Origin of the sequence: Streptomyces sp. QH1-20 (assembly GCF_041283565.1) — a bacterium.
Lineage (GTDB): Bacteria > Actinomycetota > Actinomycetes > Streptomycetales > Streptomycetaceae > Streptomyces > Streptomyces syringius.
Genome location: NZ_CP166299.1, coordinates 1201876 through 1258328, shown reverse-complemented (window position 1 = coordinate 1258328; position 56453 = coordinate 1201876). Strand labels below are relative to the sequence as shown.

The window sequence follows — 56453 nt, the reverse complement described above, 5'->3', positions numbered from 1 at the left end:
CACGGCCCGGTGGAACGTCGGATACGCGTAGATCATGTGCCGCAGCGACGCCACCGGCACCTCGGCCCGGACCGCCACGGCCAGACCGTACAGCACCTCGCCGCCCGCCGGACCCGCCGAGGTCGCGCCGACCAGCACCCCGCGGTCCGCGTCCTCGACGAGCTTCACCAGTCCCTCGTTGCCCGCCTTGTGGATCCAGCCGCGTGCCGAGGACGGCACCCGCGAGAGGCCCGTCCGCACGCGCAGCCCCTTCTCCCGGGCCTGCTTCTCCGTCAGGCCCACCGCGCCGATCTCCGGGTCGGTGAAGGTGACGCGCGGCAGGGCGCGGTAGTCGGCGTCGGGGCCCGGCTCGCCGAGCACCGCCCGGACGGCGATGTCCGCCTCGTACATCGCGACGTGGGTGAACGCGCCGTGCCCGGTCACATCGCCCACGCCCCACAGTCCCGGTGCCGCCAGCAACTGCCCGTCGACCGCCAGTGCCCGCGCCTTCGGGTCGAGGCCCACGGTCTCCAGGCCCAGCTCGGTGAGGTCCACCCGACGGCCCGTGGCGACCAGCAGCCGCTCGGCGGTCAGCTCGTCGCCGTCCTCCAGCGTGAGGGTGAAGGTGTCACCGCTGTGCCGCACGCGGCTCGCCCGCGCCCCGGTCCGAAGGGTCAGGCCCTCCTCGCGCAGCACCCCGGCCAGCAGCTCGCCGGCCTCCGGCTCCTCGACGGGGATCAGGGCGTCGAGCGCCTCCACGACGGTGACGCGGGTGCCGAAGCGGGCGTAGACCTGTGCGATCTCCACACCGATCGCGCCTCCGCCGAGCACCAGCAGGGTGCGCGGCGGCTCCTTCGCGGCGATCGCGTCCCGGCTGGTCCAGTACGGCACGTCGGCGAGACCGGGCACCGGCGGGATCTGCGGGCGGGTGCCCGTCGCGAGCACCACACCGCGCCGGGCGTGGAAGGCCTCGGTCCCACCGTCGTCGCCCGTCACCTCCACCCGGCCGGGTCCGGTGAGCCTGCCGCGCCCGCGCGCCAGCCGGCCGCCCTTGCCGGTGAAACGGTCGGCGGCGACCCGGTCGTCCCAGTCGTCGGTCGCCTCCTCGCGGATCCGGGCGGCCACCGGCCCCCAGTCGGCCGTGACCTCTGCGGATCCCGCCATGCCGGGCACGCGCCGCGCCTCCGCCAGCAGATTCCCGGCGCGGATCATCATCTTGCTGGGCACGCAGCCCCAGTACGGGCACTCGCCGCCGACCAGCTCCGCCTCGACGCCCACCACGCTCAGCCCGGCCTCGGCCAGGCTGCCCGCCACCTGCTCACCGCCCGGTCCCATTCCGATGACGACGACATCCACCTGCTCGGCCATGGCGCAGCGCCCCTTCCGTCGGGTCCCGCTCGGTTCGCCCAGGATTTCCCACCTTCCCATCCGCCCCCGGCGGCGTCACTGTCCGACGCGCCCCGGCTGGAGCACCTTGGTGAACAGCACCGTCCCGTTCTCGGCGCGCAGCCGGACGGTCAGCTCGCCGCTGTCCGCGTCGATGGCCACCTCCCCGAAGAACTGGCTGTCCTGCCCGGGCGGCACGTTCGCCGTGGTGGGTGCCTTGACGAAGGGCTGCTCGGGTCCGAAGGTGGCGTCCAGTTCCACCGCCGGGAAGCCGCCCGCGTTCAGCGGGCCCGAGACGAACTCCCAGAACGGCGCGAAGTCCTTGAACGCCGCCCGCGTGGGGTCGTAGTGCTGCGCGGAGGTGTAGTGCACATCGGCGGTCAGCCACAGGGTGCCGGTGATCCGGCGGTGCTTGATGTGCCGCAGCAGCTCGGCGATCTGCAGTTCCCGGCCGAGCGGCGCCCCCGGGTCGCCCTGCGCGACGGCCTCGAAATTCACCGCGCCGTCCGGGACGACCAGGCCCAGGGGCATGTCGGAGGCGATCACCTTCCACACCGCGCGCGAGCGTGACAGCTCCCGCTTGAGCCACGCCAACTGCCGTGCGCCGAGGATGCCGCCGTTGTCGTCGGGCCGCCGGCCGGGGGAGTTGGCATCGCGGTAGGTGCGCATGTCGAGGACGAAGACATCGAGCAACGGACCGTGGCGCAGCACGCGGTAGACCCGGCCGTCCTCGTCGGGCCGCTTGGTGGAGAGGGGGAAGTACTCACCGAAGGCCCGTAGGGAGCGCGCGGCCAGCACGTCGACGCTCTTCTCGGTGTAGCGCGCGTCGTCGAGGATCTGGCCGGGGTACCAGTTGTTACGCACCTCGTGGTCGTCCCACTGGACGATCGAGGGCACCTGGGCGTTGAAGTCACGCAGGTGCGCGTCGAGCAGGTTGTAGCGGAAGGCGCCGCGGAACTCCGCGAGTGTCTCCGCCACCTTCGACTTCTCCGGGGTGGTGAGGTTCCGCCAGGTGCCGCCGCCGGGCAGCGCGACCCGTTCCTGGATCGGCCCGTCGGCGTAGATGGTGTCGCCGCTGCACAGGAAGAAGTCCGGGTCCAGCCGCCGCATGTGCGCGAAGATCCGGTATCCGCCGCGGTCGGGGTTGATGCCCCAGCCCTGTCCGGCGAGGTCTCCCGACCACAGGAAGCGGATGTCCCTCCGGTGCGCCGGGGCGGTGCGGAAGGTGCCGTACACCGGACGGCCGGTGCGCCGCGGGTCGTCGGGGTCGGCGAGGGTGACCCGGTAGTGGATCTGCTCACCGGGCGGCAGGCCGACGAGCGGCGTCCGGCCGGTGAAGTCCGTATCCGGGCCGACGACCGGGCCGACCCAGCGGCGTGCTCTTCGGAACGATTCGGTGGCCGACGTCTCCACGACCATCCGGGCCCTGTGGTCCGAGCGCGCCCACACCAGCCCCGAAGACGCCGTCACATCCCCGACCTGCACGCCCCAATCGGCGCTCGGCCGCCCCGACAGAGCCTGCGCGGGCGCCGCCCCGGCCAGTGCGGGCACCGTCAGCGCGGCGGCCCCGGCCAGCGAGCCCCGCAGCACCGCGCGCCGGTCGACAGCCGTTCCCGGATCCCGGGTCATGAAAACCTCCTGTGTCTCACTGGACCCTTGCTATCGGTGCCACATGCCCCGTGCCCGAACGGACGGTGAACAGATGGGACATCAGGCGACGGGGAAGCGCCGGCCGGCCGGGCGCCGGGTGGTCCTGCGCCGGAGGCCCGAGGACCAGCGACCGATCGCGCGATGATCAAGGGCCGCATAGGCTCGCGCCATGTCTGCCAACGCACGCGCGCACATACGCATCGCCCGCCCCTCCCGTGACCTCGACGCCGCCGAGCGCTTCTGGGTCCAGGGACTGGGACTGTCCGTGGTCTGGCGGCGCGACATCGCCGCCGAGGACCCGCCGGGCGAGGAGTACCGGCTGCTCATGGTGGGCTGGCCGGACGCCGGCTGGCACCTGGAACTGTCCTACGAGGCCGGCGCGCCCACCGCGCCGGTGCCCACGGACGAGGACCTGCTCGTCGTCTACCTCGACGGCCCGGTCCCGGACGAGCTGGTCGCCCGCCTGGAGGAGCACGGCGGCAAGCGCGTCCCCGCACACAACCCCTACTGGGACACATGGGGCGTCACCGTCGAGGACCCGGACGGCTACCGCCTGGTGCTCTCGACGCGTCAGTGGACCAACGTCCCCTTCCCCGGGGCCTGATCACCCGCGCCGCGGCGCGCGTCAGCGGGTGGCGTCGAGGATGACGCGGGCCACCAGCGCGGGATCGTCGTTCATGGGGACGTGCCCGCAGCCGGGCAGCCGGATGAGCCGCGCGCCGGGCATGACCTTCTTGGCGCGGATGCCCTGACGGCGCAGGAGGATCCGGTCGGCGGTGCCCCAGGCGACGGTGACCGGCACCTCGGCGAGGTCGTGGGTGAAAAGCACCGAACGCCCGGCGGCGAGGGTGGCCTCGAAAGCGGTCGCCTCGCGCAGGGCGCGGGTCTCGGCGATCACCGCCTCCGGTGAACGACGGGCGGGCCGGGCGTAGATGGTGGACGTCAGCGCCGCGCGGCCCGCCGCCGTACGGGCCAGCCGCGCCACCGTGTGGGAGGGAAGTCTCAGGGCGCCGTGCCGCATGGCGCGCAGCACCCCGAAGGCATAACGGCGCTCGCCCTCGGTCCAGAACCCGGCCGGGGAGAGGGCGGTGACGGTCCGTACGCGCTTCTCGTGCCCGAGCTGCAGGGCCAGCAGGCCGCCGAGGGAGTTGCCCACGACGTGCGGCCGGTCGAGGTCCAGTGCGTCGAAGAGCGCGCCGAGGACGGCCGTCACCTCCCGCAGACCGTGGCCGACGCCGTCGGGCAGCGCGGGGGAGACACCGAAGCCGGGCAGGTCGACGGCGATGACGTCGCGCTCGGCGGCGAGGGCGCCGACGACCGGGTCCCAGGCCTGGAGGTGATGGCCGATGCCGTGCAGCAGGACCACCGGCTCCCCGCCGCCCACCCGTTCGTAGGCGACCTCCGCGGTCCGCCGTCCGGTGGGGGTCTCTATGGGGAACGAGATCGTGTCGACCATGGGAGCAGCTCCTGTCGTCATCCGCGCTCGGCGTGTGTGAGACAGGATGTCAGCAGCGGTTACCGCTGGGTAGACCTCGGACGCGAGACGCCTCCGCCGCCCGGGGTGAGAGCGGGTTCACGTGGACAACCCGGCGCCGCGTCGGGTGGGATGGGAGGCGTGGGAGACCTGAATACGACTGACGCGGCGCTCGACGTCTTCGAGGAGCACCGGTCCACGCTGACCGGCGTGGCCTACCGCATGCTGGGCCGGGTGGCGGACGCGGAGGACGTCGTCCAGGAGGCCTGGCTGCGCTGGTCCGGCGCGGACCGGGGCGAGGTCCGCGACGCGCGCGGGTATCTGGTGCGCGTCACCACCCGGCTGGCCATCGACCGGCTGCGCCAGGCGCAGTCCCGGCGCGAGGCCTACGTCGGGTCGTGGCTCCCCGAGCCGATCGCCACCGACTTCGGCCACACCGTTCCCGACACCGCCGAGCGGGCCGTGCTCGCCGACTCCGTCTCCTTCGCCGTCCTCGTCGTCCTGGAGTCGCTCTCCCCGCTGGAGCGCGCGGTCTTCGTGCTGCGCGAGGCGTTCGGCTTTCCGTACCAGGAGATCGCCGTCACCCTCGACCGCTCGGAGGCGGCCGTGCGCCAGCTCGCCGGGCGGGCCCGGCGGCACGTCGAGGAGGGCAAGCCGCGCTTCGCCGTGGACCCCGCGAGCCAACGCGACCTCACCGAGCGGTTCCTCGCGGCCGCCACCGGCGGCAGCATCGAGAATCTGCTCGCCCTGCTCGCGCCCGACGTACGGCTCGTCAGCGACAGCGGTGGCCTGGCCAAGGCCCCGCTGCGGGTCATCGACACCGCCGACAAGGTCGGACGGTTCCTCATCGCCGTAGGCCAAGGGGGGCTGCCGGAGCCGGAGTTCCGCTTCATGGAGATCAACGGCCGCCCGGGGCTGTGCGTGCTGTCGCGAGGACGGCCGGACACTGTCTTCAGCCTCGACGTCGCGGACGGGCGCATCACCGCGATCTATCTGATGCGCAACCCCGACAAGCTCGCGGGCCTGACGTCCTAGCCGACGGGCCGCCCCGCCCGGGCGGCCCTCGCCGTCAGAGTCCGCCGGCCACGCGCAGCACGGCGCCCGTGGTGTACGACGCCTCCGGCGACATCAGCCACGCCACCGCCCCCGCGACTTCTTCCGGCTCGCCGGGGCGGCCCATGGGGACGCGGTCGGCGTTGCGCCACGGCCGCTCGGGGTCGCCCATCGAGGCGTGGATATCGGTGACGATCATGCCGGGCTGCACCGAGTTGACCCGGACGCCTTCCTGGGCGAGCTCCTTGGCCAGGCCCACGGTGAGCGCGTCCACGGCGGCCTTGCTCGCCGCGTAGTGCACGTACTCGCCGGGGCTGCCCAGAGTCGCCGCGCCCGAGGAGATGTTCACGATCGCGCCGCCCTGTCCGCCGTGCCGCGTCGACATCTCCAGGGCCGCCCGCCGGGCGCAGATCAGCGCCCCCGTCACATTGACGTCGACGACGCGGCGCATGCGCTCCACGGGCGTCTCGGTGAACCGGCCGAGCAGCCCGGTGATCCCGGCGTTGTTGACCAGACCGGTGATCGGCCCCAGCCGCTCCCGCACGGTGTCGAACAGCTCGTCGACCTGGGACTCGACGCTGGTGTCGGCCTGTACGGCCACACACTTCCCGCCCGCCGCCCGGACCGCGGCCGCGGTCTCCTCCGCGGCGTCCCTGGCCCGTTCGTAGCCGATGCCGACGTGGTGTCCGGCGCGAGCCAGCCGCACCGCGACCGCCGCCCCGATGCCCCGCCCGCCACCCGTGATCACGGTGACCTGATCCATGTTCGCCGCCCCGAGTATGAAGAGCTGATGATCATCGACCGTACCTCTGTCATTGGTCTTGACCAAGTGTGCGTACCGTCCTATGGTCGCAGGGATACTGCAACAACCTTTAATAAAGAAGCGCGCAAAAAGCCTTTGCGGAGGATCAGGGTGGGGACCACGCAGCTGGAAACGGTGCCGGAGCCGAAGTACTGGCACCTGAAGACCGTGCTCACCGACGCACTCGACTCCGAGTTCGCCGTGGGCGAGATCCTGCCCAACGAACGTGAGCTGGCGGCCCGCTTCGGCGTCGCCCGGGCCACGCTCCGACAGGCCCTCGAACAGCTCGAGCTGGAAGGCCGCCTCCAGCGCCGCCGCGGTGTCGGCACCACCGTCGCCCCGCCCCGGGTCGGCGTCGCCGTCGGCGACGCCGAGCACAGCTGGCCCGGCGCGGGCGCCGACAGCTGGCAGCCCGTCGACAGCGTCATGGCCGCCCCGCCCGCCGCCGTCGCCCGCCTCCTCGGCACCGCTGCCGACGCCGCCGTGCACACCGTCCGCCGCACCCGCGGCAACCACGGCCAGCCGGTCGCCGCCGAGCTGCTGTACGTACCGGCGGACAGCGTCCCCTCGCTCGCCGCCATCGGCACGCTCACCGGTGCGGGCCGCGCCCGGGCCGTGCTGCGCGAGCTGCAGCGGCTGGACCTGGAGGGCCAGGACCGGTCCGTCGAGCTCGGCTCGGCCCGTGCCGACGACGCCAAGCAGCTCGACCGGCTGCCCGGCTCGCCCGTCCTCCTCGTCACCACCCGCTACTACGCGAACGGCCGCACCGTCGCCGTCGCCGTGGCCACCTACCGTGCCGACACCTGCAAGCTCACCTTCGGCGACTCGGGCATGCAGCTGCTGGCCGGCTGACGCCGCTCGATCTCCGGGGCCCGGTCAGCGACGTGCCGTGACCGTGCTCTCGACCGCGAAGAGCTGTTCCTCCACGTGGTCGAGGGCCAGTCGCAGCGCGCCCGTCGCCACCGCGGCCTCGCCCAGCAGCGACTGCGCCACCCGCGGCGGCCGCAGACAATAGCGGGCCAACTCGGCCCGCAGCGGCTCCAGCACACCGTCCAGTCCGGCCGCCCAGCCGCCCACCACGACCAGCTCCGGGTCGAGCGCCAGCACCAGCGCCGCCACGTCGTGCACCAGCCGCCGCATGAACCGCTCCACCGCCGCCCGCGCCTGCGCGTCGCCCTCCCGGGCCAGCGTGAACACCCGCGCCACCTGCGCCTCGTCCAGCGGATGCAGCGGCTCCCCGGTGGTGGACAGCACCTCCTCCGGGGTGGCCTCCCGGCCCAGCAGATGCAGTGCGCCGATCTCCCCGGCCGCACCACCGAATCCCCGGTGCAGCCGCCCGCCGATCAGCGAACCGGCCCCCGGGCTCAGCCCCGCGAGCACGAAGACGACATCGTCGGAGTCGGTGGCCGCGCCCTTCCAGTGCTCGGCCACCGCGGCGGCGTTCGCGTCGTTCTCCACCAGCACCGGACAGCGGAACGAGCGGCGCAGCCGCTCCCCGAGCCGCAGCCCGGTCCACTCCGGCAGCGCCGTACCCAGCCGGACCGTCCCGTCCGCCTCCACGATGCCGGGGCTCGCCACCCCCACCGCGCGCAACGAACCGCACGCCACACCGGAGCGCCGCAGCAGATCGGCGACGGCCTCCCGCACCCGCTCCAGCCGCTCGTCGGCCGACGCGGTCTCGGACACCTCCAGGGACGCCGACCCCATGACCCGTCCGCGCAGATCCGCCAGGAGGGCGGCGACCCGGTGCGGCCCGATCTCGATGCCCAGCAGATGCCCCGCCTCGACCCGGAACCTGAAACGCCGCGCCGGGCGGCCCTGGCGGCGTGCCGCGCCCTCCTCGGCGGACGCCTCCATCACGAGGCCGGACTCCATCAGCCCCTCGATCACGCCCTCGACGGTCGGCCGGGACAGCCCGGTCAGCTTGACGAGGTCGGTGAGCGTGGGTGCCGCGGACGGGGCGGCGGTGCGCAACGCGTGCAGGACCACGGCCGAATTGATCCGCCGCAGCAGAGACGGATCCCCACCGGTGAGCCGCCCCAACGTGCCGCCTCCTCGCTTCGCGCGCCCCTTTGCCCTGACGTGCGGATCGTATCCGGTGCCGTGCGGGTCGGCGAGCGTCGGGACGCGGCCCGGACGAGGTGTCCGGGGCTCACCCCGGCGCGACGAATCCCGACTCGTACGCCGCGATCACCGCTTGGGTGCGGTCCCGCGCCCCCAGCTTCGCCAGGACCGCGCTGACGTGCGTCTTCACCGTCTCCGTGCCCAGGGTCAGGCTCGCGGCGATCTCCGGGTTGGACATGCCGCGCGCCATCAGCCGCAGCACGTCCGCCTCCCGGGCCGTCAGCGCCGCCCGCTCCATCGCCGCGCGGGCGCGCTCGTTGCCGTAGGAGGCCGCGAGCCTGCGCAGCGCGGCGGGGAACAGCAGCGAATCGCCCGCGGCCACCGTCCGTACCGCCTGCACGATCTCCGCCGGCGCGGCCCGCTTGAGGAGGAAGCCGTCGGCTCCGGCCCGCAACGCGTCGTAGACATAACTATCGTTTTCGAACGTCGTCACGACCAGGATCTTCGGGGGCGCCGCCACCGTGCGCAGCACCGCCCGGGTCGCCTCGATGCCGTCCAGCAGCGGCATCCGCACGTCCATCGCCACCACGTCCGGCCGCAGGCTCCGCACCAGCGGCAGTACGGCCGCGCCGTCCGCCGCCTCGCCCGCCACCTCGATGTCCGGCTGCGCGGAGAGGATGGCGCGCAGCCCGGCGCGCACCAGGGGTTCGTCGTCCACGAGCAGCACGGTTATCGGCACCCGGCCAGCCTAACGGGGCGTCAGGGCGGCTGCGGGCGGGCCCCGGCGGGGCTCGTGGTGATCAGGCCGCGGACATCGTCGGCATGTCGCCTTCCCGAGTGCCGAGGTCCATCACGGAGAACGGCGCGCCCTGCGGGTCGGTCAGCGCCGCGAACCGGCCGAACGGGGTCCCCATCGGTCCGAACTTCACCTCCCCGCCGCCCTTGACCGCCCTCTCCACCGCCGCTTCGCAGTCGTCCACGGCGAAGAAGACATTGATGTACGGCGGCACCTCGGGCGGAAACTCCTCCGTCATCGCCATCCGCCCCAGCACGGTGTCGTCACCGAGGTTGAACACCTTGAAATCGACCTCGTCGTCCTCCATGCGCTGCGTGCTGTAGGGGAAGACGGCGGGGAAGAAGGCGTCCGCCTTCTCCGGCTGCCGGGTGAACACCTCGGCCCAGCAGAACGCGCCCGTACCCTCGCGTTTCTCGAAGCCCTCGTGGGTCCCCGCCTGCCAGACGCCGAAGAGGACACCGCCCGGGTCCTTCGCGAGCACCATCGAGCCGAAGTCGCCCACCCGCATCGGCTCCAGCAGTATCTCGCCGCCGTTGCCGCTGATCTTCTCGGCGGTGGCGGCGACGTCCGGTGACGCGAGGTACAGACACCAGGCGGCCTCCGTGTCCTGTTCCTGCCCGGGCATCGGCGGGGCCACGGCGGCCACCGCCTTGCCGTCCGCGTACGCCTGTGCGTAATCGCCGAACTCCGCCGCGCTCTCACCGAACGTCCAGCCCAGGAGATCGCCGTAGAAGTGTTTCGCGCCCTCGACATCCGTGAACGTCGCGTCCACCCAGCACGGCATGCCTTCCGCCAGTGCGGCCATGACCTGCTCCCTTCGGCTCGGCCGACACGGTCCCTCTTTTCACGCTAGTCAGTGCCGGGCCCGGCCGCACGGCCGGTCAGCGCAGGGGCAGCACCGCCCGCACGCGCCACCCGTCCTCGTGCGCCCCCGCCTCGGCCTGCCCGCCGAGCAGGGCGGCACGCTCACGGATGCCCCGCAGCCCGCTGCCGCTGCCGGAGACCGTGCCGCCCGCCCCGGACAGCGCGTTGCGGATCTCCAGCTCCACGGTCCGGTCGCGGACGGCGATCCGTACCGACACCGGCACCGGGCCCGCGTGCCGCACCACATTGGTCAGCGCCTCCTGGACGATGCGGTACCCCTCCCGCGACACCGGCCCCGGCACGGTGTCCAGCGCACCGGTCACCTCGGAGGTGACCTGCGCCCCCGAGCCGCGCGCCGCCGTCAGCAGCCGCTCGGCGTCGGCGAGGGTGGGGCGGCCGGCCGCCGGCGGGGCGTCCTCGCGCAGAATGCCCAGCACCCGTTCCAGGTCCTCCAGGGCGTGCCGGCCCGTCTCCTCGATCGCGGCCAGCGCCTGCTCGGTGAACTCCGCGGACCCCGCGGCCCGGGCCGCGCCCGCCTGGACCACGGCCACCGTCAGGGCGTGCCCGACGGAGTCGTGCAACTCCCGTGCCAGGCGGTTGTGTTCCAGCAGCCGTTCCGTGCGCTCCTCCAACGCGGCGAGCCGCTCGGCCGCCGACGGCCCGAGCAGGGCCTTGGCCGTCGCTGCCAGCGCCGCGCCCGCCGCGACGACGAACGCCAGCAGAAAGACCGGAGGCAACGGCGCGAGCAGCGCGTACCACCGGCCCTCGCCCGCCGGCCACCACGGAGCCGGCTCGAGGACCCGTCCACGGTCGGCGGAGCGCAGCAGGGCCCACGTGAGCGGGGGGACCCACACGCTCAGGAACGCCGTCAGTACGCCCAGTTCGTAGCGCAGCACCAGCCAGAGCGCCGTCCGCCACCGGTCGCCCCACGACGCGCTGCGGGAAGCGGGCGTCCCGCCGTCGTGCGCGCCGGGGAACAGCAGCAGCCGGGCCTGCACCCCCTCCGACAGCCGGACCGCCGGGACCATCGCCAGCGCCACCAGCAGGGGCACGGGTGTGATCAGCAGCCAGGCCGCCTGCCGCGTGCCGAGGCCGGCCAGCCCCGGGTGGACGAGCGCGCAGACCGTGGCGAGCACGGTGGCCATGACCAGATGCAGCCAGCGCGTGAAGGTGACGGCCCGGAACACGAGGCGCTGCGGGGCGGGGCGCGGTGGGGCGAGCATGCCGCCATCCTCGCAGCGGCCCCGCTGCGGTCGTGTGGCGGTCTCAGTCGGCGGTGGATTCGGCGGCGGCCCGCAGCCGCTCGTACTCCTCGGTCATCCTCGGCAGCGTCCAGGAGGCGTTCAGACCGCTCGGGTTGGGGAGCACCCAGATCCGCGTCGGGCCGATCGTGCGTTCCTGGGGCCCGATCACCGCGCGCTTGTCGTCGAAGGCGATCCGGTACGCGGTGACGCCGACGACCGCCAGCCACCGGGGCCGCAACCGTGCCACCTTCTCGGTGAGCAGCAGCCCGCCCGCGCGGAACTCCTCCTTGCTCACCTCGTCGGCCCGTGCGGAGGGCCGGTCCACGACGTTGGTGATGCCCAGCCCGTACGCGAGCAGTTCCTCCTGCTCGGCCGGGGCGAGCTGCCGGGGCGTGAAGCCGGACCGGTGCAGCACGGGCCAGAAGCGATTGCCCGGCCTCGCGAAGTGATGGCCCGTGGCTGCGGACATCAGCCCGGGGTTGATGCCGCAGAACAGGACCCGCAGATCCTCCGCGACCACGTCACCTACCACTGTGCGGCCCACCTTGTTTCAACGGAGCAGAGGACATTCCGATGATAGGCGGTAGCCCGTAGCGCCCTTGGTGCTCCTGGGCAACGCGGACCGCCCGCCGCCGTGTCCGGCAAGGACGCGGGGGCGGGCGGTCCGGGAGACGCGGGGGAGCGTCAGAGGATGGCGCCGGGGGCGTACGCGGCCGCCTCCGGGTGCTGCTTGGCGATCTCCTCGATCCGGGCGACGACCGTGGCGACCTGGTCACCGGCGGCGCCGGTGAACGACAGCTTGTCGGCCATCAGGGCGTCGAGACCCGCGCGGTCCAGCGGGATGCGCTCGTCGGCGGCGAGCTTGTCGAGCAGCTCGTTGCGCTCGGCACCCTGCTCGCGCATCGCCAGCGCGGAGGCCACCGCGTGCTCCTTGATGACCTCGTGGGCGACCTCACGGCCGACCCCGGCGCGCACCGCGCCCATCAGCACCTTGGTGGTGGCGAGGAAGGGGAGGTAGCGGTCCAGCTCACGGGCGACGACGGCCGGGAACGCGCCGAACTCGTCGAGCACCGTCAGGAACGTCTCCAGCAGGCCGTCGAGCGCGAAGAACGCGTCCGGCAGCGCGACGCGGCGCACCACCGAGCAGGAGACGTCGCCCTCGTTCCACTGGTCGCCCGCCAGCTCGCCGGTCATCGAGGCGTAACCGCGCAGGATGACCATGAGGCCGTTGACGCGCTCGCAGGAGCGGGTGTTCATCTTGTGCGGCATCGCGGACGAGCCGACCTGACCCGGCTTGAAGCCCTCGGTGACCAGCTCGTGGCCGGCCATCAGCCGGACGGTCTTGGCCAGCGAGGACGGCGCGGCGGCCAGCTGCACCAGCGAGGTGACCACGTCGTAGTCCAGCGAGCGCGGGTAGACCTGGCCGACGGAGGTGAAGGCGTGCGCGAAGCCGAGGTGGCCCGCGATCCGCTGCTCCAGCTCGGCCAGCTTCGAGGCGTCGCCGCCGAGCAGGTCCAGCATGTCCTGCGCGGTGCCGACGGGGCCCTTGATGCCGCGCAGCGGGTAGCGGCCGAGCAGCTCCTCCAGCCGCCCGTAGGCGACGAGCAGCTCGTCGGCGGTGGTCGCGAAGCGCTTGCCGAGGGTGGTGGCCTGCGCGGCGACGTTGTGCGAGCGTCCCGCCATGACCAGCTCGGCGTACTCGCCGGAGAGCTTGCCGAGGCGGGCGAGGACGGCGACCGTGCGGTCGCGCATCAGCTCCAGCGAGAGCCGGATCTGGAGCTGCTCCACGTTCTCCGTGAGGTCACGGGAGGTCATGCCCTTGTGGACGTGCTCGTGGCCGGCCAGGGCGTTGAACTCCTCGATCCGGGCCTTCACGTCATGCCGGGTGACCTTCTCGCGCTCGGCGATGGAGGCCAGGTCGACCTGGTCCAGGACCCGCTCGTAATCGGCGAGGGCGGCGTCCGGCACCTCGATCCCCAGGTCCTTCTGGGCGCGGAGTACCGCGAGCCACAGCTTCCGCTCCAGCTTGACCTTGTACTCGGGGGACCACAGGACGGCCAGCTCGGTGGAGGCGTAGCGGCCGGCGAGGACGTTGGGGATGCGGGGCTTCAAAGACGCAGCAGTCACGTGACCGGATTCTACTGGCGTTTTACGCAGGCCAGCGCCCCGCCCCGGTTTGTGCGTTGCTACGAGAGCGGCTCGGCGGGCTCGGTGTGGCCCCCGTACGGCGTCAGCTCGGCCCGCTTGGGCGGGCGGCCGTCCCCGCTGGAGCGTCCGGTCAGCCGGCGGCCTATCCACGGCACCAGGTGCTCGCGGGCGAACCGGGCGTCCGAGGTCCGGCGGGCCGCCCAGCCGGGGCGGACCAGCGGGGGCAGGGGCTCCCGCCAGTCGAACGACGCCTCGTGCCCGAGCGCCTGCCACACGGCCTCGGCCACCCGCCGGTGCCCCTCGGCGTTCAGATGCAGCCGGTCCTCGGCCCACAGCCGGGAGTCGCCCAGCACCTCGGCGCCGAAGAGATCGACGACCAGCGCGCCGTGCCGGTCGGCCAGGTCGTCGATGAAGCCGAAGAGCTGCTCCATGCGCGGCCGGAACCGCTCCATCACCGGACCCTGCCGCCCCGGGCTGCGCATCAGCACCAGCCGGCGGCAGCTCGGCGCGAGCCGCGCCGCCGCTTCGTCCAGCCGCGCGCAGACCAGGTCCACATCGCACTTGGGGCGCAGGACGTCGTTGAGTCCGCCGACCAGCGTCACCAGATCGGCGCCCATCGCGGCGGCGGGCACCGACTGCTCGTCGGCGATCTGGCCGATGAGCTTGCCGCGCACGGCGAGGTTCGCGTAGCGGAAGCCGGGGGCGCGAGCCGCGAGGCGGGCCGCGAGGAGATCGGCCCAGCCGCGGTACGAGCCGTCCGGCAGCTCGTCGGACATGCCCTCGGTGAAGGAGTCACCGACGGCGACGAAGCTCGTGTATGTGTAGGTCGCATTGATCTGCATGGCGCGGGCGATCCTACTCCCCGGCGCGACGGCACCGGCACGGGGTGCCGGTGCCGCCGCGCCGGGGGCGCCTCACGGCCGCTGGCCCACCAGCTCGCGCAGGACGTCCTCCAGCGTGACCAGTCCGGCCAGCCGGTCGTCCGCGCCGATGACGGCCGCGAGGTGGGTGCCGGTGCCGCGCATCGCCGTGATCACGTCGTCCAGCGGGGTGGCCGCCCGTACCTGGGCGATCGGGCGCATCCGGCGGCGCGGGAAGGGCACATCGCGCGGCTCGGCGTCCAGCGCGTCCTTCACGTGCAGATAGCCCGTGATCCGGCCCGCGTCGTCCACCACCGGGAAGCGGGAGAACCCCGATTCCGCGGAGAGCCGCTCCAGCCCCTCGGGGGTGATGCCGAAGGGGGCGGAGACGACCCGCTCGACCGGCATCACGACATCCTGGACCGGGCGGGAGCCCAGCTCCAGCACGTCCCGCAGCCGCTCGGTGGCCCGGGCGTCCAGCAGGCCCGCCGCGCTGGAGTCGGCGACGATCCGGGCGAGCTGGTCGTCCGAGAAGGTCGCCGCGACCTCGTCCTTGGGCTCCACCCGCAACAGCTTCAGCAGCGAATTCGCCAGCTGGTTGATGGCGAACACCACCGGGCGCAGCGCCCGTGCGAGGGTGACCAGCGGCGGGCCGAGCAGCAGCGCGGTGCGCACCGGTTCGGCGAGGGCGATGTTCTTCGGCACCATCTCGCCGAAGAGCATGTGCAGATACGTCGCCACGGCCAGCGCGATCACGAACGACACCGGGTGGGTCAGCCCGGCCGGCATGCCGACCGCGTGGAAGACCGGCTCCAGGAGATGGGCGATCGCCGGTTCGGCGACCACACCGAGCACCAGGGTGCACAGCGTGATGCCGAGCTGGGCCGCGGCCATCAGCGCCGAGATGTGCCGCAGGCCCCACAGGACACTGCGGCCACGCCGGTCACCGCGCTCGGCGTACGGCTCGATCTGACTGCGGCGCACCGAGATCAGGGCGAACTCCGCGCCGACGAAGAAGGCGTTGACGACCAGCGTCGCCAGGCCGATGAGCAGTTGGACGGCGGTCATCGGCCGGCCTCCTTACGGCTCCGGAAGCGGGATCCGCCGCCTGTCGCGGAGTCGAGGCCGGGTCCGCCGCGGGGGTGGTCGGGGCCGGTGTCCAGGGGCGGAGCCGTCAGCCGGATCCGCGCCGCGCGACGGCCGGAGGCGTCGACCACGTCGATCCGCCAGCCCTCCACCTCGACCGTGTCGCCCTCGGCCGGGATCCGGCCGAGCTCGGTCGCGACCAGCCCGGCCAGCGTCTCGTACGGGCCGTCCGGTGCCCGCAGGCCGATGGCCTCCAGCTGGTCGGTGCGGGCCGCGCCGTCCGCGTCGTAGAGCTCGCGTCCCGCGGCGTCCTGCCCGGCCGGGGCGAGGTCGGGGATCTCGACGGGGTCGTGCTCGTCGCGGACCTCGCCGACGACCTCCTCGATGATGTCCTCCAGGGTGACCACGCCGGCCGTACCGCCGTACTCGTCGATGACGACCGCCATGCTGCGCTTGGCCGACAGCCGGTCCAGCAGCCGGTCCACCGTCAGCGACTCCGGCACGAGCAGCGGCTCGCGCAGCAGCGCCGCGACGGGGTGGTGCGGGCGCTGCTCGGCGGGTATCGCGAGGACGTCCTTGATGTGGGCGATGCCGACGACCGTGTCGAGATTGCCCCGGTAGACGGGGAAGCGGGACAGGCCGGTCGCCCGGGTGGCGTTGGCGACGTCCTCGGCCGTGGTCTCCGCGCCCAGCGCGGTGACCTGGACGCGGGGCGTCATCACGTTCTCCGCCGTCAGCTCGGCGAGGTTCAGCGTCCGGACGAACAGCTCGGCGGTGTCCGCCTCCAGCGCGCCCTCCTTGGCGGAGTGCCGGGCGAGCGCGACCAGTTCCTGGGGCGAGCGCGCCGTGGCCAGCTCCTCGGCCGGCTCCAGGCCCATCCGGTGCAGCGTGCGGTTGGCGGTGTTGTTGAGGTGGGTGATCAGGGGCCGGAACGCCGCGCTGAACGCGCGCTGCGGGCCCGAGACCCGCTTCGCCACCGGCAGCGGCCGGGAGATCGCCCAGTTCTTCGGCACGAGCTCGCCGACGACCATCAGCACCACGGTGGAGATCACGGTGCCCAGCACCAGGGCGGTCGAGGACGCCACGGAGGCGGACAGGCCGAGCGCCTTCATCGGGCCGGTGAGCAGTGCCGCGATGGACGGCTTGGAGATCATGCCGATGATCAGACCGGTGACCGTGATGCCCAGCTGGGCGCCCGAGAGCTGGAAGGTGAGGCCGCGCACCGCCTTGAGCGTGCCCTCGGCACCGCGGTCGCCCTTCTCGACGGCCCGCTCCAGCTCGCCCCGCTCGACGGTGGTGAGGGAGAACTCGGCCGCGACGAAGACGGCACAGGCCAGGGTCAGCAGCAGGGCGACCAGTAGGAGGAGTACTTCGATCATCGGTTCACCTCCGTCCCATGATCCGGCAGGGACGCAAGGAGCGCGCGATGTCGACTCCGGGGACTACTGGGAGGCTCGCCCATGGCTGGACGCTCACACCTTTCGTTGGCTCGTGGTGGGTGAAGAAGGACCAAGAAGACCAGTTTGACCATTCAATGGTAAAGGATCAGCAAAGCGGTGCGGTCCGGGTGGCCTCGAGGGGCTTGACCCAGCGGCTCCACTGCGGCTCAAGGGTGTAGCCCGCCGCACGCCACGCGTGGTGTGCCGCATCGTTGTGGTCCAGGACCATCGCGTCCCCGCGGCGCCCGCCGAGCGAGACGAACCGCTCCTCGGCGGCTGCGAGCAGCGCGCGCGCCACGCCCCGGCGGCGGTGGCGGGGATGGACGGCGAGCCGGTAGAGATGACACCGCCAGCCGTCGAAGCCGGCGATCACGGTGCCGGCCAGCTCGCCGTCGTACTCGGCCAGCAGCAGCGACTCGGGGTCGCGGTCGAGAAGCCGGGCCACGCCCGTGCGGTCGTCGCTGATGCTGGTCCCTTCGGCGGCGTCCTTCCAGAAGGCCAGCACGGTGTCGAGCTCCGCGGGCTCCGCGACTCGTATGTGAAGATCGCTCATTCGGCGATCCCATCACCGGCCGGGGCGCGGTGTCGAGCATGTTTCGCCATCCGGTCAGGTGCCGCGCCGCTGGGGCGCGGCACCCGCGCCGATCACCCGCCGGTCACCTCCCGTCGCTTTCGAGCGGTCGCCTGGCGACCCCCAGCACACAGGGCGAAGCGGGCGTCGGCACTCTGCCCGCCGGTACCCGCAGCCGACGGTACGGACCCAGCTCGAAGCCCGCCGCCTCGATCTCGGCCAGCGGGTCCCGCGCCGTGTGACAGCCACCGAACAGCACCGGCCAGACGGTCCGGTCCAGCGCCCGCTGCACGGTCGCCTGCCCCCGGCCCTGCGCCAGCCCGTGCTCGAAGAACCGCAGCTCACCACCCGGCCGCAACACCCGGCGCAACTCCGCCAGAGCGCGCCGCACATCCCGCACGGAACACAGCACCAATGACGCCACCGCCGCGTCGTACGCCTCGCTCTTCACCGGCAGCGCCTCCGCCGCCCCCGGCACGACGTCCACCGGTACCCCGGCGCGCACGGCGGACTCCACCGCCAGCCGCCGCAGCAGCCGCTCCGGCTCGATCGCCACGACCTCGGAGACGGTCCCCGGGTAATAGGAGAAGTTCAGCCCGTTCCCCGCGCCGATCTCGATGACCCGGCCCGACAGCCCGTCCAGCAACTCCCGCCGGTGCGCGGCCACTCCGGCCCGCCGGTCGGCCACCGGGCTCAGCTTCGCGTACACCCGCGCGAACAGCGGATGGTGCACGGCGTCGTGCGGCGTTCTGGTGTTCCGCGGCATGACACACCCCTTCCCGGGGATACGACGGCTACCGCGATTCTTCCCCGGTCGAACCCGCCCCCACCGTCGCCGCGCCGCCTCCTTGGGGTGGGACGGGCGTGCGCCCGGCCGCCGCCGTGGCGCTCAGTGGTGCTGCGACGCGAAGCGCTCCGCGTCCCAGCCGCCGGACAGCTCCGGCGCCAGCCAGCTGGGGGCCGCGGTACGGAAGGTGGCCGCGGGGAGGGTGCCCGCGCCCTCGGGGACGGCTCCCAGCAAGGGGGCTCCCGCCGCCTCGGGGAGGTCGGCGAGATTGCAGAGGGTGGCGAGGTCGGGCACGGCCGGCCAACTGCCGATGACCACACCCGCGCAGCGCAGACCGCGCGAACGCAGGGCCTCGGCCGTGAGCGCGGTGATGTTGAGCGTGCCCAGGCCCGGCTGGGCGACGACGAGGACCGGCGCGTCCAGCAGCCCGGCCACGTCCGCGAGCGTCGAGCCCGCCTCGTCCAGCCGGACGAGCAGCCCGCCCGCGCCCTCGACCAGCACCAGGTCATGGCTTTCGGCCAGGCGCGCCGCCGCCTGCTCGATCTCCTTCGGACGCACCGGCGCGCGGCCCGCCCGGCGGGCGGCCGTCGCGGGTGCCAACGGCTCGGGGTACCGGGCGAGTTCGAGGCCCGTCACCGCCCCCGCCAGCCGCTCGACCTCCGCGACGTCCCCCGGCTCCTGTGCCGTGACGCCCGTCTGGGCGGGCTTGAGCACGGCCACGGAGCGGCCGGCGGCCACCGCCGCGGCCGCGACCGCCGCGGTCACGACGGTCTTGCCGACCTCGGTGCCGGTGCCGGTGACGACGAGTACGGACATGATTTCTGCCTCCGTTCGCCGCGCGCGCAGCGCGGTGTGCCTGCCGGCGGCCCGGTGAGCCGGTCGGCCGCCGGTGCCGAGCCGGCGTCTCCCGGCGTCCGCCGCCGTTCTTCGTGAGCGATGTGTTCCGACGGGCCGGCCGGGGGCGGGAGGACGTCCCCGCCCCCGGCCGGCCGGGGTTACCCCGCCGCCGCGACGGCCCGTACCCCGGCGCAGATCCTGGCCACGTCCTCGTCCCCGGTGATGTAGGGCGGCATCGTGTACACGAGATTGCGGAACGGCCGCAGCCAGACGCCCGCCCGCACCGCGGCCCGGGTCGCCGCGGCCATGTCCACGTCGTGGTCCAGCTCGACCACCCCGATGGCGCCGAGCACGCGGACCTCCCGTACCGCCGGGAGTTCGGCCGCGTCGGCCAGGCCCTCGCGCAGCCCGGCCTCGATCCGCTTGACGTCCGTCCGCCAGTCCCGCGCGAGCAGCAGGTCGATCGAGGCGTTCGCGATCGCGGCGCCCAAGGGGTTGGCCATGAACGTCGGGCCGTGCGCGAGCACCGGCACCTCGCCCCGGGAGATCCCCTCCGCCACCCGCGAGGTGCACAGCGTCGCGGCCATCGTGAGATACCCGCCGGTCAGCGCCTTGCCCAGGCACAGCACATCGGGGGAGACACCGGCGTGCCCGGAGGCGAACAGCGGGCCCGTGCGGCCGAAGCCCGTGGCGATCTCGTCGAAGATCAACAGCACCCCGTGCTCGTCGCACGCCTCCCGCAGCACCCGCAGATACGCGGGGGAGTGGAAGCGCATGCCGCCGGCGTTCTGCACCACGGGCTCGACGATCACCGCGGCCAGCTCGTCGGCGTGCCGCGCGACGAGCTCCCGCAGGTGTGCGACGTACGCCGGATCGGGCTCGGCGTCGAACCCGGTGGGCGGCGCGTCCGCGAAGATCTGGCGCGGCAGCACACCGGACCACAGCGCGTGCATGCCGCCGTCCGGGTCGCACACCGACATCGGCTGCCAGGTGTCGCCGTGGTAGCCGCCGCGCCAGGTCAGCAGCCGCTGCTTGCCCGGCCTGCCGACCGAACGCCAGTACTGCAGGCACATCTTCACGGCCACCTCGACCGACACCGAACCGGAGTCGGAGAGGAAGACATGGCGCAGCGGTTCCGGGGTGATCTCCACCAGGCGGGTGGCGAGCCGCACGGCGGGCTCATGAGTGAGCCCGCCGAACATCACATGGCTCATCTTCCCCAGCTGCTCCTGGGCCGCCGCGTTGAGCACCGGGTGGTTGTAGCCGTGGACCGCCGACCACCACGACGACATGCCGTCGATCAACTCGACGACGCCGTCGACCGGTTCGGCGAGCCGCAACCGCACCCCCGACGCGGACTCGACCACCAGCGGGTCGACCCGGCCGGGCATCGGACCGTACGGATGCCAGACGTGCTGCTTGTCGAGGGCGAGCAACTCGCCCGCGGTGAGCGGCTCAGGCATTGGGAGGCAGCTCCGTGCCGGCGCCGCGACGGCGGACGGCGACCAGATCCGTACGGGCCTCGCCGGCGTCCGCGCGGGTTTCACCGGCCGGAGCCGGAATCTCTGCCTCCGGGGTGGCCGTGGCCTCGGCGGCCGCACCCGTGTCCCCGTCCCCGCAGGGGCCGCAACTGCCGCCCCCGTGCCCGCCGCAGCCGGACGCCACCGCGTCGGCACGGTGCGCGGGCAGCGTCGTGGTGCCGGTGCCCTCCACCTCGAAGCCGGCGTCCGCGATCATGTCGAGGTCCGCCTTGCCCTCCTGGCCCTCACTGGTCAGATAGTCGCCGAGGAAGATCGAGTTGGCGAGGTGCAGCGCGAGCGGCTGCATCGACCGCAGGTGCACCTCACGGCCGCCCGCCAGCCGTACCTCCACGTCGGGGCAGACGAACCGCACCATCGCCAGGATGCGCAGCGCGCGCTGCGGGGTGAGGTTCCACTCCTTGGCCAGCGGGGTCCCCTCGAAGGGGATGAGGAAGTTGACCGGCACCGAGTCCGGGTTCAGCTCGCGCAGCGCGAAGACCACGTCCACCAGGTCCGCGTCGCTCTCGCCCATGCCCGCGATCAGCCCGGAGCAGGCGGACATCCCCGCCGCCTGGGCCTGCTGCACGGTGTCGACGCGATCGGCGAAGGTGTGCGTGGTGGTGATGTCGCCGTACGTCGCCTCGGAGGTGTTGAGGTTGTGGTTGTAGGCGTCGGCTCCGGCGGCCCGCAGCCGCTCGGCCTGTCCGTCGGTCAGCAGCCCGAGGCAGGCGCACACCTCGACGTCCTCGTTCTGCTCCTTGATCGCCTCGATGGTCTTCGAGACCCGGTCGATGTCCCGGTCCGTCGGGCCGCGCCCGCTGGCGACCAGGCAGACCCGCTTCGCACCGCCGGCGACGCCCGCGGCCGCCGCCTTCGAGGCGTCGTCCGGCTTGAGCCAGGTGTACTTGAGGATCTCGGCCTTGGAGCCCAGCCGCTGCGAGCAGTACGAGCAGTCCTCGGGGCAGAGCCCGGACTTGAGGTTGACGAGGTAGTTCAGCTTCACCCGCCGTCCGAACCACCGGCGGCGCACTTTGCCCGCCGCGGCCACCACATCGAGCAGGTCGTCATCGGTCGTCGCCAGTACGGCGAGCGCCTCTTCGCGGGTCGGCAGCTCCCGCCGCAACCCCTTGTCCACCAGCGTGTTCAGCAGGTCCATGGCGCCGATCCTCGCCTACGGCAGCACTCCCGGCCAAGGTAGAGATCGCACAACGGGGGCCGATTCATGTGTGTGTATTGCCACACCCTGACCAGGGCCCCCGGCGGCTACGTTCTATGCAAACCCCACAGAACGTGAAGGACGGCCGATGCCCCAGGATCCGTTCGACTGGATCGACGCGGAGCACGAGCGGCGACTGGCCGCCGGGCTCGTACGGACCCTACGGCCGCGGTCGGCCGACTCGCCGCTCCTCGATCTGGCCGGGAACGACTACCTGGGCCTCACCCGTCACCCCGAGGTCACCGAGGCCGCCGCCGACGCGGCTCGCCGCTGGGGCGCGGGGGCCACCGGCTCCCGGCTGGTCACCGGCACCACCGCCCTGCACGCCCGGCTGGAGGAGAGCCTCGCCGAGTTCTGCGGATTCGAGGCGGCGCTCGTCTTCTCCTCGGGGTACGCAGCGAACCTCGCCGCGGTCACCGCCCTGTGCGGCCCGCCGATTTCATCCGGTGTGTCCCCTTCGGTCCCCCTCGTCGTCTCCGACGCCGGCAATCACGCCTCGCTCATCGACGGCTGCCGGCTCGCCCGCGCCGAGACCGCCGTCGTCCCGCACGCCGACGCGGAAGCGGTCCGCAAGACGCTGGGGGCGCACGAGGGCCGGGCCCTCGCCGTCACCGACTCCGTCTTCTCCGTGGACGGCGACGCCGCACCGCTGGCCGCGCTCGCCGAGGCGTGCCGGGAGCACGGCGCGGCGCTGCTGGTGGACGACGCGCACGGACTCGGCGTCCTCGGCGAAGGCGGCCGGGGCGCGGTGCACGCGGCGGGTCTGGCGGGGGACGCGGACGTCGTCGCCACGGTCACCCTGTCGAAGTCGCTGGGCAGCCAGGGGGGCGCGGTGCTCGGCCCCGCCCGCGTCATCCGGCACCTCGTCAGCCACGCGCGGACGTTCATCTTCGACACCGGGCTCGCCCCGGCGGCGGTGGGCGGCGCGCTCGCGAGCCTCGAGGTGCTGCGCCGCGAACCGGGGCGCGCGGCCCGGGTGCGCCACGTCGCCACCGAGCTGCACCGCAGGGTGACGGCGGCGGGGCTGACGGCGGTACGGCCCGACGCGGCGGTGGTGTCCGTCCGGGCCCCCTCCCCGGAGGCCGCCGTGCGATGGGCGGCCGACTGCCGTACCGCCGGGCTCGCGGTCGGCTGCTTCCGTCCCCCGTCCGTGCCCGACGGCATCTCGCGGCTGCGGCTGACGGCGCGCGCGGACCTCACGGACCGGCAGATCGAGGAGGCGGCCGACACGGTCCTGCGGACCGCGCCGACCGCCTGACGCTCAACTCCTGGTGGCAGTGGCCCCATCGGACACTTCGGCCCCGCGGCGGCGGCCGAGGCCACCGCCGCGGAGGTCTCCCACGAACGAGGACCACGCGGCGGGCGAGAACGACAGGACGGGGCCGGCCGTGCGCTTGGAGTCCCGTACGGCCAGCAGGTCCGGACCGAGCGGGGCCGTCTCGACGCAGTTGTTCATTCCGGTGCTGTAGCTGCTGCGCCGCCATGTCGCGGCACGCAGAGCAGAGAGGGAAGGGACATAGCGAGGCATTGCGGGCATGGTGCCTCCTCACGCGCCGTCATGGAGCCCGGCGATGTAGTCCAACGAGTTCTCGTGCGAGAGGGCGCGGGTGCGCAGGGTGGCGAAAGCGGAACCGTACGCCCGGAGGTCTTCTTTCCGCTCCAGATAGAGGCTACTCGTCAAGTGGTCGAGAACCACCACATCCAGATCTGCAATGCGCGGAAATGAGAAAATAACGAAAGGGCCTGTGATGCCGATATGACTGCCTGCGGAGAACGGGAGCACATGCAGTCGCACATGCTTCATGTGTCCCGTGGTCACCAGGTGCCGTAACTGCCCCGCCATCACCTCGCGCCCGCCGACCTCATGACGCAGTACCGCCTCGTCCAGCACCGCGCACAACTCCAGCGGACGCTCGCCCCGCAGTACCGACTGACGGGCCATCCGCACCCGCACCAACTCCTCGACCTGCTCCGGAGGTGGGTCGTTCAGCGCCGCGCGGGTCACCGCGCGCGCGTACTCCGGCGTCTGCAACAGCCCCGGCACCACCGTGGTCTCCAGGGTGCGCAGGTGGGAGGCCTCGGACTCCAGGCTGATGAAGTCGAGGTAGGCGGGCGGCAGTCGGTCGCGGTAGGCGTACCACCAGCCCCGCCGGGCCCCCGCGCCCTCACCCGGATCCGCCGACCCCGCGCCGCACAGCGCCCCCAGCAGTGCGCGCAGTTCCGGGTCGGTCACCTGGTAGGCATCCAGCAACAGGGCGACGTCCGAGGGCTTCACGCCACTGCAGCCCGTCTCGATCCGGCTCACCTTCGACTGGTGCCAGCCCACCGCGCAGGCCGCCTCCCGGCTGGTCAGCTCGGCCAGTTCACGCTGGCGGCGCAGCTCCGCGCCGAGCTTGCGGCGACGCACCGCGGGTCCGTAGCGCATGGGTATTCCCTTTCGACCAAGGTGAACACGTCCACATCCATACGTCAGTGTCAATAGACGAGTGCGCCACCCAAATGTGGTCGCTCCCGGCAGAGTTCACCGCTTCGAGCGACAGATATATGCATTTTCCGGTGGATCGCTCACTCTCGGACGCCGACGGTGGCACTCTGTGACGAAGAGCCGTCCGAGATCGCTCCCGGCGTCACCGCGTCAGTTCCTTGGCTCACGCGTCGGAGTCCGGCCTCGGTAGGAAAGGGACAGCGCCATGGCGGATCACCAGGAAGCAACCGTAACCCTGCCGAGCGCCCCCGCCTCGGTGTCCGACGCGCGCCGCTATGTCGCGCGTGTACTGGCGGAATGGGGGCTGGCGGACGGCACCGAGGACGCCGACACGGTTCGGCTGATCGTCTCCGAACTCGCCACCAACGCCGTGCAGCACACCCGCGGCCAGTCGCCCACCTTCACCGTGGACGTCCGGCTCGACCGGGAGGAGCAGCTGCGCATCGGCGTCACGGACAGTCACCCCCGCTATCCGAGAAGGCTGCCCGCCGCCGTCCAGCAGGACAACGGCCGCGGCATGGTCATCATCCGCTGTCTGACCGCCGAGCGCGGCGGCAGACTGTCGGTCACCCCGACCGCCGACGGCGGCAAGACGGTCTGGATCTGTCTGCCCTGGACCGTGCCCGTGCCCTGATCACCCCGCGCGGCTGTGGGCCGGGCGGTGGGCCCCGTGGCCGTGAGGAGGCCGAGGGGTCCACCACCCGGCCCAGGGGCGGCCACCGTGATCGCACGGTGTTCGCGGACAAGGCGGGTCGAGCGGCTCGGGCAGGTCACCGGCGGGCAGGCGCGCCCTTACCCGTTCCGGATCGCTGCCGGTGAAGGCGACCGTGTGCCCGGTCGGGGCCGGCGGCCCCGCGTCGCGAACGAGGGGCCGCGGCACCACAGTCGTGTCCGCCGGCGGCGGGTGGGAACACACCCGTTGCCGCGTCGGCGCACAGGGAGGCGAGGACGGTGGCGGGGGCGGCCTTCGTGGCACGCCACCGCCGGCGCTTTCAGTTCACGCGGCCGTAGCTGACGCTTCTGGTCCAGATCCGCTCGTGGCGGACGACCGCGCCGGTCTTGGGAGCGTGCAGGATCCTGCCGTTCCCGACGTAGATGCCCACGTGATAGACGCCGCCGGCGGAGTGGAAGAACACCAGGTCCCCGCGTTGGCGGGCGGAGCCGGGGACATGGCGGACGCGGTTGTACTGGGCGGCGGCGGTGCGGGGCAGCTTTTTACCGACCCGCTTGTACGAGTACTGCGTCAGCCCCGAGCAGTCGAAGCTGTACGGTCCTGTCGCGCCCCACTGGTAGGGAGCGCCCTGCTTCGATTCCGCTATCCGCAGGGCGAGGGTGGAGACGTTCGCGGCCTCGGCGTCGGGCGAACCGCCGGGCACCAGCACCGAGGCGCCGACGGCTGCGAGGGTGAGGGCCGAGGCGGCCTTGGCCCTGGAGAACTTCGTTGGTCGTTTGTGCGCGGCCATACGCAACCCTTCGTCTGCCGCCTATGAAGGATGACCTGTCGGGTTCGGGCAGGCGAAGATGCCCGGCCGCCGAGGCGGCTTCACCCCAAGGGACGACCAGTGGTGCCGGTCGTCCCGCCGTACTCGGGTCCTCCACTCCTGCCGATGCACTCGTGTCGACCAGTCATCCGGGCGGCGGCAGGATTCGGCGTCCGCCCGGACCGCCCCGCCGCGGTGGCGGGGTCTTGTCGTCGCCTGGATCTTGGCGCAGCCGCGGCACGGATTCCGAGAGGATCCGGTGATATGTGAGCCTGGTCACCTCTGGCATGTTCGGGTGGACACCGGACGGTTTGGCGCCCACCGCTCAACCCTGTTGAGCCGTTCACCTGCGGCGAGTTGATCTCCGCGATCGCCTCGTACGCGCGCGGCTCGGATCGATCACTGCGCGATGTCTACGCAGGGTCCGCTGTCTGCGGGAGATCGCGTTGAGGTGTCGCCCGGCCGGTCGTTCCGGCGCGCGTCCGGGCTCATCAGCCCGGCGTGTTCGGCGGCATGGTGACCCGTGCGGCCCGCCGCTCCCCGTCCAGGACCAGCATCGCCCGTGTGAGTGTTCCGATGTGCACCTCGCGTTCGCCTCGCTCGTGCATGAGCGTCAACGCGTCGCGCAGCCCCGTCGCCGCGACCACGAGAGCCTGCGCCGCCCGTAGCCCGGCGTACGTGTCATGCGCGCGGGCCGGGTTGATCCGGCCCAGGAGATCCAGTACTTCCAGATACCGGTCCACCAACTCGCCCTCGGCGCGGGTCAGGGCGGGCAGGGGTGGCAGTTGGGGCGGCCACATCGCCGCTCACCTCGCGCCGAGCGGCGCGCCCGGGCCCTTGCGGCTCGAGGTGAGCCGGTCGACCAGCCCGTACGCCACCGCGGTCTCGGCGTCGAAGACGGTGTCCCGCTCGATGTCCCGGGCGACCCGCTCCACGCTCTGCCCCGTGTGCCGCACGAGCATCCCCGTCAGCGTGTCCCGCCTGCGCGACATCTCCCCCGCCTGGATCTCCAGATCGGAGAGCTGACCCTGGACCGGTTCGCCGAGGGAGGGCTGGTGGATGAGGACGCGCGCGTTCGGCAGCGCCAGTCGCTTGCCCGGGGTGCCGGCGGTGAGCAGCACGGCGGCGGACGAGGCGGCCTGGCCCAGGCAGATCGTCTCCACGTCGCAGCCGATGTAGCGCATCGTGTCGTAGATGGCGCACATGGCGGAGAAGGAGCCGCCGGGGGAATTGATGTAGAGGGAGATGTCCCGCTCGGGATCCGCGTGTTCGAGGTACATGAACTGCGCGATCACATCGCTGGCACAGGTGTCGTCGATCTGCGTGCCCAGAAAGACGATGCGCTCGGACAGCAGCTTGGAGTACGGGTCCGTCGTGCGGGCGCCGGTGCTCGTGCGCTCCGTGAACTCGGGCAGGACATAGCGGGCCGTGGGTCGGTGCATGGTGGCACTCCTCGTCCGTGAAAAATGTACAGGACGTACAGATCGTTGTGGTGAGCATGGCGCAGCGGGGCTCGGCGCGGCAACGGATCGGACGCGGTTTCGCTCTGGGCGTGAGGGCGGGCGGGGGCCGGCGGGCCCTGGCCTGTCGTTGACCTCAACCCTTGTGCGCGGGCGTCGGAGCAAGGAAGGATGATCCGCCATGCCCACCAAGTCTCTGCAGATTCCCACCGCGGACGGCCAAGCCGACGCTTTCGCCGCTTTCCCCGACCGGGACGGGCGGCACCCGGGGGTGCTGCTGTACCCGGACGCCTTCGGCGTGCGGCCCGTGCTGGAGGAGATGGCCCGCGAGCTGGCCGGGCACGGTTACTACGTGCTCGTCCCCAACCTCTACTACCGGCACGGCCCGGCGCCGGTGATCGAACTTCCCGCGCACATCGGAGAAGCGGTCCGGCCCGCGGTCTTCGCCGAGCTGGTGCCCTTGGTCGAGGCGCACACCACCGAGCGTGTCCTGCGCGACGCCGACGCCTACCTCGGATTCCTCACCGCCCAGCCCGAGGTCGGCGACGGGCCGGTCGCCGCGATCGGCTACTGCCTGGGCGCCGCCCTGGCGATGCGCACCGCGACGGCCCACCCCGACCGGGTGGCCGCCGTCGCCGGATTCCACCCCGGCTTCCTGGTCACCGACGCGCCCGACAGCCCGCACCGCGCCATCCCCGAGCTCGCCGCCGAGGTCCACCTCGGTCTCGCCGAGAACGACATGACGCCCGAGACCCTCAGCGAGCTCAACCAGGCGCTGGATGCCTCAGGAGTCGGCTACACCACCGAGATCTACCCCGGCACCATCCACGGTTTCACCATGTCCGACACCGACGCGTTCGACCCCTCCGCACTGCGGCGCCACTGGGACCGCCTGCTTCCCCTCCTCGACCGCACCTTGGTCACCGGCTGAGTCTCACGTCTGCGGAGTTCTCGTCCCGCACACCGGTCGAATCCTTGATCGCGACGCGGTGCCCGTCGGGGGGTGGTGACCGGCGGAGCCGCTCCACACTGCTCCGATAGCATGTTCGAGCTCACGACGATTGCCGTCATCGCCCGTCCTTCACCGGAAAATCATGGAATCCGGCGCGAAGGGTCGCTTTATTTAGCTAACGTCTAACAAATCGGCCAAACAATTGATATCTATAGCATCACGGTTTTTCTCACGAATAAACCGCAGACTCGCGTCCGTCGCGTGGCGTCAACCACGGGTGATCCTGTGGGCCACGGTGGTTGTGGTGGGCCTCGGATTCCTCATCGCGCTGGAGATCGCCGCACGGGGCTACGGCCTGCCGGGCCCGATGACCAACCAGGCGAAAGAGGTGATCCTCGCCCCCAAGTCCGGGCCGCTGCTGTACGCCAGCATGGCGTTGATGATGGTGGTGCTCACCTGGCGGGAGCGGTTCATCGCGGCCGGCGTCGCGGTCGGTATCGACATCGCCTTCTTTTTGGTGCGGTGGGCGGTCGACGCCAAGATGATGTTCGGCAACGGCGCGTTGTGGGTGATTCTGGCCTGCGCCGTCATCGCTGTCACACGCCGCACCGGCCGGGAGCGGGTCCTGCTGCTGAAGGGCGTCGGGCTGGGTCTGCTGCTGGTGGCCGGCCGTAAGACCGGCGATACCTGGCTGCTCATCACGTCGAAGACGCGCCCGCAGGTGCTCGACCAGTACGTGGCGACCGCCGATCACGCGCTGGGCAATCCGTCGTGGCTGGCAGGCCGGATCGTCGAGGCCACCGGCACGGTCGGTGAGCACGTCCTCGACTACGTCTACATCCAGCTCGCGGTGGCCGCGGTCATCGTCGCGCTGTACCAGCTGCGTCATGTGGCGGCCGAGCGTCGCTTCCCGGGTCACCATCTGGTGCGCACCTTTTTGGTGATCGGCCTTCTCGGGCCGGCCATCTACATGATCTTCCCGGTGGTCGGACCGATCTTCGCCTACGGCGCCGACGGCGGGCACTGGGCGGTGGCCGATCTGTGGCCGAACACGCCGCCGCCGATCACCGCCCCGCACCAGATGCCGTTCGACGAGATCACTCCGCGCAACTGCATGCCCAGCCTGCACACGGCGTGGGCCACTACGATCTTCATCCATTCCCGCTCCGGCCCGCGAATTCTGCGGTACGCGGGCACCTTCTGGCTGATCGCCACGCTCGGCGCGACGCTGGGATTCGGTTACCACTACGGCGCGGACATCGTGGCCGGCGTGGTGTTCGCGTTCAAGATCGAGGCGGCACTGCGCGCACTCGACCGCGGCTGGGACCGGGCGGGAATCCAGCTGGTCGTCTACGGCACCACGGTCTTCGCCGCGCTCCTGGTGTCGTACCGCTATCTGTCGATGGAGATGGCCGAATATCCGTGGGTGTTCGGACCGCTGATCGTTCTGGCGATGGTCTCGGTGATCTACGGCTACCTGCGGACCACCAAGATGTGGGAACCGAAGGCCATGCCGGTGCGGCAACCGGAACCGCAGCCCGAACTCGTGTGAGTCATGGGGCATCACCTCGTCGGCTGAGCGCTTCCCGGCCCCGGCCGGGAAGCGCTCAGCCGGTCCCGCGGCGTCCGGGCTTTACCGGGCGAGTGCCCCCCGAAGCCTCTGACCTGGTGATTCCCCGCTTTTCAGGGATCCCGCGGACATCGGGGCAGACAATTAAGCTGGTGGCATGGCCTACGAAATTCCTGTGACGCAAGCCCGCGCCGAGCTGGCGGAGCTGATCAACCGCGTGGTCTACGGCGGCGAGCGGGTGGTCGTCACGCGCCACGGGAAGCCGCTGGTCGCCCTGGTGTCCGCCGCTGACCTGCAACGCCTCGAAGAGAGCGAGGCCGGGGCGGAGGCCGGGGCCGAGGAGCAGGTGATCAGCACGGTCTCCACCATGCGCACCCTGCCGTCCGTGGCCGAGGACCGGGGCCGGTTCGGCCTCGCCGCCGAGCATCGGGGGCCCGACGCGCCGCCGCGGTACTGAGAGAGCCGGCGGCCCACCACCGGCGACCTCTGGCCACGGCTTTGCAAAGAGTCAGTTAACGCGTTGGAAAAGCTTGCGCCCTAATCTGCAATCCCAGGCCTTCGGGAGAAGAACCCCAGGTCAACAGTGTGTAGAACTCAGGTGTGCCTCCACCGTGTTCGGTACGGAGGTCCTGGTTCGTCAGTGAGGTGGGACGCATGCAACTTTCCCCGCATGAACAGGAACGCCTGCTCATCCATGTGGCCGCCGACGTGGCCGAGCGGCGGAGGGCGCGCGGGCTGCTCCTCAACCACCCCGAAGCGGTCGCGCTGATCACCGCGCACATCCTCGAAGGCGCCAGGGACGGCCGTACCGTGGCCGAGCTGATGTCCTCCGGACGCAAGGTGCTCACCCGCGACGAGGTCATGAGCGGCATCCCCGAGATGATCCACGACGTCCAGGTCGAGGCTACCTTCCCCGACGGTACGAAGCTCGTCACCGTCCACGAGCCCATCGGATGACCGGGGGAGACGCGCGGATGATTCCCGGAGAGATCCTGCACGCCGCCGAGCCCGTACGCCTCAACCAGGGCTCCCCCCTCACCCGCCTCACCGTCCTCAACGCCGCCGACCGGCCCGTGCAGGTGGGATCGCATTACCACTTCGCCGAGGCCAACCCGGGCCTGGACTTCGACCGGGCAGCCGCCCACGGCAAGCGCCTCGACATCGCCGCCGGCACCGCCGTGCGCTTCGAGCCGGGCATCCCCGTCGAGGTCGGCCTCGTCCCGATCGGCGGCAAGCGCATCGTCGAGGGTCTGCGCGGCGAGTGCGGAGGCCCCCTCGATGTCTGAACTCAGCCGCGTCGCCTACGCCGACCTCTTCGGGCCGACCACCGGTGACCGCATCCGGCTCGCCGACACCGACCTCCTCGTCGAGATCGAGGAGGACCGCTCCGGCGGCCCGGGCCACGCCGGCGACGAGGCGGTCTTCGGCGGCGGCAAAGTCATCCGTGAGTCCATGGGCCAGTCCCGCGTCACCCGCGCCGAGGGAGCCCCCGACACCGTCATCACCGGTGCGGTCGTCCTCGACCACTGGGGCGTCGTCAAGGCCGACATCGGGCTGCGCGACGGCCGGATCACCGGCATCGGCAAGGCCGGCAACCCCGACACCATGGACGGCGTCCACCCCGACCTCGTCATCGGCCCCGAGACCGAGATCATCGCGGGCAACGGCAAGATCCTCACCGCCGGCGCCATCGACGCCCACGTCCACTTCATCTGCCCGCAGTCGGTGGACGCGGCCCTCGCCTCCGGCGTCACCACGCTCCTCGGCGGCGGGACCGGCCCGGCCGAGGGCAGCAAGGCCACCACCATCACCCCCGGCTCCTGGCACCTCGCCCGGATGTTCGAGGCGATGGAGGGGTACCCCGTCAACATCGGTCTGCTCGGCAAGGGCAACACCGTCAGCTACGACTCCATGCGCGCCCAACTGCGCGCCGGCGCCGTCGGCTTCAAGATCCACGAGGACTGGGGCGCGACCCCCGCCGCCATCGACGCCTGTCTGAGCGTCTGCCAGGAGAGCGGCGCCCAACTCGCCATCCACACCGACACGCTCAATGAGGCCGGCTTCGTCGGCGACACCCTCGCCGCCATCGCCGGGCGCTCCATCCACGCCTACCACACCGAGGGCGCGGGCGGCGGCCACGCACCCGACATCATCACCGTGGTCTCCGAGCCCAACGTCCTGCCCAGCTCCACCAACCCCACCCGGCCGCACACCGTCAACACCGTCGAGGAACACCTCGACATGCTGATGGTCTGCCACCACCTCAACCCCGCCGTCCCCGAGGACCTGGCCTTCGCCGAGTCCCGCATCCGGCCCGGCACCATCGCCGCCGAGGACTTCCTGCACGACCTGGGCGCGATCTCGATCATCTCCTCCGACTCCCAGGCCATGGGACGCATCGGCGAGGTCGTGCTGCGTACCTGGCAGACCGCGCACGTGATGAAGAAGCGGCGCGGCGCCCTGCCCGGCGACGGACCGGCCGACAACGCGCGGGCCCGCCGCTACGTCGCCAAATACACGATCAACCCGGCCGTGGCCCAAGGGCTCGACCACGAGATCGGCTCCGTCGAGACCGGGAAGCTCGCCGACCTCGTGCTGTGGGACCCGGCGTTCTTCGGCGTCAAGCCGCAGCTCGTCATCAAGGGCGGCCAGATCGCCTACGCGCAGATGGGCGACGCCAACGCCTCCATCCCCACCCCGCAGCCCGTCCTGCCGCGCCCCATGTTCGGCGCGACGGGCCGCGCCCCCGCCGCCAACTCGCTGAACTTCGTCACCCAGTGGGCCCTCGACGACGGTCTCCCCGAACGGCTGGACCTCGGCAAGAGGTTCGTCCCGATCCGGGACACCCGGGGCGTCGGCAAGGCCGACATGCGCAACAACGACGCCCGCCCGCACGTCGAAGTCGACCCCGACACCTTCACCGTCACCATCGACGGCGACCCCGTCGACCCGCGGCCCGCGGCGGAACTGCCGATGGCCCAGCGGTACTTCCTCTTCTGACCATGGACACCGATACCTGTGCCCCGGGTGCCGGGGGGACGCCGGACGGCCCGGGACCGCCCGCCGCCCGCGCCGCCCTGCTCGTCCTCGCCGACGGACGGTTCCCCGCCGGGGGGCACGCGCACTCCGGCGGGGCCGAGGCGGCCGTCAAGGCCGGGCGGATCCGCGACGCGGCCACGCTGGAGGTGTTCTGCCGGGGGCGGCTGCACACCGCCGGGCTCACCGCGGCCGGGCTGGCCGCCGCCGCGACGGCCGGGCTCGATCCGCTCGACCTGGACGACGCGGCCGACGCCCGCACCCCCTCGCCCGCCCTGCGTGCCGCCGCGCGCAGGCTCGGCCGTCAGATGATGCGGGCCGCACGGGCGGCCTGGCCGTCGCCCGGCCTCGACGCCCTCGCCGCCGCCCGGCCGCGTGGCGCCCACCAGCCCGTGGTGCTCGGCCTCGCCGCCCGCGCGGCCGGGCTCGCCCCGCTGGACGCCGCGTACGCCGCCGGGTACGAAGCGATCAGCGGACCGGCCACGGCGGCCGTGCGGCTGCTGAGCCTGGACCCCTTCGACGCGACCGCCGTCCTGGCCGGGCTCGCGCCCGCCCTCGACCGGGTCGCGCACGAGGCCGCGGGGGCGGCGCGGCGCGCCGCGTACGAGGGTCTCGACGCGCTCCCGGCCCCGGCCGCGCCGTTGCTCGACATCACGGCCGAGCAGCATGCGGCGTGGCCCGTGCGGCTGTTCGCCTCGTGAGCAACCGGGGCTCCGCCCCGGACCCCGGTCCTCAATCGCCGGACGGGCTTGATTTCCGCTGGTCCAACCACCGAAACCTCCGGAGGAACCATGCATCTCGACCACCCCGACGCCTACCCCCACCGCCACACCTACAGCGCGGCGGACCCCCACCGGCCCGACGGCACCCGCCGTGCCCTGCGGATCGGTCTCGGCGGTCCCGTCGGGTCCGGGAAGACCGCGACCGTGGCCGCGCTGTGCCGGCTGCTGCGCGACGAGCTGTCCATCGCCGTCGTCACCAACGACATCTACACCCGCGAGGACGCCGAATTCCTGCTGCGGCACGCCGTGTTGCCGCCCGAGCGGATCACCGCCGTCGAGACCGGGGCCTGCCCGCACACCGCGATCCGTGACGACATATCCGCCAACCTCGAAGCCGTCGAGGACCTGGAGGACGCTCTCGGGCCGCTCGACCTCGTCCTCGTGGAGTCCGGCGGCGACAACCTCACCGCCACCTTCTCCAAGGGGCTCGTCGACGCGCAGATCTTCGTCATCGACGTGGCCGGCGGCGACGACATCCCCCGCAAGGGCGGCCCCGGCGTGACCACCGCCGATCTCCTCGTCGTCAACAAGACCGATCTCGCGCCCTACGTCGGCTCCGATCTGGAGGGCATGGCCCGCGACGCCAAGGCCCAACGCGGTGACCTGCCCGTCGTCTTCACCTCCCTCGTCGCCGAGGGCGGCGTAGGGCCGGTGGCCGACTGGGTGCGCGAGCGGCTGGCCGGCTGGGCCGCGGTCTCGCCGTGACGTCCACCGCCGCAGGCCCCGCGGCGGACGCCGGGCTGCGGGCCGCGGCGCACCTCGTCGCGGCCCCGGACGGCCGGGGCGGCACGGGGCTGCCCGTGCTCGACGGCGCGGGACCGTTCGCGCTGCGCAGGCTGCGGCCGCAGGGGCGTGAGGCCCATGTGCGCCTCGTGGGGGCCATGAGCGCGCCCCTCGGAGGCGATCTGCTCGGCCTCACTGTGGAGGTGGCGGACGGCGCCGCCCTGCGGTTCTCGACCACCGCCGCCACCATCGCCCTGCCCGGGCGCACCGGCGCGCCCGCCGCGTACGACACCCGGATCCACGTCGGTGACGGCGCCACGCTGCGCTGGCTCCCCGAACAGCTGATCTCCGCCCGGGGCAGCGACCTGCGGACGACCACCCGCGTCGAACTCGCCCCGACGGCCCGGCTGGTGCTCCGCGAGGAGCAGGTGCTCGGCCGCGTGGGCGAGGACCCCGGACGGCTGGCCGCCCGGCTGACCGTGCGCCGCGCCGGCCGCCCGCTGTTCGACCAGGAGCTGAATTACGGGCCCGGGGTGCCCGGCTGGGACGGAGGCGCCGTGCTGGGCGGACACCGGGCCGTCGGACAACTCCTCGTCGTGGACCCGGCCTTCGAGGAACACCCGGTGCGGCCCCGCCTCCTCGGTACGACCGCCGCGCTCACCCCGCTCGCCGGCCCCGCCGTCGTCGTGAGCGCGGTGGCCCCGGACGCGCTGCGGCTACGAAGGCTGCTGGACGCGGGAGTTACGGCCGTCTTCGACGGAGATGGCGGGGTAAGGGCGTTTTGGTGAACCAGGGGCCGTCGGCGCCACAGGTGCCACCCCGGGTTTCGTCATCCTTACAGATTAGTAAAGAACGTCCGTGCGACCTGTCCTTTGTGGCAATGGAGGCGAAAGGATCCCCCTGCAGCTCCGTGATCATCGTCGCGCGTACGCGGCGCATCAGCAGGGGGAAAACCACGTGAGACCTACAGCAATATTCGGTGCGGCCGGCACCGCGGTGACGGCCGCACTCGTCGCCGGGCTCCTGGCCGCACCGGCGGCCGACGCCGGCGAGCGGGTACCGGGCGGCGCGGCCGAGGCGAAGGGCGTGCAGATCGCCGCCGCCAAGGCGGCGAAGAAGGGCATCAAGTGGCAGGACTGTCCTGCCGCCTGGGGCCTGGAGAAGCCGATCCAGTGCGGCTTCGTCACCGTCCCCGTCGACTACACCAAGCCGAACGGCCGCACCATCGAGATCGCGGTGGACCGGGTCCGTTCGACCGGCAAGGCGGGCGAGCGCCAGGGCGCCCTCCTGTACAACCCCGGCGGCCCCGGCGGCTCCGGCATGAAGTTCCCGCGGCGGGTCACGACCAAGAACCCGCTGTGGACCAAGACGTCGAAGGCGTACGACTTCGTCGGCTTCGACCCGCGCGGCGTGGGCCACTCCGCCCCGATCTCCTGCACTGACCCGCAGAAGTTCGTGTCGGCCCCCAAGGCCGACCCGGTGCCCGACAGCGAGGCCGACAAGCGCGCCCAGCGCAAGAAGGCCAAGGAGTACGCCGACGGCTGCCACGAGCGCAGCGGCAAGCTGCTCCCGCACCTCACCACGATGAACACCGCCCGTGACGTGGACGTCGTCCGCGCCGCCCTCGGTGAGAAGAAGCTCAACTTCCTGGGCGTCTCCTACGGCACCTACCTCGGCGCCGTCTACGGCACGCTCTTCCCGGGCCACGTCCGCCGCATGGTCGTCGACAGCGTCGTCAACCCCGCGCAGGACAACATCTGGTACGAGGCCAACCTCGAGCAGGACGTCGCCTTCGAGGGCCGCTTCAAGGACTGGACGAAGTGGGTCGCCAAGCACGACGGCACCTTCCACCTCGGCAACACCCAGGCCAAGGTCCTCAAGCAGTGGGAGAAGCTGCGCGCCTCCGCCAAGAAGAAGCCCATCGGCGGGGTCGTCGGCCCGGCCGAGCTGATCAGCTTCTTCCAGGACGCGGCGTACTACGACTCCGCGTGGGTCCCGGTCGCCGAGACCTGGAGCAAGTACCTCGCCGGTGACGAGAAGGCATTGGTCGAGGCGGCGGGCCCGGACCTGTCCGACACCGTCGGCAACGCGGCCAAGGAGAACGGCAACGCCGTCTACACCGCGGTCGAGTGCGCCGACGCCAAGTGGCCCACCAGCTGGAAGAAGTGGGACCGGGACAACACCCGGATCCACCAGCAGGCGCCGTTCATGACCTGGGCGAACGCCTGGATGAACCTGCCGTGTGCCACGTGGAAGTCCAAGCAGGGCACCCCGCTCGAGGTCGCCACGCACAAGGGCCTGCCGCAGACGCTCATCGTCCAGAGCACCCATGACGCCGCCACGCCGTACGTGGGCGCGGTCGAGCTGCACAAGCGCTTCAAGGGTTCGCGTCTGATCACCGAGAAGGGCGCCGGTTCGCACGGTGTCGTCGGCCTGGTCAACCCGTGCATCAACGACCGGGTGGACGCCTACCTGATCGACGGCAAGCTCGACGCCAAGGACGTGACGTGCGCCCCGCACGCCACCCCCGAGCCGCCGAAGGCCGCCGCCGCCAAGTAAGGCGGGCGACGACCACATGAGACCGGGCCCCGGGCTCCCCTCAGGACGAGGGGAGTCCGGGGCCCGGTTCGTTCCTCCGGAGGCGTCAGTGCCCCCGCAAAGCGAAGACCCTCGCGAAGGCCGCCCTGGTCGGGGAGTCGGGGGTGCGGTCCAGAACGCCGAAGACGACGTGCTCGAAGCGTCCCGCGAAGCGGCCCTCCCCGGTCAGATGGCCGTGGAAGGCGGCCGCGACGTGGGCCGGGTCGTTCCGGAAGACCCCGCAGCCCCAGGCGCCGAGCACCAGCCGGCGGTAGCCGTGCGCCGCCGCCACCTCCAGCACCCGCCCGGCCCGGGTGGCCAGGGTCGCCGGGACGCGCGCGGTGAGCTCCGGCTCCCGGCGGGCGATCACCCCCGCGTTGGGGGCGGGGGAGGTGAGGAACCCCGCGGTGAAGGACGTCTCCAGCAGGGTGCCCCGGTCGTCGCGGAACACCGGCACGCCGGGGGAGTGGATGACGCGGTGGCTGTAGAAGGGGCTGGGGTCGGCCCGGTGCGCGGCGTAGAACTCCGGTACCTCCCGCAGGCACGTATAGAGCGCCGAGCCGCGGCACAGCGCCTCCTCCTGAGCTTGCGCGCCATTGAGGTAGCCGCCCCCGGGATTGCGGGCGGAGGCGAAGTTGAGCACCGCGACCGTGCCGTCGGCCGCCATCCGCCGCGCGGCGTCCAGGCTGCCCTCGGCGGTCACCTCGAACACCGTCGCCGCCCCCGCCGCCCCGGCGCCCGGCTCCGGCACAGCCACCGGCTCCGGCCCGTACAGCCGGGTCCCCCGTACCGCCCGGCCGATCGCCTCCGTGAGGCCGACGGTCCGGCCGGCGGGGCTGGTGTAGCCACCGGTCGCGACGATCTCCTCGGTCTCCTTGGCGATGCCGCGCAGCCGGGCGCTCATATGCGATTCCTTGTCATGGTTCCCTTGCGATGATCATTACGGAGCGCCGAGCGTACGGGGCGGGTCGATATTCGGCCATGCCTTTTTCGCGGGATTCGCACAGTCCCTCCGCTGCCTTCGCGCGGAGCGGCTCCGGGAGACGGCGCTGCCGGTGGGCCGTGACACGGCCGCCGACCGGGTGATCGCGCGCCGCCACCCGGCCTACCGGCCGGTGCGGCCGCTTGCCCTCACGGAGCCGGGCGGGTGGCCTGGACGGGGGCACCCCCGCGCCCGCGCCCGCAGGAGGCACCGATGTCCGTACGTACCGCCGTGGTCGTGGCGACGGCCGCCGCGCTGACCGTCCTCCCCCTGGCCCCGGCGGACGCCGACGAGCCGGGTCAGGGGCGGCTCTTCCTGACCGTCTCCGGTTCCCGGGACACCTGGATCCGCGGCGTCCGGCTGTCCTGCCCGGGCCCGGGCCACCACCCCCACGCGCGCGAGGCCTGCGCGAGCCTGAAGCGGGCCCACGGCGACCCCGGCGCCCTGACCGGCGACCGCCACCTGTGCACGCGCGAGTACGACCCGGTCACCGCCGGCGCCGACGGCACCTGGCACGGCCGTGTCGTCAACTGGCGCAAGACCTTCCCCAACGCCTGCGCCCTCGAGTCCGCGACCGGAGACGTCTTCCGGTTCTAGGGCCCGGGGCGCCCCCTCTCACGACCCCCGCGCCGCCAGTGCCCCCAGCGTCACCAGCATCAGCACCACCCAGGTGAACCACAGCCAGCCATTGCTGCCGAGGGTCACCGAATAGGCGGTCACCACGACCAGACCGCCCACCGTCATTCCCGCCATCGTCTTCGTCGATCCGGGCATGCCCCGCACCTCCTCACGGCGGCCCCGACGTCGAAACCGACAGGCGTGAACGCGCGGACCGCGGCCAGGAGACCATCGTCTCCCGGCCGCGGTCCGTACCGCCATACCGCTGTCGCCGGCGGCTCACTGCTCCCGTGTGCGGAGCGAGGCCAGATAGGCGTTGTAGGCCGCCAGCTCCTTGTCACCGTCCCGGTCCGCCGTCCGGTCCGTGCGCCGCGCCTGGCGCTGGTCGGAGCGGTACCACTGGTACACCAACGCGATCAGCACCACGACCGAGGGGATCTCGCTGAACGCCCAGGCGATGCCGCCGCCCGCCTGCTGGTCCGACAGCGGATCGATGCCCAGCGAGGCCGGCGGGTTCGTGTACGTGCCGATCATCGGCTCCGAGGCCATCATCAGCGCGATGCCGAAGAAGGCGTGGAAGGGCATGCCGGCGAACAGCTCCAGCATCCGCATCACGTATCCCGGCCGGTGCGGACCCGGGTCGACGCCCATGATCGGCCAGAAGAACACCAGACCCACGGCGAGGAAGTGCACCATCATCGCGATGTGCCCCGTCTTGCTCCCCATCAGGAAGTCGAAGAGCGGGGTGAAGTACAAGGCGTACAGGCTCGCGATGAACAGCGGGATCGTGAACGCCGGGTGCGTGATGATCCGCATGTAGCGGCTGTGCAGCAGCGCGACCAGCCACTCGCGCGGCCCCTTGCGCCCGCGCCCCGCCGCCGGCAGTGCCCGCAGGGTCAGCGTCACCGGGGCACCGAGCAGGATCAGGATCGGCGAGAGCATGCTGATGACCATGTGCTGGACCATGTGCACGCTGAACATGACCATGCCGTACTCGTTGAGCTTGGTGCACATCACCAGCGCGACCGTCAGCACACCGAGCACGAAGGCGACCGTACGGCCGACCGGCCACGCGTCACCCCGCCGCCGCAGTCGCACCACGGCCCAGCCGTACAGGCCCAGCCCCAGCAAGCAGCTGATCATGAAGAACGGATCGCCGCTGAACTCCAGACCCCGTCCCAGGGTGAACGGCGGCAGATCCATCATCATGCCGTGCCCGCTGTGATCCATCCGCTCTCTCCCATTTCGCACCAATGCGCCGGGACCAGAGTAGAGCCGCCCCCGGCCGCGACTCCGGCCGGGGGCGGCTCCGCGCGCAGGCCCCGTGAACTGCCGGGGAACCGCCGGGAAAGGCGTGAGGGTCAGCTCACAGCACGCACTCGACCTCGGAGTACCGCTCCTGCGGCACGGTCTTCAAATGCTCGACGGCCGCCGCCAGCGGCACCAGCGTGATGTCCGTCCCGCGCAGGGCGGTCATCATCCCGAACGCTCCCCGGTGCGCGGCCTCCACCGCGTGCCAGCCGAAGCGCGTCGCCAGCACCCGGTCGTAGGCCGTGGGCGTACCGCCGCGCTGCACATGGCCGAGGATCACCGGCCGGGCCTCCTTGCCCAGGCGCTCCTCCAGCTCGACGGCCAGCTGCCGGGCCACACCGGCGAACCGCTCGTGGCCGTAGACGTCCGTGGCGCCGACATCGAAGGCCATCGTGCCCTCGCGGGGCTTGGCGCCCTCCGCGACCACCACGATCGCGAACCGCTTGCCCGCGTCGAAGCGCTGCCCGACCACCTTCGTCAGCTCGTCGATGTCGAAGGGGCGCTCCGGCACGACGATGGCGTGCGCGCCCGCGGCCATGCCCGAGTGCAGGGCGATCCAGCCGGTGTGCCGTCCCATCACCTCGACGATCAGCACCCGCTGGTGTGACTCGGCGGTGGTCTTGAGCCGGTCCAGGGCCTCCGTGGCCACGCCCACGGCCGTGTCGAAGCCGAAGGTCACATCGGTCGACGCGATGTCGTTGTCGATGGTCTTGGGGACGCCCACGATGGGCAGTCCGGCGTCCGAGAGCAGCCGGGCCGCCTTCAGCGTGCCCTCGCCGCCGATCGGGATGACGGCGTCCAGACCGAGCTCGGCCACATGCCCCTTGGCCCGCTCGACGCCGTCGCGCAACTGGGCGGGCTGGACCCGGGAGGAGCCGAGGATCGTGCCGCCGAGGGCCAGGATGCCGCCCACCGCGTCCAGGTCGAGCTTGCGGTAGTCCGCTTCCAGCAGACCCCGCCAGCCGTCGTGGAAGCCGATGACCTCGTCGCCGTGGTCGACGACGGCTCGGTGCACGACGGACCTGATGACGGCGTTGAGTCCGGGGCAGTCGCCGCCGGAGGTGAGTACACCAATGCGCATGACAGGGAACCTTCGCAACAGGGGCCTTGAGGCCGGACCCCGTCGTCCGGCTGGATCCCCGTCACCCTACTAGCGAGGGGTGACGGGGGCCGCGACCATCCATCATGCGGTCGCCGTGCGGGCCCTCGCGGGGCCCGCACGACGGTCGTGCCGTTACGCGGGCTGGCTGGCCGCCGCGATCCGCTCGGCGCGCAGCGCGTCGTACCACCGGTCGTCGACCGGCGGCAGGGCGTTGACGTCCAGGGCCAGCTTGATCAGCAGGTCCGCGATGTGCGGGTTGCGGGCCATGACCGGGCCGTGCATGTACGTACCGAAGACCGTCTCGTTGTACGCGCCCTCGGTGCCGTCACCCGTGCCGTTGCCCTGGCCGAACCGCACCCGGGCGAAGGGGCGGGCGGTCGGGCCGAGGTGGGTGACGCCCTGGTGGTTCTCGAAACCGGTCAGGGGCGGCAGACCGAGCGGCGCGTCGATGTCGGCCAGCACGTCGCCGACGCACCGGTCGCCCTCACCGCGGGTGCTGACGACGTCCAGCAGACCCAGGCCCTGCTCGCGCTGGCCGAGGTCGTTGATGAACTCGTGGCCCAGGATCTGGTAGCCGGCGCAGACCGAGAAGACGATCGCGCCGTTGGCGACAGCCCGGTTCAGACCGCCGTCGCGGCGCAGCCGCTCGGCCGCCAGCCGCTGCGGCCGGTCCTCACCGCCACCGATCAGATAGATGTCCCCGGAGGTGGGGATGGGCTGGTCGGACCGTACGTCCACGCGCTGGACATCGAGGCGGCGCTGCAGCGCGCGCCGCTCCAGGACCAGGGCGTTGCCCTGGTCGCCGTAGGTGCTGAGCAGGTCGGGGTAGACCCACACCAAACGCAGACTGTTCTGGCTCATGCTCACAATCCTCAGTCCTGAGTGGGGTCAGTTGCCGACGCGGCGGCGGACGTCCTGGAACGCGGTGTAGTTGGCGATCAGCTCGATCCGGCCGGGCGGCGCCGCCGCCACCGCCTCGTCGACGCTCTCGCAGACCCGGAAGTCCAGGCCCGCGACCTCCAGTCGCACCGCGAGGTCCAGCTTGCGGTCACCGATCACGAAGATCGGGTGCCCCGCGAGCCGCGGGTAGTCCACGTCCCACAGCCAGGAGGTGTCCGTGCCGTCGGCACCCCGTGCGTTCACCGACAGGATCACCGGTGCGGGCGGGCCGTCGATCAGCGAGAACGTCTCCAGCCAGCCGGCCGGGTTCTTCGCCAGCAGCAGCCGGATCTCGCGGTTCATGTAGGTGACCACGTCGAACCGGCCCGCGACCGCCTGCACCTGGTACATCCGCTCCAGGGCCACCTGCGGCGGCACCCCGAAGGTGGCCGCGACGGCCGCCGACGTGGTGGCGTTCGCCTTGTTGGCCCGGCCCGGCAGCTGAAGGTGGATGGGCCACGCGCTGCCGTGCGGGTCGAGGACGTAGTCGCCCGACAGCGCCCAGCTCGGGGTCGGGCGACGGAAGCCGCACTCGCCGCAGAACCAGTCGTCGCCCGGGCGCTGCATGACGCCACCGCACGACGGGCACGACCAGGCGTCGTCCTTCCACTCCTGACCGGCCGCCACCCACACCACGTTCGGCGAGGAGGAAGCGGCCCATACGATCAGCGGGTCGTCGGCGTTGGCGATCACCACGGCCTTCGTGCCCGCCAGGCCCTCGCGCCACTTCTCGGCGAGCATCCGCGTCTCCGCGGCGCGGTCGAGCTGGTCACGCGAGAGGTTCAGCAGCGCTATGGCCTTGGGCGAGACATCCCGGGCGACTCCCGCCAGGTACTTCTCGTCCACCTCGATCACGCCGTAGCGCGCGTCCGAGCCACCGGCCAGGGCGGAGGTGATGCCCGCGGGCATGTTCGCGCCCAGCGCGTTGGACACCACCGGGCCGCTGGCCCGCAGTGCCTCGGCGATCAGTCGGGTCGTGGTCGTCTTGCCGTTCGTCGCCGACACCAGGACCACGTCCAGGTGGGTCGCCAGCCGCGCCAGCAGATCGGGGTCGAGCTTGAGCGCGACCTTTCCACCGATCACTGATCCGCTGCCGCGGCCCGCGGCTCGCGACACCGCCGCAGCAGCCTTGCCCGCCGTCACGGCCAGCTTGGCCCGCGGCGACAGCGGCCCCGTGTTGCCTGCCATCGTCCTAGATCCTCCTTGCATCCGGCGCCGCGCCTGTCCCTGGTCCGCCGGTGGAACGCCCCCTCCGCGCCGAATCGCCAGCCGGGAGGCTTCGGTCGGGGTGCAGCCTATCGAGATCCCGCCGCGGGCCCGAACCCGCCGTCCGCGGAACGTAGGCTGGGGGGATGCGAAAAGGTCTCATCCCCGGCAGCTCCGGACACGTACGACCCCTGCGGCTGCTTGGCGATCAAGGCCTGCGCACCCCCTGCGAGGAGGTCACGGACTTCGGCGCGGAGCTCGCGAAACTCATCGAGGACATGTACGCGACGATGTACGCGGCCCGGGGCGTGGGCCTCGCCGCGAACCAGATCGGCGTCCCCTTGCGCGTCTTCGTCTACGACTGCCCCGACGACGAGGACCGCCGCCACCTCGGCCACCTCGTCAATCCGCGGCTGGTCACGGCCGACGGCGACGTCTACCCCGGTCCCGAGGGCTGTCTCTCGCTGCCCGGCCTCGAAACCGGCACCCCGCGCTTCGACCACGCCGTCGTGGAGGGCTTCACCGCCGACGGCTCGCCCACCCGCGTCAGCGGCACCGGCTTCTTCGCCCGCTGTCTGCAGCACGAGTGCGACCACCTCGACGGCGGGCTCTACATCGACCACGTGACCGGGCTGCGCCGCCGCCGCGCCCTGCGGGCCGCGCGGCGTGCGCCGTGGTGGGAGCCGGGCGCGGCGGAATCGGCCTGGAACGCGACGGCGAACCCGTCCGTCGGTACCGACTCCGTCCGCCCCGGCCGCCCCGGATCCGTACGCACCGAGGCGTAGGCTCCCCGGCCCCCGGCGGTCAGAAGCCGGGACCGTCCGAGCGGTCGCCCGCCACGGCCAGCCGGCCCCACAGCAGATCCGTCAGGTGCCGCACCAGCTGGGCGCGCGGGAACGGCTGCTCGCGCAGCCACCAGTCGCCGGCCGCGTGCATCATGCCGACGATCCCGTGGCCCCAGGCGCGCGCGAGGTCCTCGCCGCCCGGCCCGAGGTCGACCCGCTCGGCGATCACCCGGGCCAGCTCCTCGCCCATCCGCCGCAGCAGGGGAGCGGAGTGCCGCCCCACGTCGAAGCCCTGCTCCGAGGACTGTCCCTCCTCGGCCGGGTGCATCAGGAACCGGTACACCTGGGGGCGGGCCTCTATTGCCGCGAGATAGGCGTCGAGCGTCGACTCGACCCGCTCGCGGCGGGCCACCGGCGCGTCCAGCGCCGAGCGCAGCCCGTCCAGCAGCCCGTCCGTGTGCCGTACGGCCAGGGCCCGGTAGAGCCCTCCCTTGTCCCCGAAGTGGCGGTAGAGGATCGGCTTGGTGATCCCCGCCTCGGCCGCGATGGCGTTCATCGACGCCCCCGGACCGTCCCGCAGCACCACCCGGTCCGCAGCCTCCAGCAATTCCCTGCGCCGCTGCTCCGCCGCCCGCTGCTGATCGTCCCGCTGAGTGGTTTCCATATGACGTGCCTCCCCGCCCCCGTGCTTCTGTAACGCCTGCGCAACGTAACACCCGCACCACGCAGCGGATCCGAGGGGCGAGGGAGTTGACACACCTACTGGCGGGTAACAGACTCGCGTTACCGGGAGTAACGATCGCGTTGGAGGGGTCATGGCGGAGTTCACCATGGAGCTGAACGAGGATCAAGTGGGCGTCCGTGACTGGATCCACGGCTTCGCGGCCGATGTGATGCGCCCGGCCGCCGCCGAGTGGGACGAGCGCGAGGAGACCCCCTGGCCCGTCATCCGGGAAGCGGCGAAGATCGGTCTGTATTCGCTGGATTTTTACGCGCAGCAGTTTCTCGACCCCACGGGGCTCGGCATCCCCATGACCCTGGAGGAGCTCTTCTGGGGTGACGCGGGTCTCGGCCTCGCGATCGCCGGTACGGGTCTCGCCGCGATCGGTGTCTTCACCAACGGCACGGACGAGCAGATCGGCACCTGGGTGCCCCAGATGTACGGAGACGCGAACGATGTGAAGCTCGCGGCCTTCTGCTCCTCCGAGCCCGACGCGGGCTCGGACGTCGCCGCCATGCGCACCCGGGCCGTCTATGCCGAGGCCACGGACGAATGGGTGCTGACCGGCACCAAGACCTGGGCGACCAATGGCGGCATCGCCGACGTCCACGTCGTCGTCGCGGTGGTCGACCCCGCGCTCGGCTCCCGCGGCCACGCCTCCTTCATCGTCCCGCCGAACACCCCGGGGCTGTCCCAGGGGCAGAAATTCAAGAAGCACGGCATCCGCGCGTCCCACACCGCCGAGGTCGTCCTCGACGGTGTCCGGGTCCCCGGCCACTGTCTGCTGGGTGGGAAGGAGAAGCTCGACGAGCGCCTGGCCCGGGCCCGCGAACGCGCCGCGCAGGGCGGCGAGCGCGGCCGGAACGCCGCGATGGCCACCTTCGAGGCCTCCCGCCCGGCGGTCGGCGCCCAGGCCGTGGGCATCGCCCGCGCCGCGTACGAGGTCGCCCTCGACTACGCCCGCACCCGCGTCCAGTTCGGCCGCCCGATCATCGACAACCAGGGCGTCGCCTTCCAGCTCGCCGACATGCGCACCCGGATCGACGCGGCCCGGCTGCTGGTCTGGCGCGCCTCCTGGATGGCCGCCACGGGCAAGCCCTTCACCTCGGCGGAGGGCTCGATGTCGAAGCTCTTCGCGGGGGAGGCGGCGAAGACGGTCACGGCCCAGGCCATGCAGATCCTGGGCGGGAACGGCTATACGCGGGAGTACCCGGTGGAGCGGATGCACCGCGATGCAGCCATTTACACCATTTTTGAGGGAACGAGTGAGATCCAGCGATTGGTGATCGCCCGCGCCGTCTCCGGCGTGCCGATCCGCTGAGCCGACCCGATACCGCCCGTAACGGGCCCGGGAACAAATGCCGTTGCGCCCTCGGCGTCCGCCGTTACAGTGGTATCCGTCCAGGTGCGACAGGTGATCGTTACTTCTCCTTCCTAGAGAGAGACCCGGGTTCGAATCCCGGTCGGTGTGTTCGGACACCGGTAGCTCAGCGGCCCAGAGCGCTTTGTCACGATCGCCGACCTTGATCTCTGGACACCTCGACTCGATACGCACCTCCCGGTGCGCAGGGTCCGGTTCCTTCTTGTGGTGAAAGCGCCGGCCCCGTCCTTGATCTCGGGAGGCACGACAGCGGGGCCCGGCGGGATACCGCCGGGCCCCGCTGCCTGGGGCCTCCTCTCTGCCGTGGGGGGATTTTTCATGGCACGCTTCAACACCCGCACCACCCGGCCCGCCGCGACCTCGCCGGTCGTCAGCGAACAGAGCCCCTCCACGCGCACCTACGAAGGAGCCGCGGGGTACGCGCGCACGGCGAAGAGCGAGCTCTTCCTCCTCGCCGTCGGCAATCTCGTCGGCACCGACACCTTCTACGAGAAGGCCGACGAGCGGGACGACCGCTACGCCCGGCTCGTCCGCGAGCTGGCCATGGCGGACCCCGGGTGGACCGTGGACTTCCTGCGCTGGCTGCGGGGCCCCGGCAATATGCGCACCGCAGCCCTCGTCGGCGCCGCCGAGTTCACCGCCGAGCGGATCCGCCGGCAGGCCCCGGGGTATTCGCGGCAAGCGGTCGACGCGGTGCTCCAGCGGGCGGACGAGCCGGGCGAGTTGCTCGGCTACTGGACGAGCCGGTACGGGCGGAATCTGCCCAAGCCCGTCAAGCGCGGCATCGCCGACGCCGTCCGGCGCCTGTACACCGAGCGCGCGCTGCTGAAGTACGACACGGACTCCAAGGGCTACCGCTTCGGCGACGTCCTCAACCTCGTGCACCCCGCGCCCGCCGCCGACAAGCCCTGGCAGGGCGAGCTGTTCCGGCACGCCCTCGACCGCCGCAAGGGCCGTGACCAGGCGATCCCCGCGTCGCTGACGACGCTGCGCAAGCGCGCCGAGCTGATGGCCGTGCCGGTGGAGAGCCGGCGGAAGCTGCTCCTGGACGCGGGGGAGGGCAATCCGCTCGACGGCGCGGGCATGACGTGGGAGGCCCTCGCGGGCTGGCTGCAGGGGCCGATGGACGCCGCCGCGTGGGAGTCCGTCATCCCCTCCATGGGGCTCATGGCCCTCGTCCGCAACCTCCGCAACTTCGACGAGGCCGGGGTCGGTGACGAGGTCGCGGAGCGGATCGTGGCGCGCCTGCGCGACCCCGAGCAGATCGCCACGTCCCGGATGCTGCCCTTCCGGTTCTGGGCGGCGTACAAGCACACGGAGTCGCTGCGCTGGGCACACGGCCTGGAGCGGGCCCTCGACGCCTCGCTCGCCAACCTGCCCGCGCTGTCCGGCCGGACGCTGATCCTCGTCGACCGGTCGCCGTCGATGTTCCCCGGCGCCTGGTACTCCACGCCGAACCGGTCCGACATCACGCTCGCCGAGCAGGCCGCCGTCTTCGGTGCCGGGCTGGCGCTGCGGGCCGAGAACCCCACGCTGGTCGAGTTCGGGATGCGCAGCGCGGAGGTGCGGGTGCCGAAGGGCGGCAGCATGCTCCGGCTCGTCGGGGAGTTCGGCCGAATCGACGGCACGGACATCCCGACGGCCGTGAAGAAGCACTACGACCGGCACGACCGGGTGGTCGTGGTGACGGACGAACAGACCCGCCCCGGCTGGCTGCCGTCGAACTGCGCGAACCACGGCGGGCTGCCCGAGACGCGGATCGACGATCTGATCCCCGGTGACGTGCCGGTCTACATGTGGAACATGGCGGGCTACCGCCCCGGCGCCATGCCGTCGGGCAGCGGCAACCGGCACGCGCTCGGCGGCCTCACCGACGCCGCCTTCCGGATGATCCCGCTGCTGGAGGCCGGGCGGCACGCCCGCTGGCCGTGGGAGGACGCGGCGCGGGGCTGACGAGCGCTCCGCATCGCGTCCGAAATCCGCTCCCCGGCCGGCTCCGTGGGAAGAACCATGGCCCTCGCGGTGCTCTCGCTGGAGGCGCGCGCGGACCCGCGCGCCTTCGACACCGCCGAAGGGGCACATGATGGCCGGTCAGGCGCGCGGCGCGGGCAGCGGCGTGAGTACCTTCGGACGTCAAGATTCCATCAAGACCGGTCCGAGGTGGGCGGGAGCCGCCGGGGCGGAACGCGGCAGGCTACAGGAGTCGGGTGGAGGCCGGATGACATGTCCGGGGGCGACGTGCATTTTCGGTTCAATCACCCCCGCGTCGTGCGGCTGTTCGATGCCAGGCGGACGCGCGGGCACACCCTGTAGGCGGCCGGGAACAGACCGTCCAGCGTTGGCCATGCATAGTCGCCATTCTGGCTGAAATGTGGTGGGTGACCATGACCCGTCCTGTTACCGTCGATTCCGATCTTGATCGTGCAAGTCGGTTCATCGGAGCTGTTCTTCCGTCACATCGGATCACCAGAGGTCGAGTGTGGCTTCACGAAAGAGAGAACGCGTGGCGGTCAGCAGCGGTATAGGTCACGGCGCCACCCGGCTCCTGGTCGGCCGATCCACCGAGCTGAACGACTTGGCACGGCACGCCGCTAAGGCACGCGACGGCGCCGCGCGGGCGGTTCTCGTCCGCGGACCCGCCGGAATCGGCCGGACCAGCCTGCTGTCCTCCCTCACCGAACAACTGCGCTCCGACGGCATGGCCGTCCGCTCCTTCACCGGCCGCGAGAGCGCCGTACGGCCCCGGCCGTACCAGGCCGCGCACGAACTCCTCGGGGCGGCACCCACCCCGGCCCCCGCCCGCCCCGCGCCCCGCGCCCGGGCCACGGCCCCCGCCGCCACCTCCGCCGCCTGCCTCGCCTACGCCGCCCAGCGACGGCTCTACGGACACGCCGTGGCCCTGCTGGCCGCCGGCCCCCTCGCGCTCGTCCTGGACGACGCGCAGTGGTGCGACGAGGCCTCCCTCAAATGCGTGGACTTCGTGCTCCGCCGGTCGGCCGGCCGGCCGCTGCTGGTCCTGTTCGCCCAACGCACCGAATGCGGCGGGCCCGGGGCGCCGATGCTCGGCGAGATCCTCGCCCAGGACCGCTGCGACCTGCTGGAACTCGGCCCGCTGGGCGATGACGAGACCGCCCGCCTGGTCACCCGCGCCCTGGCCGGACCGCCCGACGAGCGCTTCGTTCGACGCTGCGCCGAACTCTCCGGGGGCAACCCCCAACTCCTCCACCGGCTGCTCGCCGGGCTGCGCGAGGCCGGGGTCCGCCCCGACACCGGCGGGCTGCACCAACTCGAAATGGTGGGCCAGCGCGTCGTCGCCGCCGGGGTCCCGGCCTATCTGGCCGGCCAGCCCCACCACGTGCGGCAGGTGGCCCGGGCGCTGGCCGTCCTCGGGCGCGACGACGCCGAACCCCTCAGCGCCCTCTCCGGGGTGCCCCTCAAACGCATGACCTCCGCCCTCGACGCCCTGCGGCGCAACGATGTCATCGCGCCCGGCACGACCGGCGCCATGTGCGACGCGGTGCGCTCGGCGGTGCTCGACGGCCTCGCGGCCCCCAAGCTGGAATGGCTGCGCGCCCGCGCGGCCCGGGTGCTCAACGACGCCGGACGACCCGCCTGGGAGGTCGCCGACCAACTGGTCCTGCTCAAGGAGCTGACCGAGCCGTGGATGCTCGCCGTGCTCCGCGACGCCGCCGCCGAGGCACCCGCGCGCACCACCACCTCCCGGGCCTCGGTGCGGTACCTCCAGCGGGCCCTGGCCGCCGAACTCACCGAGGACCAGCGCAAGGACGTACGGATCGAACTGGCCCGGGCCTCGGCCCAGGTGGCACCCGCCATGGCGCTGTGGCATCTGCGCCAGGCCCTCGGCGACGCGAGAACCGCCCGGGACCGCGCGCCCATCGCCGTGGAGTACGGGATGACGGCCCTCGGCAGCCGCAGCGCCCCCGAGGCGATCCGGGTGCTGGGCCGCACCCTCGACGCGCTGACCGCCGAACTGGGAGAGGACCCCACCCCCGCCGACCGGGAGCTGCTCACCTCCGTCACCTCCGCCCTGCTGGTCACCGCCGTGAACGAGAAGGGCGCGATGGCCGCGGTCCGTGAGCGGACCGGCGCGTCCCCCGCCGCACCGGCGGGGGACAGCCCGGCCGAGCGGCAACTGCTCTCCGCCCTCAGCGGCTTCGCCGCGCTCGACGGCCGGCCCGCCCACGAGGCGGCGGCGCTGGCCCGGCGCTCACTGCGGGTCCAGGAGTCCGCACCCGGCGGCTGGTGGGTGCTCGGATCCTCCCTGGTCCTCGCCCTCGCCGACGAGGTCGACGAGGCACTGGCGGGGCTGGACCGCTCACTGACCGGCAGCCGCGCACGCCACGAACCGTGGTTGCACCTCGGCGCCCTCGCCGGACGGTCCCTCGTCCGGCACGGCGCGGGCGACGTGGCCGCCGCCGCCGAGGACGCCCGGACCGCCGTCGAATTCGCCGAACAGGGCGAACGGGCCCCCGGCGCCCCCCTCGCGTACATCGCGCTCGGCACCGTGCTGCTCTCCCAGGGCCGCACCGAGCGGGCCGAGGCCGCGCTCGACCGCGCCGCCCGGCCCGGGCTGGAGCGGCACATCTGGGAGTGGCACCACTACCTCTACGCCAAGGGCCGCGCCCGACGGGAGCGCGGTGACCTCGACGGCGCACTGGAGGCATGGCTGCGCTGCGGACGAAGCCTGGAGGAGGCCGGGGTGACCAACCCCGTCCTCGCCCCCTGGTGGCTGCCCGCCACCCACACGCTCGTCGGCCTGGGCCGCACCGGCGAAGCCGCCGACCTCGTCGCCCGGACCGCACCCTGGGTCCGGCGCTGGGACACCCCCCGCGCACAGGGGCTCGGCCTGCTCGGCGCGGGCATCGTCGCCGAGGGCCGCGCCCGGCTGGACCTGCTCGCCGAGGCCGTGGACGTCCTCGCCGGCTCCCCGGCCCGGCTGGAGCACGCCAAGGCCGCCTACCAACTCGGCTGCGAACTGCTGCACCACGACGACGCCCGGGGCGCGCGCCGCCATCTGCGGCAGGCGATCGAACTCGCCACCCGCTGCGGCTATCCCATGCTCAGCGAGCGGGCGCGCAAGCTGCTCGTCACCGCGGGCGGCCGGATGCCGCAGCTCGCGTCCAGCCCCGTCGACTCCCTCACCGACAGCGAACGCAAGATCGCCGTGCTGGCCAAGGGCGGCGTCAGCAACAGGGAGATCGCCGAGGCACTGTTCGTCACCCCCCGCACGGTGGAGATGCACCTGACCAACGTCTACCGGAAGCTCGACGTGCGCGGCCGCGCCGACCTGCCCGCCCAACTCGCCGCGTACGGCACGCCGCCCGGGCGGCAGCCGCGGCGGCCGGGCCGGTAGGAGGTCGGCGGTGGTGAGACAGGTGTCGTACTCGCGGGACGAGAAGCCGGAACGCCGGCCGCCCGCGCCCGGCTCCGCCGGTGCGCCGGCGCGGCTCGCCGAGGGCGAACTCGTCGAGCGGGAGCGGGAGCAGGAGCTCCTCGCCCGGCTGCTCAGCGGTCTGCGCTCCGGGCGGTCCGCGGCGGTCGAGGTCCGCGGCGTCCCGGGCAGCGGCCGCAGCGCCCTGCTGAGCCGGGCCGCGGAGCTCGCGATCCGGACCGGGGTCGAGGTGGCCACGGCCCAGGCGTCGTGGGAGGAGTCCGGGCTCCGCTACGGTGTGGTCGCCCAACTCCTCGCCGCCCTCCCCCCGGCCACCGGTACGGGCGCCGCACCGCCCCCGCCGGGTGACGAGCCGACGGACCGCACCGTGGAGCTGTGCCGGGTGTTCCTCACCGCGGCCCGTGCCCGTCCCCTGCTGCTCGTCGTCGACGACGTCCAGTGGGTGGACCCGTACTCGCGCCGCTGGCTCCAGGCACTGGCCCGCAGGCTCGACTCCGCCCCCCTGATGCTGCTCACCGCGCGCAGCGACGCGCTGCCCGGTGGTCCGTACGACCGCATCGAGCTGTGCCCGCTGGCCGACGCTCCCGCCGTCACCGGTCATACCCTCCACCTCGCCCCCCTGTCGACGGCGGGGGTGGGCGAGATGCTCGGCCGCGGTTTCACCGAGCCCGCCGACCCGGCCTTCGTCCGAGCGGCGTCCCGGGCCGTGGAGGGCAACCCCGCCGTCCTGCGCGCGGTGATCGGCCGCTTCGCGGGCCACGGCCGGCCACCGACGGCCGACCGGCTGCCGCAGCTGACCGAGGCCGCCGCCGAGGCGATCGGGGACCGGGCGGCCCGTACGTTCAGCGTCCTGCCCGAGGAGCTCCTCGGCGTCCTGCGCGTCATCGCGGTGGCCGGCCGGCACTGCACCCCGGAGATGATCACCGCTCTGGCGGAGCTGCGGACCCTCGGCGCGGCCCGCGCCCTGGAACTGCTCTCCGGCACCGGCCTGCTGACGGCCGGGGACCGTCCGGCCTTCGGCGAACCCAAGGCGGCCGAGGCGGCACTGGCCGGACTCGGTGCGGAGCGCCGCGAGGAGCTGTACGCGCGCGTGGCCGAATGGGCCCACCGCACGGCCGTTCCCGACAGCGGACTGGCCCGGATGCTGCTCGGCGCGCGTGTCATCGGCCACCCCTGGGCGGTGGAGGTCCTGCGCCGGGAAGCCGCCCGGCGGCGCGCCGCCGGACCCCCCGAGGAAGCGGTGCGGCTGCTGCGACGCGCCCTGCGCGAACCCGTCCGCCCACCGCTGCGGGTGCGCATCCTCATCGAGCTGAGCACGGTGGTGCTGCCCACCTCGCCCGAGGCCGCCGACCGCCATCTGCGCCAGGCACTGCTCGTCGCCCCGGCCGACGGCAGCGTCGGACCCTCGTGGGTCCGCGCCGCCGAACTGCTCGTGGCCCGCGGCGACGTCGTCGCGGCGCAGCCGCTGATCGCCCAGGCGGCCGCCCGCAGCGAGACCCGCCCGACGGACCGCGCGGCGCTGCGGGCGCTGTACTGGCTCGCCGAGCACAGCCAGCAGGGTGCGACGCACGAGCTGGACCAGCCGCGCATGCCGTCGTTGTCCACCTCGCCCACCGATCCCGCCGAGGCGGGCGTCGTCGCCTGGCGCGGCGCCCTCGCCGGCCAGGACATCAACCGCACCCGCGCACTGGCCCGTGCCGCTCTCGCCCCGTCGGCGCGGGACACCACCCCGCTGACCACCCAGCTGGCGGCCTGTCACGCGCTTGTCCTCGCCGACGACTTCGCCGAGGCACGCACCGCCCTGGACGCCGTCCTGGTGCGTGCCGAGGAGTCGGACGCCCGCGCGGTGACCGGCCTCGCCCTGCTCGTCGACGCCACGGCGGAACTGCGCCAGGGCCGCCCCGACCGTGCCGTGACCGCCCTCGACCGGGCCCGGGAGACCGTCCCGCAGCACTGCTGGCACCCCCTCATGGCTCCCGGCCCCGCGGCCTTTCGCGCCCTGGTCCAACTGGAGCGCGGGGACCTCGAAGGGGCCGAGCGGTCCGTCGCGCTGGCCCGCCCCGGCGGCGCCGAGGGCGGCCTCGCCTGGGCCCATCTGCTGTACGCCCGGGGCAGGCTGCGGCTGGCCCTCGGGCAGCGCGGCAAGGCGCTCGCGGACTTCCTGGAATGCGGCCGGCTGCTGCTCGCCCGCCAGGTGACCAACCCCGCCCTGCTGCCCTGGCGTTCGGGTGCCGCGCAGGCCCGCGGCCCGCGCACCGACGACGCCCAGGCCATCGCCCTGCTCGCCGAGGAGCGCAGGCTCGCCCTGGCGTGGGGCGCGCCGAGCGCGGTGACCACGGCCCTGCACACCGTGGGCGCACGGGCCGGGGACCCGGCCCGCCCCGGGCGCCGGCCCGGCCGGCCGTGGCCCGAACCCGCCGCCCACCCGGCCCGGACCCCCGCCACCTGGCAGTACCGGCAGGCGCTCCTCGCCCTGGGGACGACGCCGCTGAACGGCTCGGACACCATCGACGCCCTGCTCTTCGACGACACACCGGCGCCCGAACGGACCGGGCGGAGCGAACAGAGCGACCAGGCGGGGCAGACCGAGCAGACCGCACAGGGCGGACGGACCGCACCGACCCGCCCCCGGCGGGCACCGGCCGGCGCGCCCCGTACCCCCGGCGGCGCACCGCCCCCGGCGTCCCTCGGACTGACGGGCGCCGAACTGCGTGTCGCCGCCCTGGCCGCGGGCGGCCTGGCCAACCGCGCCATCGCGGCCGAACTCTCGGTGACCCTGCGCACCGTCGAACTGCACTTGACCAAGGCTTACCGCAAGTTGGGCATCTCAGGGCGTGCGGAGCTGGCCGCCGCCCTCGGGCGCGCACCGAGGGAGACACCATGACACCCCTGCTCGACCGCCGGCGCGAACTGGACCTGATCACGGCGGCGATGGCGGCGGCCGTAGAGGGCAGCGGCTCGCTGGTCGTCGTCACCGGTGGCCTCGGTGTCGGCAAGAGCGCCCTGCTCCGCGCCCTGCCCGCCCTCGCAAAGGCGCGCGGCACCACCGTCCTGCGCGCGAGCGGAGCCCTGCTCGAGGCGGACTTCGGGTTCGGCGTGGTCTCCCAACTCCTGGAACCCCTGCTCCCCGAGACCTGCGTCGAGCCGCCCGCCGACGCGACCGGGGCGGCCGTCGACGCCGAACCGCACCGCGAACTCCTCGCGCTGGTGGACCACCACAGCGCGCGCGGACCGCTGCTGATGCTGGTGGACGACCTCCAGTGGGCCGACCCGCCCTCGCTGCGCTGGCTCGCCCAGCTGGCCAAAAGACTGCCGCGGCTGCCCGTCACCGTGGTCGTCACCCTCCGCGACGGCGACACCCGGGCCGAGGAGCCGCGCGTCCACGAGGTCACCGACCGCGCGGCGCACACGCTGCGCCCCGGCCCGCTGTCCGCGCGCGGCACGGCCGAGCTGGTGGCCGCCCGCTTCGGCCGCCCCGGCGACCCCGCCTTCGTCACCACCTGCCACAAGGCCACCGGCGGCAACCCCCTCTTCCTCACCGCGACCCTGGCGGGCCTCGCCGAGACGGACGAGCCCGTCGCCGCGCGGGCCGCAGCCGTGCACGGACTGCGGCTGCCGGCGCTGCGCGAGCGGCTCGTCGTCGCCCTGCGCTCCCAGCCCGGACCCGTGCGGGACATGGCCAAGGCGATGGCGGTCCTCGACGACCCGGCCGACCCCGTGCTCGTCGGCAGGCTCGCCGGCCTCGACGAGACCGGCCGCGACGCGGCCGTCCGGGGCCTGGCCCGCCTCGGGCTGCTGGCCGAGGGCCCCGTACCCCGCTTCGCCCACCCGGCCGTGCGCGACGCCGTCGAGGAGATGATGACCCCCGCCGAGCAGGAGGACATCCACATCTACGCCGCCCTGCTCCTGCACAACGGCGGCCACCCCGCCGAGCAGGCCGCGGCGCAGCTCCTCGCCGCCACCTCCTGCCAGGACGGCTGGGCGGTCGAGGTGCTGCGGGCCGCGGCCAACGCGGCCCTGCGCCGCGGTGCGCCCGAGGACGCCGCCCGCTATCTGCGGCGGGCCCTGCTGGGCAGCTCACCCACCGGAGGGGACCGGGCCACACTCCTCGTCGACCTGGCCACCATCGAGCGGGCATTCGACCCACTGGCCGCGATGCGGCACATCTCGCAGGCCCTGCTGCTGCTCCCGTCGGCCGCGCAGCGGGCCATGGCGGCCACCCGCATCCCGCCCTCGATGCTCGGCTCCTGCCCGCCGCCGTCCGTCGAACTCGTCGCCCGCACGGCCGAGGACCTGGGGGATCCCGAACGCCTCGGCGGCGCCGAGCGCGATCTGGCGCTGCGGCTCGAAGCCCGGCTGCGGCACGTGGCGGTGAGCGGCCCGGGCCAACTGCCCGGCTGCGCCGACCGCTTGCGCGCCATGGGACCGAACCCGTCCCTGCGGACCGCGGCCGAGCGGGAGCTGGTCACCGTGCTCCTGCACGGCGCCACCATGGCCCAGGGCATGCGGGCGGCCGACGTGGCCCGGCTGGCCAACCGGATCCTCCAGTACGAACCCGCCTCGCCCAACCACGCCTACACCGCCCTGCCGCTGCTGACCCACAGCCTCATCGCGGCGGACTCCTTCGAGACGATCGGCCCCTGGCTGGAGACCGCCCGGGAGCAGGCCCGCCGGGAGAACGCCACCGTCCCCCAGACGGTGATCGGTATCGAGCTCACGCACGTCGCCCTCGCCCAGGGCCGCCTCGAAGAGGCACGGGCGCGTGCCTACGAGGTGCTCGCCCTGGGCGGCGCCGAGTGGGCCACCCTCCAGTCGATGACCGCCGTCGTCGTGACCGCCATCGAGAGCCGCGACCCGGAGCTGACCCGGCGTCTGCTGTCCTACCGCCGTGAGGGCGCCGACCACGGCTACCGACCGTCCTCCCTGCAGCTCGTGCGCGGCGTCACCGCGGCGATGCGCGGTGACGCGCCGAGTGCCCTGGAGTACTTCCTGGACTGGGGGCGCTCGGCCGAGCGCGCCGACTGGCGCAACCCCGCCGTCTTCCCCTGGCGCGCCTGGGCGGCCGGGCTGCACCACCGGATGGGCAACACGGCGCAGGCCCACGACCTCATCGAGGAGGAGTACGCACGCGCCCTCGCCTGGGGCACCCGGGT

At 72.8% G+C, this 56453-nt stretch carries 52 protein-coding genes and 1 riboswitch (2 of these 53 only partly in view); of the genes, 22 read left to right on the top strand and 30 right to left on the bottom strand.

Annotated elements, in window-relative coordinates; genetic code table 11:
* Together AB8O64_RS05660 and AB8O64_RS05655 are read right to left on the bottom strand one after the other, a co-directional pair.
* Positions 1 to 1347 carry the 5' portion of an NAD(P)/FAD-dependent oxidoreductase gene (locus tag AB8O64_RS05660; protein WP_370418158.1) on the bottom strand. 45 nt of this gene lie to the left of the window's left edge, so 1347 of the gene's 1392 nt are visible here — the first part of the coding sequence; it begins with the start codon at positions 1345 to 1347; its stop codon lies beyond the left edge, outside the window.
* A 75-nt stretch (positions 1348 to 1422) separates the two neighbouring features.
* Positions 1423 to 2994 (bottom strand): alkaline phosphatase, encoded by a 1572-nt coding sequence (locus tag AB8O64_RS05655; RefSeq protein WP_370418157.1) that lies wholly within the window; start codon positions 2992 to 2994, stop codon positions 1423 to 1425.
* 190 nt (positions 2995 to 3184) lie between these two features.
* Between AB8O64_RS05655 and AB8O64_RS05650 the strand changes: the two genes are divergently transcribed.
* A complete protein-coding gene (locus AB8O64_RS05650) occupies positions 3185 to 3619 on the top strand; it encodes a VOC family protein (protein WP_370418156.1) in 435 nt (144 codons plus the stop codon).
* A gap of 21 nt (positions 3620 to 3640) precedes the next feature.
* Here the strand turns inward: AB8O64_RS05650 and AB8O64_RS05645 are convergent, their stop codons facing one another.
* Positions 3641 to 4471 (bottom strand): alpha/beta fold hydrolase, encoded by an 831-nt coding sequence (locus AB8O64_RS05645; protein WP_370418155.1) that lies wholly within the window; start codon positions 4469 to 4471, stop codon positions 3641 to 3643.
* Between the two features lie 150 nt (positions 4472 to 4621).
* Here AB8O64_RS05645 and sigJ point away from each other — a divergent pair, with 150 nt between their 5' ends.
* Positions 4622 to 5524, top strand: a complete 903-nt coding sequence (sigJ, locus tag AB8O64_RS05640) for an RNA polymerase sigma factor SigJ (protein ID WP_370418154.1) — start codon at positions 4622 to 4624, stop codon at positions 5522 to 5524.
* Positions 5525 to 5558: 34 nt separating this feature from the next.
* Here sigJ and AB8O64_RS05635 read toward each other — a convergent pair whose 3' ends face one another.
* A complete protein-coding gene (locus AB8O64_RS05635; protein WP_370418153.1) occupies positions 5559 to 6305 on the bottom strand; it encodes an SDR family oxidoreductase in 747 nt (248 codons plus the stop codon).
* Positions 6306 to 6455: 150 nt separating this feature from the next.
* On the opposite strand from AB8O64_RS05635, the gene AB8O64_RS05630 reads away from it, so the two are divergent.
* A complete protein-coding gene (locus tag AB8O64_RS05630) occupies positions 6456 to 7196 on the top strand; it encodes a GntR family transcriptional regulator (RefSeq protein WP_370418152.1) in 741 nt (246 codons plus the stop codon).
* 24 nt (positions 7197 to 7220) lie between these two features.
* Here AB8O64_RS05630 and AB8O64_RS05625 read toward each other — a convergent pair whose 3' ends face one another.
* The 14 genes from AB8O64_RS05625 to bioB all read right to left on the bottom strand — a co-directional run bounded on the left by AB8O64_RS05625 (position 7221) and on the right by bioB (position 21716).
* Complete coding sequence (locus AB8O64_RS05625; RefSeq protein ID WP_365376281.1) at positions 7221 to 8387, bottom strand: ROK family protein; 1167 nt, start codon at positions 8385 to 8387, stop codon at positions 7221 to 7223.
* Between the two features lie 109 nt (positions 8388 to 8496).
* Complete coding sequence (locus AB8O64_RS05620; protein WP_370418151.1) at positions 8497 to 9147, bottom strand: response regulator; 651 nt, start codon at positions 9145 to 9147, stop codon at positions 8497 to 8499.
* 61 nt (positions 9148 to 9208) lie between these two features.
* Positions 9209 to 10009: a VOC family protein gene (locus tag AB8O64_RS05615; protein ID WP_370418150.1), complete on the bottom strand. Its 801-nt coding sequence runs from the start codon at positions 10007 to 10009 to the stop codon at positions 9209 to 9211.
* Positions 10010 to 10085: 76 nt separating this feature from the next.
* On the bottom strand, positions 10086 to 11291 hold the full coding sequence (locus AB8O64_RS05610) for a sensor histidine kinase (protein ID WP_370418149.1): 1206 nt from the start codon (positions 11289 to 11291) through the stop codon (positions 10086 to 10088).
* Positions 11292 to 11334: 43 nt separating this feature from the next.
* Complete coding sequence (gene mug, locus AB8O64_RS05605; RefSeq protein WP_356449771.1) at positions 11335 to 11844, bottom strand: G/U mismatch-specific DNA glycosylase; 510 nt, start codon at positions 11842 to 11844, stop codon at positions 11335 to 11337.
* 152 nt (positions 11845 to 11996) lie between these two features.
* The gene (purB, locus tag AB8O64_RS05600) at positions 11997 to 13439 is read right to left on the bottom strand and encodes an adenylosuccinate lyase (protein WP_209514143.1); all 1443 of its coding nucleotides are present in this window, start codon (positions 13437 to 13439) and stop codon (positions 11997 to 11999) included.
* 59 nt (positions 13440 to 13498) lie between these two features.
* Positions 13499 to 14302, bottom strand: a complete 804-nt coding sequence (locus tag AB8O64_RS05595; protein WP_370418148.1) for an SGNH/GDSL hydrolase family protein — start codon at positions 14300 to 14302, stop codon at positions 13499 to 13501.
* Between the two features lie 72 nt (positions 14303 to 14374).
* Positions 14375 to 15388, bottom strand: a complete 1014-nt coding sequence (locus AB8O64_RS05590) for a hemolysin family protein (RefSeq protein ID WP_370418147.1) — start codon at positions 15386 to 15388, stop codon at positions 14375 to 14377.
* Positions 15385 to 16785, bottom strand: a complete 1401-nt coding sequence (locus tag AB8O64_RS05585) for a hemolysin family protein (RefSeq protein WP_370418146.1) — start codon at positions 16783 to 16785, stop codon at positions 15385 to 15387. The genes AB8O64_RS05590 and AB8O64_RS05585 overlap by 4 nt, the downstream gene beginning before the upstream one ends.
* Before the next feature lie 166 nt (positions 16786 to 16951).
* Positions 16952 to 17398 (bottom strand): GNAT family N-acetyltransferase, encoded by a 447-nt coding sequence (locus AB8O64_RS05580; RefSeq protein ID WP_370418145.1) that lies wholly within the window; start codon positions 17396 to 17398, stop codon positions 16952 to 16954.
* A gap of 103 nt (positions 17399 to 17501) precedes the next feature.
* Positions 17502 to 18182 carry a class I SAM-dependent methyltransferase gene (locus AB8O64_RS05575; RefSeq protein ID WP_130876570.1) on the bottom strand — a complete coding sequence of 227 codons (681 nt, stop codon included), beginning with the start codon at positions 18180 to 18182 and terminating at the stop codon, positions 17502 to 17504.
* Positions 18183 to 18305: 123 nt separating this feature from the next.
* Positions 18306 to 19019, bottom strand: a complete 714-nt coding sequence (bioD, locus tag AB8O64_RS05570; RefSeq protein WP_356458452.1) for a dethiobiotin synthase — start codon at positions 19017 to 19019, stop codon at positions 18306 to 18308.
* Between the two features lie 179 nt (positions 19020 to 19198).
* Positions 19199 to 20503: an adenosylmethionine--8-amino-7-oxononanoate transaminase gene (locus AB8O64_RS05565; protein ID WP_370418144.1), complete on the bottom strand. Its 1305-nt coding sequence runs from the start codon at positions 20501 to 20503 to the stop codon at positions 19199 to 19201.
* On the bottom strand, positions 20496 to 21716 hold the full coding sequence (gene bioB, locus AB8O64_RS05560) for a biotin synthase BioB (RefSeq protein WP_370418143.1): 1221 nt from the start codon (positions 21714 to 21716) through the stop codon (positions 20496 to 20498). Before bioB ends, AB8O64_RS05565 begins: the two co-directional genes overlap by 8 nt.
* 148 nt (positions 21717 to 21864) lie before the next feature.
* On the opposite strand from bioB, the gene AB8O64_RS05555 reads away from it, so the two are divergent.
* Entirely contained in the window at positions 21865 to 23034 is a 1170-nt protein-coding gene (locus tag AB8O64_RS05555) for an 8-amino-7-oxononanoate synthase (protein WP_370418142.1), read from the top strand.
* Positions 23035 to 23037: 3 nt separating this feature from the next.
* Here AB8O64_RS05555 and AB8O64_RS05550 read toward each other — a convergent pair whose 3' ends face one another.
* Both AB8O64_RS05550 and AB8O64_RS05545 read right to left on the bottom strand, forming a co-directional pair.
* The gene (locus AB8O64_RS05550; protein ID WP_370418141.1) at positions 23038 to 23313 is read right to left on the bottom strand and encodes a DUF397 domain-containing protein; all 276 of its coding nucleotides are present in this window, start codon (positions 23311 to 23313) and stop codon (positions 23038 to 23040) included.
* Between the two features lie 9 nt (positions 23314 to 23322).
* Entirely contained in the window at positions 23323 to 24201 is an 879-nt protein-coding gene (locus AB8O64_RS05545; RefSeq protein ID WP_370418140.1) for a helix-turn-helix domain-containing protein, read from the bottom strand.
* A gap of 265 nt (positions 24202 to 24466) precedes the next feature.
* Between AB8O64_RS05545 and AB8O64_RS05540 the strand changes: the two genes are divergently transcribed.
* Positions 24467 to 24895, top strand: coding sequence for an ATP-binding protein (locus tag AB8O64_RS05540; RefSeq protein ID WP_130876563.1), 429 nt, complete (start codon positions 24467 to 24469; stop codon positions 24893 to 24895).
* A gap of 358 nt (positions 24896 to 25253) precedes the next feature.
* Here the strand turns inward: AB8O64_RS05540 and AB8O64_RS05535 are convergent, their stop codons facing one another.
* The 3 genes from AB8O64_RS05535 to AB8O64_RS05525 all read right to left on the bottom strand — a co-directional run bounded on the left by AB8O64_RS05535 (position 25254) and on the right by AB8O64_RS05525 (position 27184).
* On the bottom strand, positions 25254 to 25724 hold the full coding sequence (locus tag AB8O64_RS05535) for a C40 family peptidase (protein WP_356458458.1): 471 nt from the start codon (positions 25722 to 25724) through the stop codon (positions 25254 to 25256).
* Positions 25725 to 25727: 3 nt separating this feature from the next.
* A riboswitch (cyclic di-AMP (ydaO/yuaA leader) is annotated at positions 25728 to 25924 on the bottom strand.
* Positions 25925 to 26233: 309 nt separating this feature from the next.
* On the bottom strand, positions 26234 to 26542 hold the full coding sequence (locus tag AB8O64_RS05530) for a hypothetical protein (protein ID WP_362215410.1): 309 nt from the start codon (positions 26540 to 26542) through the stop codon (positions 26234 to 26236).
* A 6-nt stretch (positions 26543 to 26548) separates the two neighbouring features.
* The gene (locus AB8O64_RS05525; RefSeq protein WP_370418139.1) at positions 26549 to 27184 is read right to left on the bottom strand and encodes an ATP-dependent Clp protease proteolytic subunit; all 636 of its coding nucleotides are present in this window, start codon (positions 27182 to 27184) and stop codon (positions 26549 to 26551) included.
* A 199-nt stretch (positions 27185 to 27383) separates the two neighbouring features.
* Here AB8O64_RS05525 and AB8O64_RS05520 point away from each other — a divergent pair, with 199 nt between their 5' ends.
* From AB8O64_RS05520 to AB8O64_RS05475, 10 genes are all read left to right on the top strand, one after another.
* Complete coding sequence (locus tag AB8O64_RS05520) at positions 27384 to 28133, top strand: dienelactone hydrolase family protein (protein ID WP_370418138.1); 750 nt, start codon at positions 27384 to 27386, stop codon at positions 28131 to 28133.
* Between the two features lie 298 nt (positions 28134 to 28431).
* Entirely contained in the window at positions 28432 to 29706 is a 1275-nt protein-coding gene (locus AB8O64_RS05515) for a phosphatase PAP2 family protein (protein WP_370418137.1), read from the top strand.
* Positions 29707 to 29881: 175 nt separating this feature from the next.
* Positions 29882 to 30181: a type II toxin-antitoxin system Phd/YefM family antitoxin gene (locus AB8O64_RS05510; protein ID WP_356458465.1), complete on the top strand. Its 300-nt coding sequence runs from the start codon at positions 29882 to 29884 to the stop codon at positions 30179 to 30181.
* Between the two features lie 197 nt (positions 30182 to 30378).
* The gene (locus tag AB8O64_RS05505) at positions 30379 to 30681 is read left to right on the top strand and encodes an urease subunit gamma (RefSeq protein ID WP_130876556.1); all 303 of its coding nucleotides are present in this window, start codon (positions 30379 to 30381) and stop codon (positions 30679 to 30681) included.
* Positions 30682 to 30698: 17 nt separating this feature from the next.
* Positions 30699 to 31010, top strand: coding sequence for an urease subunit beta (locus AB8O64_RS05500; RefSeq protein ID WP_370418136.1), 312 nt, complete (start codon positions 30699 to 30701; stop codon positions 31008 to 31010).
* Positions 31003 to 32724, top strand: coding sequence for an urease subunit alpha (locus AB8O64_RS05495; RefSeq protein ID WP_370418135.1), 1722 nt, complete (start codon positions 31003 to 31005; stop codon positions 32722 to 32724). Before AB8O64_RS05500 ends, AB8O64_RS05495 begins: the two co-directional genes overlap by 8 nt.
* A 2-nt stretch (positions 32725 to 32726) precedes the next feature.
* Complete coding sequence (locus AB8O64_RS05490) at positions 32727 to 33461, top strand: urease accessory protein UreF (RefSeq protein WP_370418134.1); 735 nt, start codon at positions 32727 to 32729, stop codon at positions 33459 to 33461.
* 90 nt (positions 33462 to 33551) lie between these two features.
* Entirely contained in the window at positions 33552 to 34247 is a 696-nt protein-coding gene (ureG, locus tag AB8O64_RS05485; protein WP_370418133.1) for an urease accessory protein UreG, read from the top strand.
* Positions 34244 to 35053, top strand: a complete 810-nt coding sequence (locus AB8O64_RS05480; RefSeq protein WP_370418132.1) for an urease accessory protein UreD — start codon at positions 34244 to 34246, stop codon at positions 35051 to 35053. The genes ureG and AB8O64_RS05480 overlap by 4 nt, the downstream gene beginning before the upstream one ends.
* A gap of 169 nt (positions 35054 to 35222) precedes the next feature.
* Positions 35223 to 36824: an alpha/beta hydrolase gene (locus AB8O64_RS05475; protein ID WP_370418131.1), complete on the top strand. Its 1602-nt coding sequence runs from the start codon at positions 35223 to 35225 to the stop codon at positions 36822 to 36824.
* Between the two features lie 85 nt (positions 36825 to 36909).
* Here AB8O64_RS05475 and AB8O64_RS05470 read toward each other — a convergent pair whose 3' ends face one another.
* Positions 36910 to 37746, bottom strand: a complete 837-nt coding sequence (locus AB8O64_RS05470; protein WP_370418130.1) for a TIGR02452 family protein — start codon at positions 37744 to 37746, stop codon at positions 36910 to 36912.
* Positions 37747 to 38037: 291 nt separating this feature from the next.
* Between AB8O64_RS05470 and AB8O64_RS05465 the strand changes: the two genes are divergently transcribed.
* Entirely contained in the window at positions 38038 to 38421 is a 384-nt protein-coding gene (locus AB8O64_RS05465; RefSeq protein ID WP_370418129.1) for an SSI family serine proteinase inhibitor, read from the top strand.
* Positions 38422 to 38439: 18 nt separating this feature from the next.
* On the opposite strand, the gene AB8O64_RS05460 is transcribed toward AB8O64_RS05465, so the two are convergent.
* The 5 genes from AB8O64_RS05460 to AB8O64_RS05440 all read right to left on the bottom strand — a co-directional run bounded on the left by AB8O64_RS05460 (position 38440) and on the right by AB8O64_RS05440 (position 42982).
* A complete protein-coding gene (locus tag AB8O64_RS05460) occupies positions 38440 to 38598 on the bottom strand; it encodes a hypothetical protein (RefSeq protein WP_356457674.1) in 159 nt (52 codons plus the stop codon).
* Positions 38599 to 38721: 123 nt separating this feature from the next.
* Positions 38722 to 39672 carry a cytochrome c oxidase assembly protein gene (locus AB8O64_RS05455; protein ID WP_356457672.1) on the bottom strand — a complete coding sequence of 317 codons (951 nt, stop codon included), beginning with the start codon at positions 39670 to 39672 and terminating at the stop codon, positions 38722 to 38724.
* Positions 39673 to 39808: 136 nt separating this feature from the next.
* A complete protein-coding gene (locus AB8O64_RS05450) occupies positions 39809 to 40834 on the bottom strand; it encodes a 6-phosphofructokinase (RefSeq protein WP_356457670.1) in 1026 nt (341 codons plus the stop codon).
* A gap of 153 nt (positions 40835 to 40987) precedes the next feature.
* On the bottom strand, positions 40988 to 41716 hold the full coding sequence (locus tag AB8O64_RS05445) for a type 1 glutamine amidotransferase (protein WP_130876546.1): 729 nt from the start codon (positions 41714 to 41716) through the stop codon (positions 40988 to 40990).
* 27 nt (positions 41717 to 41743) lie between these two features.
* Entirely contained in the window at positions 41744 to 42982 is a 1239-nt protein-coding gene (locus tag AB8O64_RS05440; RefSeq protein ID WP_130876545.1) for a MurT ligase domain-containing protein, read from the bottom strand.
* Positions 42983 to 43146: 164 nt separating this feature from the next.
* On the opposite strand from AB8O64_RS05440, the gene def reads away from it, so the two are divergent.
* On the top strand, positions 43147 to 43785 hold the full coding sequence (gene def / locus AB8O64_RS05435; RefSeq protein WP_370418128.1) for a peptide deformylase: 639 nt from the start codon (positions 43147 to 43149) through the stop codon (positions 43783 to 43785).
* 19 nt (positions 43786 to 43804) lie between these two features.
* On the opposite strand, the gene AB8O64_RS05430 is transcribed toward def, so the two are convergent.
* Positions 43805 to 44449 (bottom strand): TetR family transcriptional regulator, encoded by a 645-nt coding sequence (locus tag AB8O64_RS05430; RefSeq protein ID WP_370418127.1) that lies wholly within the window; start codon positions 44447 to 44449, stop codon positions 43805 to 43807.
* A gap of 151 nt (positions 44450 to 44600) precedes the next feature.
* Here AB8O64_RS05430 and AB8O64_RS05425 point away from each other — a divergent pair, with 151 nt between their 5' ends.
* The 5 genes from AB8O64_RS05425 to AB8O64_RS05405 all read left to right on the top strand — a co-directional run.
* Positions 44601 to 45827, top strand: coding sequence for an acyl-CoA dehydrogenase family protein (locus tag AB8O64_RS05425; RefSeq protein ID WP_370418126.1), 1227 nt, complete (start codon positions 44601 to 44603; stop codon positions 45825 to 45827).
* Positions 45828 to 46205: 378 nt separating this feature from the next.
* Complete coding sequence (locus AB8O64_RS05420) at positions 46206 to 47840, top strand: TROVE domain-containing protein (RefSeq protein WP_370418125.1); 1635 nt, start codon at positions 46206 to 46208, stop codon at positions 47838 to 47840.
* Positions 47841 to 48390: 550 nt separating this feature from the next.
* Complete coding sequence (locus tag AB8O64_RS05415) at positions 48391 to 51261, top strand: AAA family ATPase (protein WP_370418124.1); 2871 nt, start codon at positions 48391 to 48393, stop codon at positions 51259 to 51261.
* Positions 51262 to 51274: 13 nt separating this feature from the next.
* Positions 51275 to 54184, top strand: coding sequence for an AAA family ATPase (locus AB8O64_RS05410; RefSeq protein ID WP_370418123.1), 2910 nt, complete (start codon positions 51275 to 51277; stop codon positions 54182 to 54184).
* Positions 54181 to 56453, top strand: the 5' portion of a protein-coding gene (locus AB8O64_RS05405) for an AAA family ATPase (RefSeq protein ID WP_370418122.1). It continues 511 nt past the right edge of the window; the window shows 2273 of its 2784 coding nt (coding positions 1–2273); the start codon lies at positions 54181 to 54183; the stop codon falls past the right edge of the window. Before AB8O64_RS05410 ends, AB8O64_RS05405 begins: the two co-directional genes overlap by 4 nt.

Bases quoted from the DNA above. Each gene is read 5' to 3' on its own strand.
- AB8O64_RS05505 (WP_130876556.1), top strand. From the start codon at position 30,379: ATGCAACTTTCCCCGCATGAACAGGAACGCCTGCTCATCCATGTGGCC.
- AB8O64_RS05615 (WP_370418150.1), bottom strand. From the start codon at position 10,009: ATGGCCGCACTGGCGGAAGGCATGCCGTGCTGGGTGGACGCGACGTTC.
- AB8O64_RS05565 (WP_370418144.1), bottom strand. From the start codon at position 20,503: ATGCCTGAGCCGCTCACCGCGGGCGAGTTGCTCGCCCTCGACAAGCAG.
- AB8O64_RS05525 (WP_370418139.1), bottom strand. From the start codon at position 27,184: ATGCACCGACCCACGGCCCGCTATGTCCTGCCCGAGTTCACGGAGCGC.
- AB8O64_RS05650 (WP_370418156.1), top strand. From the start codon at position 3,185: ATGTCTGCCAACGCACGCGCGCACATACGCATCGCCCGCCCCTCCCGT.
- AB8O64_RS05530 (WP_362215410.1), bottom strand. From the start codon at position 26,542: ATGTGGCCGCCCCAACTGCCACCCCTGCCCGCCCTGACCCGCGCCGAG.
- AB8O64_RS05495 (WP_370418135.1), top strand. From the start codon at position 31,003: ATGTCTGAACTCAGCCGCGTCGCCTACGCCGACCTCTTCGGGCCGACC.
- AB8O64_RS05635 (WP_370418153.1), bottom strand. From the start codon at position 6,305: ATGGATCAGGTCACCGTGATCACGGGTGGCGGGCGGGGCATCGGGGCG.
- AB8O64_RS05655 (WP_370418157.1), bottom strand. From the start codon at position 2,994: ATGACCCGGGATCCGGGAACGGCTGTCGACCGGCGCGCGGTGCTGCGG.
- AB8O64_RS05470 (WP_370418130.1), bottom strand. From the start codon at position 37,746: ATGAGCGCCCGGCTGCGCGGCATCGCCAAGGAGACCGAGGAGATCGTC.
- AB8O64_RS05580 (WP_370418145.1), bottom strand. From the start codon at position 17,398: ATGAGCGATCTTCACATACGAGTCGCGGAGCCCGCGGAGCTCGACACC.
- AB8O64_RS05455 (WP_356457672.1), bottom strand. From the start codon at position 39,672: ATGGATCACAGCGGGCACGGCATGATGATGGATCTGCCGCCGTTCACC.
- AB8O64_RS05555 (WP_370418142.1), top strand. From the start codon at position 21,865: ATGCCCCAGGATCCGTTCGACTGGATCGACGCGGAGCACGAGCGGCGA.
- AB8O64_RS05460 (WP_356457674.1), bottom strand. From the start codon at position 38,598: ATGCCCGGATCGACGAAGACGATGGCGGGAATGACGGTGGGCGGTCTG.
- AB8O64_RS05420 (WP_370418125.1), top strand. From the start codon at position 46,206: ATGGCACGCTTCAACACCCGCACCACCCGGCCCGCCGCGACCTCGCCG.
- AB8O64_RS05445 (WP_130876546.1), bottom strand. From the start codon at position 41,716: ATGAGCCAGAACAGTCTGCGTTTGGTGTGGGTCTACCCCGACCTGCTC.
- AB8O64_RS05510 (WP_356458465.1), top strand. From the start codon at position 29,882: ATGGCCTACGAAATTCCTGTGACGCAAGCCCGCGCCGAGCTGGCGGAG.
- AB8O64_RS05500 (WP_370418136.1), top strand. From the start codon at position 30,699: ATGATTCCCGGAGAGATCCTGCACGCCGCCGAGCCCGTACGCCTCAAC.
- AB8O64_RS05490 (WP_370418134.1), top strand. From the start codon at position 32,727: ATGGACACCGATACCTGTGCCCCGGGTGCCGGGGGGACGCCGGACGGC.
- AB8O64_RS05425 (WP_370418126.1), top strand. From the start codon at position 44,601: ATGGCGGAGTTCACCATGGAGCTGAACGAGGATCAAGTGGGCGTCCGT.
- sigJ (WP_370418154.1), top strand. From the start codon at position 4,622: ATGGGAGGCGTGGGAGACCTGAATACGACTGACGCGGCGCTCGACGTC.
- AB8O64_RS05590 (WP_370418147.1), bottom strand. From the start codon at position 15,388: ATGACCGCCGTCCAACTGCTCATCGGCCTGGCGACGCTGGTCGTCAAC.
- AB8O64_RS05575 (WP_130876570.1), bottom strand. From the start codon at position 18,182: ATGCCGCGGAACACCAGAACGCCGCACGACGCCGTGCACCATCCGCTG.
- ureG (WP_370418133.1), top strand. From the start codon at position 33,552: ATGCATCTCGACCACCCCGACGCCTACCCCCACCGCCACACCTACAGC.
- bioD (WP_356458452.1), bottom strand. From the start codon at position 19,019: ATGTCCGTACTCGTCGTCACCGGCACCGGCACCGAGGTCGGCAAGACC.
- AB8O64_RS05535 (WP_356458458.1), bottom strand. From the start codon at position 25,724: ATGGCCGCGCACAAACGACCAACGAAGTTCTCCAGGGCCAAGGCCGCC.
- AB8O64_RS05595 (WP_370418148.1), bottom strand. From the start codon at position 14,302: ATGCAGATCAATGCGACCTACACATACACGAGCTTCGTCGCCGTCGGT.
- AB8O64_RS05450 (WP_356457670.1), bottom strand. From the start codon at position 40,834: ATGCGCATTGGTGTACTCACCTCCGGCGGCGACTGCCCCGGACTCAAC.
- def (WP_370418128.1), top strand. From the start codon at position 43,147: ATGCGAAAAGGTCTCATCCCCGGCAGCTCCGGACACGTACGACCCCTG.
- AB8O64_RS05585 (WP_370418146.1), bottom strand. From the start codon at position 16,785: ATGATCGAAGTACTCCTCCTACTGGTCGCCCTGCTGCTGACCCTGGCC.
- AB8O64_RS05540 (WP_130876563.1), top strand. From the start codon at position 24,467: ATGGCGGATCACCAGGAAGCAACCGTAACCCTGCCGAGCGCCCCCGCC.
- AB8O64_RS05545 (WP_370418140.1), bottom strand. From the start codon at position 24,201: ATGCGCTACGGACCCGCGGTGCGTCGCCGCAAGCTCGGCGCGGAGCTG.
- AB8O64_RS05440 (WP_130876545.1), bottom strand. From the start codon at position 42,982: ATGGCAGGCAACACGGGGCCGCTGTCGCCGCGGGCCAAGCTGGCCGTG.
- AB8O64_RS05430 (WP_370418127.1), bottom strand. From the start codon at position 44,449: ATGGAAACCACTCAGCGGGACGATCAGCAGCGGGCGGCGGAGCAGCGG.
- AB8O64_RS05645 (WP_370418155.1), bottom strand. From the start codon at position 4,471: ATGGTCGACACGATCTCGTTCCCCATAGAGACCCCCACCGGACGGCGG.
- AB8O64_RS05465 (WP_370418129.1), top strand. From the start codon at position 38,038: ATGTCCGTACGTACCGCCGTGGTCGTGGCGACGGCCGCCGCGCTGACC.
- AB8O64_RS05610 (WP_370418149.1), bottom strand. From the start codon at position 11,291: ATGCTCGCCCCACCGCGCCCCGCCCCGCAGCGCCTCGTGTTCCGGGCC.
- bioB (WP_370418143.1), bottom strand. From the start codon at position 21,716: ATGGACCTGCTGAACACGCTGGTGGACAAGGGGTTGCGGCGGGAGCTG.
- AB8O64_RS05550 (WP_370418141.1), bottom strand. From the start codon at position 23,313: ATGCCCGCAATGCCTCGCTATGTCCCTTCCCTCTCTGCTCTGCGTGCC.
- AB8O64_RS05520 (WP_370418138.1), top strand. From the start codon at position 27,384: ATGCCCACCAAGTCTCTGCAGATTCCCACCGCGGACGGCCAAGCCGAC.